At 65.1% G+C, this 55159-nt stretch carries 61 protein-coding genes, 4 tRNA genes and 1 riboswitch (2 of these 66 running past the window's edge); of the genes, 42 read left to right on the top strand and 23 right to left on the bottom strand.

Annotated elements, in window-relative coordinates; genetic code table 11:
• From FOS14_RS19370 to FOS14_RS19360, 3 genes are all read right to left on the bottom strand, one after another.
• On the bottom strand, window positions 1-319 hold the 5' portion of the coding sequence (locus tag FOS14_RS19370) for a hypothetical protein (RefSeq protein WP_143772460.1). 95 nt of this gene lie to the left of the window's left edge; only the first 319 of its 414 coding nucleotides appear in the window; it begins with the start codon at window positions 317-319; its stop codon lies off the left edge, out of view.
• A gap of 98 nt (window positions 320-417) precedes the next feature.
• A complete protein-coding gene (locus FOS14_RS19365) occupies window positions 418-4284 on the bottom strand; it encodes a non-ribosomal peptide synthetase (RefSeq protein WP_143772459.1) in 3867 nt (1288 codons plus the stop codon).
• Entirely contained in the window at window positions 4274-5119 is an 846-nt protein-coding gene (locus FOS14_RS19360; RefSeq protein ID WP_255450462.1) for an amino acid hydroxylase, read from the bottom strand. Before FOS14_RS19360 ends, FOS14_RS19365 begins: the two co-directional genes overlap by 11 nt.
• A gap of 34 nt (window positions 5120-5153) precedes the next feature.
• Window positions 5154-5283: riboswitch (cobalamin riboswitch) on the top strand.
• A 79-nt stretch (window positions 5284-5362) separates the two neighbouring features.
• Here FOS14_RS19360 and FOS14_RS19355 point away from each other — a divergent pair.
• A complete protein-coding gene (locus tag FOS14_RS19355) occupies window positions 5363-6430 on the top strand; it encodes a HoxN/HupN/NixA family nickel/cobalt transporter (RefSeq protein ID WP_370512265.1) in 1068 nt (355 codons plus the stop codon).
• Between the two features lie 85 nt (window positions 6431-6515).
• Window positions 6516-7382, top strand: coding sequence for an LLM class F420-dependent oxidoreductase (locus FOS14_RS19350; protein ID WP_143772458.1), 867 nt, complete (start codon window positions 6516-6518; stop codon window positions 7380-7382).
• Window positions 7383-7389: 7 nt separating this feature from the next.
• Here FOS14_RS19350 and FOS14_RS19345 read toward each other — a convergent pair whose 3' ends face one another.
• On the bottom strand, window positions 7390-8085 hold the full coding sequence (locus FOS14_RS19345; protein ID WP_143772457.1) for an alpha/beta hydrolase: 696 nt from the start codon (window positions 8083-8085) through the stop codon (window positions 7390-7392).
• 72 nt (window positions 8086-8157) lie between these two features.
• Here FOS14_RS19345 and FOS14_RS19340 point away from each other — a divergent pair, with 72 nt between their 5' ends.
• Genes FOS14_RS19340 through FOS14_RS19325 form a run of 4 tightly spaced genes read left to right on the top strand, consistent with a single transcriptional unit; the run spans window position 8158 to window position 11809 of the window.
• On the top strand, window positions 8158-9066 hold the full coding sequence (locus tag FOS14_RS19340; RefSeq protein WP_143772456.1) for an AraC family transcriptional regulator: 909 nt from the start codon (window positions 8158-8160) through the stop codon (window positions 9064-9066).
• A gap of 43 nt (window positions 9067-9109) precedes the next feature.
• A complete protein-coding gene (locus tag FOS14_RS19335; protein ID WP_143772455.1) occupies window positions 9110-10066 on the top strand; it encodes a TIGR03557 family F420-dependent LLM class oxidoreductase in 957 nt (318 codons plus the stop codon).
• Window positions 10067-10124: 58 nt separating this feature from the next.
• Window positions 10125-11360: an alpha-hydroxy acid oxidase gene (locus FOS14_RS19330; RefSeq protein WP_143772454.1), complete on the top strand. Its 1236-nt coding sequence runs from the start codon at window positions 10125-10127 to the stop codon at window positions 11358-11360.
• Window positions 11357-11809, top strand: coding sequence for a nitroreductase family deazaflavin-dependent oxidoreductase (locus FOS14_RS19325; protein WP_143772453.1), 453 nt, complete (start codon window positions 11357-11359; stop codon window positions 11807-11809). The genes FOS14_RS19330 and FOS14_RS19325 overlap by 4 nt, the downstream gene beginning before the upstream one ends.
• Here FOS14_RS19325 and FOS14_RS19320 read toward each other — a convergent pair whose 3' ends face one another.
• The 3 genes from FOS14_RS19320 to FOS14_RS19310 all read right to left on the bottom strand — a co-directional run bounded on the left by FOS14_RS19320 (window position 11810) and on the right by FOS14_RS19310 (window position 12920).
• Window positions 11810-12151, bottom strand: a complete 342-nt coding sequence (locus FOS14_RS19320) for a DUF732 domain-containing protein (RefSeq protein ID WP_143772452.1) — start codon at window positions 12149-12151, stop codon at window positions 11810-11812.
• A 274-nt stretch (window positions 12152-12425) separates the two neighbouring features.
• Window positions 12426-12629: a hypothetical protein gene (locus tag FOS14_RS19315; RefSeq protein ID WP_143772451.1), complete on the bottom strand. Its 204-nt coding sequence runs from the start codon at window positions 12627-12629 to the stop codon at window positions 12426-12428.
• Window positions 12630-12707: 78 nt separating this feature from the next.
• Entirely contained in the window at window positions 12708-12920 is a 213-nt protein-coding gene (locus tag FOS14_RS19310; RefSeq protein ID WP_143772450.1) for a BldC family transcriptional regulator, read from the bottom strand.
• A 188-nt stretch (window positions 12921-13108) separates the two neighbouring features.
• On the opposite strand from FOS14_RS19310, the gene FOS14_RS19305 reads away from it, so the two are divergent.
• The 5 genes from FOS14_RS19305 (at window position 13109) to FOS14_RS19285 (ending at window position 15880) form a co-directional block, all read left to right on the top strand.
• Window positions 13109-13477: a DUF4229 domain-containing protein gene (locus tag FOS14_RS19305; protein ID WP_255450460.1), complete on the top strand. Its 369-nt coding sequence runs from the start codon at window positions 13109-13111 to the stop codon at window positions 13475-13477.
• Window positions 13474-14559 (top strand): PLP-dependent cysteine synthase family protein, encoded by a 1086-nt coding sequence (locus FOS14_RS19300; RefSeq protein WP_143772449.1) that lies wholly within the window; start codon window positions 13474-13476, stop codon window positions 14557-14559. Before FOS14_RS19305 ends, FOS14_RS19300 begins: the two co-directional genes overlap by 4 nt.
• 140 nt (window positions 14560-14699) lie before the next feature.
• Window positions 14700-14918, top strand: a complete 219-nt coding sequence (locus tag FOS14_RS19295; protein WP_143772448.1) for a helix-turn-helix domain-containing protein — start codon at window positions 14700-14702, stop codon at window positions 14916-14918.
• Window positions 14918-15469, top strand: coding sequence for a Clp protease N-terminal domain-containing protein (locus FOS14_RS19290; protein ID WP_143772447.1), 552 nt, complete (start codon window positions 14918-14920; stop codon window positions 15467-15469). Before FOS14_RS19295 ends, FOS14_RS19290 begins: the two co-directional genes overlap by 1 nt.
• Before the next feature lie 21 nt (window positions 15470-15490).
• Complete coding sequence (locus FOS14_RS19285; RefSeq protein ID WP_143772446.1) at window positions 15491-15880, top strand: phage holin family protein; 390 nt, start codon at window positions 15491-15493, stop codon at window positions 15878-15880.
• Here the strand turns inward: FOS14_RS19285 and FOS14_RS19280 are convergent.
• Window positions 15877-16746 (bottom strand): 1,4-dihydroxy-2-naphthoate polyprenyltransferase, encoded by an 870-nt coding sequence (locus FOS14_RS19280; RefSeq protein ID WP_143772445.1) that lies wholly within the window; start codon window positions 16744-16746, stop codon window positions 15877-15879. The genes FOS14_RS19285 and FOS14_RS19280 overlap by 4 nt on opposite strands.
• 52 nt (window positions 16747-16798) lie before the next feature.
• Between FOS14_RS19280 and FOS14_RS19275 the strand changes: the two genes are divergently transcribed.
• The gene (locus tag FOS14_RS19275; RefSeq protein ID WP_143772444.1) at window positions 16799-19990 is read left to right on the top strand and encodes a BTAD domain-containing putative transcriptional regulator; all 3192 of its coding nucleotides are present in this window, start codon (window positions 16799-16801) and stop codon (window positions 19988-19990) included.
• On the opposite strand, the gene FOS14_RS19270 is transcribed toward FOS14_RS19275, so the two are convergent.
• The 9 genes from FOS14_RS19270 to FOS14_RS19230 form a co-directional block, all read right to left on the bottom strand.
• Window positions 19987-20814, bottom strand: a complete 828-nt coding sequence (locus FOS14_RS19270) for an ABC transporter permease (protein WP_143772443.1) — start codon at window positions 20812-20814, stop codon at window positions 19987-19989. The two genes, FOS14_RS19275 and FOS14_RS19270, sit on opposite strands and share 4 nt — an antisense overlap.
• Before the next feature lie 97 nt (window positions 20815-20911).
• Entirely contained in the window at window positions 20912-21892 is a 981-nt protein-coding gene (locus FOS14_RS19265; protein WP_143772442.1) for an ATP-binding cassette domain-containing protein, read from the bottom strand.
• 138 nt (window positions 21893-22030) lie between these two features.
• On the bottom strand, window positions 22031-23155 hold the full coding sequence (gene menE, locus FOS14_RS19260; protein WP_143772473.1) for an o-succinylbenzoate--CoA ligase: 1125 nt from the start codon (window positions 23153-23155) through the stop codon (window positions 22031-22033).
• A 5-nt stretch (window positions 23156-23160) separates the two neighbouring features.
• On the bottom strand, window positions 23161-23460 hold the full coding sequence (locus FOS14_RS19255; protein ID WP_143772441.1) for a DUF3349 domain-containing protein: 300 nt from the start codon (window positions 23458-23460) through the stop codon (window positions 23161-23163).
• A 14-nt stretch (window positions 23461-23474) separates the two neighbouring features.
• Window positions 23475-23822: a DUF3349 domain-containing protein gene (locus tag FOS14_RS19250; RefSeq protein WP_143772440.1), complete on the bottom strand. Its 348-nt coding sequence runs from the start codon at window positions 23820-23822 to the stop codon at window positions 23475-23477.
• A gap of 22 nt (window positions 23823-23844) precedes the next feature.
• Window positions 23845-24117: a hypothetical protein gene (locus FOS14_RS19245; RefSeq protein ID WP_143772439.1), complete on the bottom strand. Its 273-nt coding sequence runs from the start codon at window positions 24115-24117 to the stop codon at window positions 23845-23847.
• A gap of 13 nt (window positions 24118-24130) precedes the next feature.
• Entirely contained in the window at window positions 24131-25315 is a 1185-nt protein-coding gene (locus tag FOS14_RS19240; RefSeq protein WP_143772438.1) for an inorganic phosphate transporter, read from the bottom strand.
• Window positions 25316-25422: 107 nt separating this feature from the next.
• A complete protein-coding gene (locus FOS14_RS19235; RefSeq protein ID WP_143772437.1) occupies window positions 25423-25806 on the bottom strand; it encodes a VOC family protein in 384 nt (127 codons plus the stop codon).
• Window position 25807: 1 nt separating this feature from the next.
• Window positions 25808-26713: a 1,4-dihydroxy-2-naphthoyl-CoA synthase gene (locus FOS14_RS19230; protein ID WP_143772436.1), complete on the bottom strand. Its 906-nt coding sequence runs from the start codon at window positions 26711-26713 to the stop codon at window positions 25808-25810.
• 72 nt (window positions 26714-26785) lie between these two features.
• Here FOS14_RS19230 and FOS14_RS19225 point away from each other — a divergent pair, with 72 nt between their 5' ends.
• The 6 genes from FOS14_RS19225 to menD all read left to right on the top strand — a co-directional run bounded on the left by FOS14_RS19225 (window position 26786) and on the right by menD (window position 32941).
• Window positions 26786-27439 carry a PaaI family thioesterase gene (locus tag FOS14_RS19225; RefSeq protein WP_143772435.1) on the top strand — a complete coding sequence of 218 codons (654 nt, stop codon included), beginning with the start codon at window positions 26786-26788 and terminating at the stop codon, window positions 27437-27439.
• 11 nt (window positions 27440-27450) lie between these two features.
• Window positions 27451-28794, top strand: coding sequence for an AarF/ABC1/UbiB kinase family protein (locus FOS14_RS19220; RefSeq protein WP_143772434.1), 1344 nt, complete (start codon window positions 27451-27453; stop codon window positions 28792-28794).
• Window positions 28795-28926: 132 nt separating this feature from the next.
• Window positions 28927-29814: a type IV toxin-antitoxin system AbiEi family antitoxin domain-containing protein gene (locus FOS14_RS19215; protein WP_143772433.1), complete on the top strand. Its 888-nt coding sequence runs from the start codon at window positions 28927-28929 to the stop codon at window positions 29812-29814.
• Between the two features lie 76 nt (window positions 29815-29890).
• Window positions 29891-30886 (top strand): o-succinylbenzoate synthase, encoded by a 996-nt coding sequence (locus FOS14_RS19210; RefSeq protein ID WP_143772432.1) that lies wholly within the window; start codon window positions 29891-29893, stop codon window positions 30884-30886.
• Window positions 30887-30895: 9 nt separating this feature from the next.
• Window positions 30896-31318 (top strand): hypothetical protein, encoded by a 423-nt coding sequence (locus FOS14_RS19205; RefSeq protein WP_143772431.1) that lies wholly within the window; start codon window positions 30896-30898, stop codon window positions 31316-31318.
• A gap of 15 nt (window positions 31319-31333) precedes the next feature.
• Window positions 31334-32941, top strand: coding sequence for a 2-succinyl-5-enolpyruvyl-6-hydroxy-3-cyclohexene-1-carboxylic-acid synthase (menD, locus tag FOS14_RS19200; protein ID WP_143772430.1), 1608 nt, complete (start codon window positions 31334-31336; stop codon window positions 32939-32941).
• Here the strand turns inward: menD and FOS14_RS19195 are convergent.
• The gene (locus FOS14_RS19195) at window positions 32938-33432 is read right to left on the bottom strand and encodes a DUF2505 domain-containing protein (protein WP_185981842.1); all 495 of its coding nucleotides are present in this window, start codon (window positions 33430-33432) and stop codon (window positions 32938-32940) included. The two genes, menD and FOS14_RS19195, sit on opposite strands and share 4 nt — an antisense overlap.
• A gap of 43 nt (window positions 33433-33475) precedes the next feature.
• On the opposite strand from FOS14_RS19195, the gene FOS14_RS19190 reads away from it, so the two are divergent.
• Entirely contained in the window at window positions 33476-33949 is a 474-nt protein-coding gene (locus FOS14_RS19190) for a DUF3592 domain-containing protein (protein ID WP_370512264.1), read from the top strand.
• Between the two features lie 14 nt (window positions 33950-33963).
• Window positions 33964-34668, top strand: coding sequence for a demethylmenaquinone methyltransferase (locus tag FOS14_RS19185; RefSeq protein ID WP_185981841.1), 705 nt, complete (start codon window positions 33964-33966; stop codon window positions 34666-34668).
• An 8-nt stretch (window positions 34669-34676) separates the two neighbouring features.
• On the opposite strand, the gene FOS14_RS19180 is transcribed toward FOS14_RS19185, so the two are convergent.
• From FOS14_RS19180 to FOS14_RS19170, 3 genes are read right to left on the bottom strand one after another with little or no spacing between them, the layout of a single operon-like run.
• Entirely contained in the window at window positions 34677-35108 is a 432-nt protein-coding gene (locus FOS14_RS19180) for a VOC family protein (protein WP_143772426.1), read from the bottom strand.
• A 10-nt stretch (window positions 35109-35118) separates the two neighbouring features.
• Window positions 35119-35568: a helix-turn-helix transcriptional regulator gene (locus FOS14_RS19175; RefSeq protein ID WP_143772425.1), complete on the bottom strand. Its 450-nt coding sequence runs from the start codon at window positions 35566-35568 to the stop codon at window positions 35119-35121.
• Complete coding sequence (locus FOS14_RS19170; protein ID WP_143772424.1) at window positions 35568-36827, bottom strand: geranylgeranyl reductase family protein; 1260 nt, start codon at window positions 36825-36827, stop codon at window positions 35568-35570. Before FOS14_RS19170 ends, FOS14_RS19175 begins: the two co-directional genes overlap by 1 nt.
• 135 nt (window positions 36828-36962) lie before the next feature.
• Here FOS14_RS19170 and FOS14_RS19165 point away from each other — a divergent pair, with 135 nt between their 5' ends.
• Together FOS14_RS19165 and htpX are read left to right on the top strand one after the other, a co-directional pair.
• Window positions 36963-37967, top strand: coding sequence for a polyprenyl synthetase family protein (locus tag FOS14_RS19165; protein WP_185981840.1), 1005 nt, complete (start codon window positions 36963-36965; stop codon window positions 37965-37967).
• An 82-nt stretch (window positions 37968-38049) separates the two neighbouring features.
• Window positions 38050-38922, top strand: coding sequence for a zinc metalloprotease HtpX (gene htpX, locus FOS14_RS19160; protein ID WP_143772423.1), 873 nt, complete (start codon window positions 38050-38052; stop codon window positions 38920-38922).
• On the opposite strand, the gene FOS14_RS19155 is transcribed toward htpX, so the two are convergent.
• Window positions 38913-39413, bottom strand: coding sequence for a YajQ family cyclic di-GMP-binding protein (locus FOS14_RS19155; RefSeq protein WP_185981839.1), 501 nt, complete (start codon window positions 39411-39413; stop codon window positions 38913-38915). The two genes, htpX and FOS14_RS19155, sit on opposite strands and share 10 nt — an antisense overlap.
• 115 nt (window positions 39414-39528) lie before the next feature.
• Between FOS14_RS19155 and FOS14_RS19150 the strand changes: the two genes are divergently transcribed.
• The 10 genes from FOS14_RS19150 to rplA all read left to right on the top strand — a co-directional run bounded on the left by FOS14_RS19150 (window position 39529) and on the right by rplA (window position 44125).
• Window positions 39529-39611: transfer RNA gene (locus FOS14_RS19150), tRNA-Tyr, on the top strand.
• A gap of 123 nt (window positions 39612-39734) precedes the next feature.
• A tRNA-Thr gene (locus tag FOS14_RS19145) sits at window positions 39735-39807 on the top strand.
• A gap of 56 nt (window positions 39808-39863) precedes the next feature.
• A tRNA-Met gene (locus tag FOS14_RS19140) sits at window positions 39864-39936 on the top strand.
• A gap of 62 nt (window positions 39937-39998) precedes the next feature.
• Window positions 39999-40169, top strand: a complete 171-nt coding sequence (rpmG, locus tag FOS14_RS19135) for a 50S ribosomal protein L33 (protein ID WP_143772421.1) — start codon at window positions 39999-40001, stop codon at window positions 40167-40169.
• 112 nt (window positions 40170-40281) lie between these two features.
• The gene (locus tag FOS14_RS19130) at window positions 40282-41367 is read left to right on the top strand and encodes a fused (3R)-hydroxyacyl-ACP dehydratase subunits HadA/HadB (protein WP_370512261.1); all 1086 of its coding nucleotides are present in this window, start codon (window positions 40282-40284) and stop codon (window positions 41365-41367) included.
• Between the two features lie 155 nt (window positions 41368-41522).
• Window positions 41523-41595: transfer RNA gene (locus FOS14_RS19125), tRNA-Trp, on the top strand.
• A 33-nt stretch (window positions 41596-41628) separates the two neighbouring features.
• Window positions 41629-42042, top strand: coding sequence for a preprotein translocase subunit SecE (secE, locus tag FOS14_RS19120; RefSeq protein ID WP_143772420.1), 414 nt, complete (start codon window positions 41629-41631; stop codon window positions 42040-42042).
• A gap of 61 nt (window positions 42043-42103) precedes the next feature.
• Complete coding sequence (nusG, locus tag FOS14_RS19115; protein ID WP_143772419.1) at window positions 42104-42817, top strand: transcription termination/antitermination protein NusG; 714 nt, start codon at window positions 42104-42106, stop codon at window positions 42815-42817.
• Between the two features lie 55 nt (window positions 42818-42872).
• A complete protein-coding gene (gene rplK, locus FOS14_RS19110; RefSeq protein WP_143772418.1) occupies window positions 42873-43304 on the top strand; it encodes a 50S ribosomal protein L11 in 432 nt (143 codons plus the stop codon).
• Between the two features lie 110 nt (window positions 43305-43414).
• A complete protein-coding gene (gene rplA, locus FOS14_RS19105) occupies window positions 43415-44125 on the top strand; it encodes a 50S ribosomal protein L1 (RefSeq protein WP_143772417.1) in 711 nt (236 codons plus the stop codon).
• Window positions 44126-44172: 47 nt separating this feature from the next.
• Here rplA and FOS14_RS19100 read toward each other — a convergent pair whose 3' ends face one another.
• Window positions 44173-45069, bottom strand: coding sequence for an alpha/beta fold hydrolase (locus FOS14_RS19100; protein ID WP_370512263.1), 897 nt, complete (start codon window positions 45067-45069; stop codon window positions 44173-44175).
• 361 nt (window positions 45070-45430) lie between these two features.
• Between FOS14_RS19100 and rplJ the strand changes: the two genes are divergently transcribed.
• The 10 genes from rplJ to FOS14_RS19050 all read left to right on the top strand — a co-directional run.
• Window positions 45431-45994, top strand: coding sequence for a 50S ribosomal protein L10 (gene rplJ / locus FOS14_RS19095; RefSeq protein ID WP_143772416.1), 564 nt, complete (start codon window positions 45431-45433; stop codon window positions 45992-45994).
• Between the two features lie 76 nt (window positions 45995-46070).
• Window positions 46071-46463, top strand: coding sequence for a 50S ribosomal protein L7/L12 (gene rplL / locus FOS14_RS19090; RefSeq protein WP_143772415.1), 393 nt, complete (start codon window positions 46071-46073; stop codon window positions 46461-46463).
• Window positions 46464-46664: 201 nt separating this feature from the next.
• On the top strand, window positions 46665-47717 hold the full coding sequence (locus FOS14_RS19085; RefSeq protein WP_185981838.1) for an ABC transporter ATP-binding protein: 1053 nt from the start codon (window positions 46665-46667) through the stop codon (window positions 47715-47717).
• Window positions 47718-47729: 12 nt separating this feature from the next.
• The gene (locus tag FOS14_RS19080) at window positions 47730-48524 is read left to right on the top strand and encodes an ABC transporter permease (protein ID WP_143772413.1); all 795 of its coding nucleotides are present in this window, start codon (window positions 47730-47732) and stop codon (window positions 48522-48524) included.
• Between the two features lie 3 nt (window positions 48525-48527).
• Entirely contained in the window at window positions 48528-49388 is an 861-nt protein-coding gene (locus tag FOS14_RS19075) for an ABC transporter permease (RefSeq protein ID WP_143772412.1), read from the top strand.
• On the top strand, window positions 49385-50749 hold the full coding sequence (locus FOS14_RS19070) for an MCE family protein (RefSeq protein ID WP_143772411.1): 1365 nt from the start codon (window positions 49385-49387) through the stop codon (window positions 50747-50749). Before FOS14_RS19075 ends, FOS14_RS19070 begins: the two co-directional genes overlap by 4 nt.
• Window positions 50746-51813, top strand: coding sequence for an MCE family protein (locus FOS14_RS19065; protein WP_143772410.1), 1068 nt, complete (start codon window positions 50746-50748; stop codon window positions 51811-51813). Before FOS14_RS19070 ends, FOS14_RS19065 begins: the two co-directional genes overlap by 4 nt.
• A complete protein-coding gene (locus FOS14_RS19060) occupies window positions 51813-52805 on the top strand; it encodes an MCE family protein (protein ID WP_143772409.1) in 993 nt (330 codons plus the stop codon). The genes FOS14_RS19065 and FOS14_RS19060 overlap by 1 nt, the downstream gene beginning before the upstream one ends.
• 2 nt (window positions 52806-52807) lie before the next feature.
• Window positions 52808-54100: an MCE family protein gene (locus tag FOS14_RS19055; protein WP_185981837.1), complete on the top strand. Its 1293-nt coding sequence runs from the start codon at window positions 52808-52810 to the stop codon at window positions 54098-54100.
• Window positions 54100-55159: the 5' portion of an MCE family protein gene (locus FOS14_RS19050; protein ID WP_143772408.1), read on the top strand. The gene runs 209 nt beyond the window's last position; 1060 of the gene's 1269 nt are visible here — the first part of the coding sequence; its start codon is at window positions 54100-54102; the stop codon falls past the right edge of the window. Before FOS14_RS19055 ends, FOS14_RS19050 begins: the two co-directional genes overlap by 1 nt.

The following is a 55159-nucleotide window of genomic DNA, read 5'->3' as shown; positions in this document are numbered from 1 at the left end:
TGATGGTATGGGTGCCGGTGGTAGCCGGTATCCAGGTGAGGGTGGCGGTCCAGGTGCCGTTGGTGTTCGTCGGAGTGACCGGGCTGCCCGGAATGTCCACATTGTTGTCGGTGAAGGTAACTGGTCTGGGCGTGTTGGCCGACGCGGTGATGGTGTAGCTGCAGCCGGTTCCGTAGCCGTTGCTCGTCCCGGTCGCGACACTGAGGTTGGTGACGGTGGCGCCTGCATTGGGTGCGGCGAGCACAGCGGTTGCGGCGGCTGCGGCGGTAGCCAGGACGGTGGTGATGAGGCGATTGCGTGTTGGCCTGGTAGGTGACATTGCCGTGTCCTCTTCGGTGCTAGGTATGGACGAAAGCACGAATAGAATTGCCAACCGGCGCTGCGCAAAACACTTCGCGAAACGGGCAATCGGCTCAGCTAGGGGTGGTCGGCGAGCGCCGCGGCCAAGATCGGGCCAAGGGTCGCAAGCACATCGCGGTTGAGCATCTGGGCGTGTGTGGCGGCGACGCGATGCTCGGTGATTTGCCCCCGCACGTACGGCCGCCACATCTGGCTGCTCAACTCTGCGGTGATTCCTTGGCTCGCACTGAAGTACAGCAGATCTCCGTCGAACTGACCGGGTCGGTAGCGCGGCGACATGGCGACGCACTCGCGGTAGCCGCGGTGCAGGCGTTCGAGTTGTTCGCGCGTCAACGCCCGGCTCGGGCCCGCTTCGCGGTGGAGTAGTTCGACGGCTTCGTCGAGCGTCAGTGCGGTGGTGTCGGGAGTCTCTTGTTCGTTGCCGCGCAGGTGGGTGACCAGATCGCGCACGGTTGGCTCCTGCGGGCTGGGGGAGCCTTCCGCGAACGCCACGCTGTCGAGCATGACGAGCAACCGCACTTCCTCGCCGCGCGCACGCAGCCGAACCCCAAGCGCGTGGGCGATTTGTCCGCCCAGCGACCAGCCCAGCAGGTAATACGGTCCGGTGGGCTGAACTCGGGTGAGCTCGTGCAGATAGCGATCAGCGAGTTCATCGACGCTGGAAAACTGATGGGGCGCACCAGCAATGGCCGGGGATTGCAACCCGTAAACGGGCCGATCGGTGATGTGGGGCAGCAGGCCAGCGTAACACCACGACAGCGGCACCGCCGAATGTACGCAAATCAGCGGCGCCCCGGACCCGGTGCCGCGCAAGGTGAGAATCGGACGCAAGGCCGAATCGTCGGACGCTACTTCGCCGGACAGCGCCTGCTCGATGGTGTCGGCCAGACTCTGTACGGTGGGCGTGAAGAGCCACGACAACGCCACTCGGGTACCTAGCTTGTCCGACAGTCGATTACACAGGTCCACTCCGAGCAGCGAATTGCCGCCGAGTTCGAAAAAGTTGTCATCCAAGCCGACTCGCGGTTCGCCGGTGAGGTCGCCGACCAATTCGGTGACCACACGCTGCACGTAGGAGGCGGGCGCCCGGAACTGTGGACGTTGGGCCTGTGGCTCCGGCAATGCGGATCTATCCACCTTGCCGGCACTGCCGTTGATCGGCACTTCCGCAATGGGTATCAGGGTCGCGGGGATCATCACTGACGGCAGCACCGACCGCAGTCTGGTCAGCACCGCGTTGCGATCGAGTTCTGCTCCGTCTGCCATCACGACATAACCGATCAACCGGTCGCCGAGCCTGTCGGAATGCCACACACGGACCACGGCCTGGCTGATCGTGCTGTCTGCCGCCAGCGCGCGTTCCACCTCGGAGGGCTCGATCCGTTTGCCGTGCAGCGACATCTGCACGTCAGAGCGTCCGATGAAGACGAGCGTGCCGTCATCGCGCTCGTGCACCACGTCGCCGGTCCGGTAGAGCCTGCTTCCCCTGGGTCCGTGTGGATTTGCCACAAATCGACCGGCGGTTGCGGGGGCGCGGCCCAGGTAGCCGCGGGCCAATGCGTCGCCGCCGAGATACAGTTCGCCGCGCGCGCCGGGCGGGACCGGCCGCAGTCCGGCGTCCAACACCGTGGCCTGTACTCCCGGTAACGGTCGGCCGATCGTGATCTCCGAACCTGGGGTAAGGGCTTCGGTTTGGCTGACGATGACAGTGGCCTCGGTGGGTCCGTAGGCATTGAACATTGCCGTGCGCGTGGCCCATTGATCGGCCAAGGACGCCGGGCAGTGCTCGCCGCCGACGACCACGGCCAGCAGCGACGGCACCTGCGCCGGATCGATGGTCGCCAGTATTGCCGGCGTGAGGAGCAGGTGGGTCACCGAGTATCGCTGCACCGTTCGTGCAAGCTCTTCGCCCGCAACGATTTCCGGCGCCAGGACAACCAGCACGGCGCCGGCCGCGAACGCCCCGAGATACTCGAGGAACGAGGCATCGCAGTACGGTGAATGCGTCTGCAGCACCAACGATTCGGGACGAATGCGATAGCGGGCGATAATGTCGTCGGTGAGCGTGCCCAGGCCCGTGTGCGTCGTCAGCACCCCCTTGGGCTCACCGCTGGACCCCGACGTATAGATCAGGTACGCAGGATGATCGGGCCGAAGCGGTACGATCCGGTCGCCATCGGTGACCGGCGCCGGGGAGCGTCGGGAAACGGCGGACGTGAACTCGTCAGTGTCGACCAGCAACCAGCGGACGGATTCGGAAAGTCCGGGGCGCCAACCGGTCTCGGTGATTCCGAGCCGCGCGCCGGAATCGTCGAGCAACTTCTGTACCCGCGCCGGCGGATCGTTGGGATCGACGGGGAAGAAGACAGCACCGGCCTTGGCGACCGCCCACAGTGCGACATCGGATTCGATGGATCGCGGCAGCGCAACCGCGACAACGGATTCCGGTCCGGCCCCATGGCCGATCAACTCGCGTGCCCAGCGCGAGCTCAGCTCGTCGAGTTCGCTATAGGTCAACTGTCGACCGTTTCCGGTCAGGGCAATAGCGCCTGTGCCGACGCCTGCGGTGAGGAGATCGGGCAGCAGCCGGGCCGGCGCGGCGTGCGGTGCGTGCAGCGCGGCGCGCTCGTCGGCCGATATGTGTACCGCGAACTCGTCGTCAGATGCGCTCAGGAAGCGGTGCAGGTAACGCATGAACCCGCGTTGATGCTGTTCGAGCTCTTCGGCGCCGTACACATCCGGGTTGGCCTGTAGGTCAATGGTCAACGGGCCGTTGCCGAATCGGTAGCAATTGACCGCCAGGTCTTCGATCGGCCCGATCGACAACAGGTGCGTTTGCGCGCGGGCCGCCCCGAAGGCGATTGCCTCGGGAAAACTGAGCACGTTGATCAGTGGCCCGAAACCGGTGCGGCCCGCGGCTCCGAGGCCTTGATCGCGACGCATGTCCTCCTGGCGGTACAGCTGATGGCGCAGCGCGCCGATCATGGTCATCCGCACCTGCTGCAGCAACTCGGCCACCGTGCGTGAGGTGACGTCGCGGACCCGGATCGGCACGACGTTCGCGGTCATCCCCGCGGAGCGCCGCAGGGCGCCCGTCGGTCGGGCCGCTACCGGCAACGACACCGCGATGTCAGCTCTGCCGGTCATCTGCGCCAAGAAACCGATCAGCGTGGCGACCAGCACCTCCGCCGGGCCGACCCCGTGCACGCTCGGCATCGCGTCGAGGCGCGCCATCGTCTCCACATCGACCGCGGCGGAGACTGTCCGGGGTCGAGAAGAAGGCGGGGCGTAGCGCTCGACGAGCCGGGTCGACTGATCGAGATCAGCGAGTTGCTTGCCCCAATACTCGCGGTCGGCGGCCCATCGCGCAGAGGACCGATAGTCGCGGTCGAACTCGACAATCTGCTGCAGCGGCAGGGCGCGTGCCGGTGGGACGGGTCGACCGGTCGCTGCCGCCGAGTACAGCTCGGCCGTCCGCTGCAGCAGCCGCGCGGCGCCGAGTCCATCCAGGGCGATGTGGTGACTCCGCCCGTACCACCGGTGCCGGTCCCGACCGAGCTTGAACAGCATCGACGTATGGATCACACCATCGAGCACATCGATGCCGGCGTGGCCGTGCTCGGCGATCCATTCGGTGCAGGCCTGCTCGGGGTCGGCACGATCGGTCATATCCAGGTATCCGAAGCCGCCACCGTGGCGCCGGTCGACGTACTGCTGCGGGTGCCCGCCGACGATGGCGAACCGCAGGTGCGGCGACTGCAGTTCGGCGCCGGCCAACTGGAAGCACCATTGCAGTAATTCGCAATCGAGTGGTCCGTAAAGGTCGGTGTATTGCGCCACCGCAATGGGCGTGTTCGGCTGCAGTTGTTGCGCCAGCCATAATTCCCATTGCGCTGCGGAGAGCGGGAAAGTGTCAGTGGGCATAAATTTCCATATATTCCAACAGACCGTCCCGTATTTGGCGCACGGAATCGGCGACGAACAGGACTGGCTGACAGTCGCTGTCATCGAAATCCTGCGCGATAATGTCGGCCACCCGGAAGGGCCGCAAATCGGCCGTCAAGAAGGACTCCATTTCCGATACCGAAGAGAGGATCGCGGCCCCACAAGCCCGCGGTCGACCATTCTCCATGAGCACGCCGGTCTCCAGGGTGAACCAGAACAGTCGGGCAAGCTGCCGTATTTGCTCAATCGACGCTCGTCTGCTGGCATAGCCGAACCATCGGTATATTTCGGCAAAGTCGGGATCAGCAAGCATGGCAGCGTGCCCGATCAAGTCGTGGATGAGGTCGGGTTCGGCTGAATAGAACAGTGCCGACGGCCGGCGCAGGTACAGGGTTGCCTGAAATATGCCGTTTGCGAATGGCGCGTAGAACGGTTGGCTTGGCACGGTTCCGCTCGCGGGCGTCAATTGGAATCCGGTGAGCGGAAGAAGCCTGCGGGAAATTTCGGTCAGTTGCGGCACCCGGTCGGTGGGCAGTGCGACGCGCCGGGACGATTCAAGATACTGGGCGCAGGCGAGCCCGTGGTGCATGGCCGATAGCTTTCCGAAAACGCGCATCCACAATTCGTCTTCGGCGCCGGTATATGAGACTTGCGGGATCGGATCTCCCGGTCGGAATTCGCTGGCGATCCGTTGGCGTTCAGCCCGGATACCCAGGGCGGAAGTCAGCGTCACCATGGCCGTCCTCTCTTCGATCGCTGTGGATAACGTCGCTGTGGGTAACACCGATCCCGACCAGGCGCCGTCGACACCCAACGCAGCCGTACCCAAATTCGCGGGCATTTAGACGCACCGGATAGCGTGTGGTGGTCCTTCGTGATGACGTCAGGAAACCGGTGTCATTCCGGTGCGGTCGCGCCACTGTGTCCAGCCCCAGTCGGGTTGGGAGCCAGACCCTGCCCATCACGCCCGGCTACAAGGGGACGCGCCATCCCCAGGAGGCTCAACGTGACCACAGCATCGGGCGATTGCCCACCCCAGCCCACGAGACCGCGACCAGTGCTCAGCATTCTGTCGGAGTGGACCCGTCGCGACTGGACCGAGGCGGGCGTCCTGCTCGCGGTCATCGCGCTCATGCACCTGATCGGCTTCGGCCTGTTGTTCGGATTGATCGCCCCGCGGGGCTATCGCCTGGGCACCCAGGTGTTCGGCGTCGGGCTTGGTATCACGGCATACACCTTCGGCCTGCGGCACGCCTTCGACGCCGACCACATCGCGGCGATCGACAACACCACCCGCAAATTGATGGCCGATGGCAAGCGTCCGAAGTCGGTCGGCTTCTGGTTCGCCATGGGCCACTCGTCGATCGTGTTCGTGATGGCCGTGTTGGTGGTGCTCGGTGCGCACGTCGTCGGCATACTCGTCAACGACGACTCGCCGGCCCGGCAGCGGCTGGGCACCATCAGCACACTGGCGTCCGGCTCGTTCCTGTACGTGATCGGAATCCTCAATGTCGTTGCGTTGATCGGTATCTGGCGCGTTTTCCGGGGCCTCCGCAATGGCGAGTTCGACCTGCACAGACTGGAAGAGGCACTCGACGCGCGCGGCTTCCTCGCGCGCATCCTCGGCCCGCTCATGCGGATGATCAGCCGGCCGGGCCAGATGTATCCGGTCGGGGTGCTCTTCGGTCTCGGGTTCGACACCGCGACCGAGGTCGCGCTGCTCGCGCTGGCCGGCTCCGGCGCGGCCGCCGGGTTGCCGTGGTATGCGATTGTGGTGCTCCCACTGCTGTTCGCGGCGGGGATGAGCCTGATGGACACCCTCGACGGGTTGTTCATGAACGTGGCCTACGACTGGGCGTTCGCCAATCCGGTCCGCAAGGTCTACTACAACCTCACCATCACTGGTCTGTCCGTGGCGGTAGCGCTACTGGTCGGATCTATCGAACTGATCGGTGTGCTGCACGACGATCTGGGACTGGTCGACCCGGTCACCGACTGGATCGCCTCGATCGACCTCAACAACGTCGGCTTCGCGATTGTGGCGCTGTTCGTGCTCGCCTGGGCTTCGGCGGTGGCCTATTGGCGCTGGGCAAAAGTTGAGCAACGCTGGGTGACGCCAAGCTAGTCGTCGCGAGCGTGGCAGCACCGCTGGTTGGCCGTGGGGAACGAAATCGGGTCCGCCTAGTCGCGTCTGGTGTGACGATTACCGGGTGCGACTAGGACTTCACGCGCTCGGCATCGGCGCGGGGGCGATGCCGGAGGTTGTCGCCTCGGTCGCCGGTGCGGCCGAGCACTGCGGGTTTGCGACGCTGTGGGCCGGCGAGCACGTGGTCATGGTGGACCAACCGACCTCGCGCTATCCCTACGCCGCTGACGGCCGGATCGCTGTGCCAGCCGACGCCGACTGGCTCGATCCCTGGGTTTGCCTGAGCTTCGCCGCTGCGGCAACAACAACGATCGGCATCGCCACCGGGGTGCTGCTGCTGCCCGAACACAACCCGGTGGTCACCGCGAAACAGGCTGCGTCGCTGGACCGAATGAGCGGCGGGCGGCTGCGGCTTGGGATCGGGGTCGGGTGGTCGCGCGACGAGTTCGCCGCGTTGGACGTGCCATTTGAGCGACGGGCGGCGCGAACCCGCGAATACGTCGCCGCGATCCGAGCTTTGTGGAATAGCGATGTCACGTCGTTCAGCGGCGAATTCGTCACCTTTTCGGCGCTACGCGTCTATCCGAAACCGTCGCGCCCCATTCCCGTCATCGTCGGCGGCAACAGCGACGCGGCCATGCGGCGGGTCGCGTCTTGGGGAGATGGGTGGTACGGCTTCTATCTTGCCGAGGTCGATGCCGTTGCCGAGCGGATCCGCCTGCTGCGCGAGCTGTGCCGCGAGGCTGGCCGTTCACTCGAGGACCTTTCGCTGACTGTCGCGCTCACCGACCCTCGGCCGGAAGACGTCGCGCAACTGCAGAATTTGGGCATCGACGAACTCGTGCTCGTCGGCGCTCCGCCGCCGGACGCTGTGGAAGCGGCGCGCTGGGTGGCGAGCCTGGCTGATCAGTGGGTGCCATTGCTGGGATAGCGCTGAATCAGAGCGCCAACTCGTTGACCGCCTCATCGATCAGGTCGGCGATTGCGCTTGGCTGCGACGCGAGCGACGCGTGACTCGCGTCGAGTTCAATCACCTTGCGTGGATTCATTCGTTCCGCCATGCGGCGTTCGTTGTCGGGGTTGATCATCCGGTCCTGCGTGGACACCTGATACCAGCTTGGCTTGTGCTTCCAAGCGGGCTCGGTAACGGTGTCGCCGAAGGTGGATCCAGCAGGCGCTTTCTGGGTGACGGCCATGACCAGCGCCTCATCTTCGGGCAGATCCTGGGCAAAGCTTTCCCGGAACTTGTCCGGCTTGATCCAGAGGTAGCCGTCCGAATCGGGCGCGATGTTCTCGAATGCCGCCGGCGGCAGTTGTTCGCTGATTTGCCCCGGACTTTCGCCGGCGTCGGGCACGAACGCGGCAACGTACACCAACCCCACGACGTTCGGCAGATCACCGGCCTCGGTGATCACGGCGCCGCCGTAGGAGTGACCGACGAGCAGCACCGGTCCCTCGACCTGTTGCACCATTTGCCGAGTGCGGGCGGCGTCGTCTGCCAGCGATGTCAGCGGGTTCTCGACGGCATGCAGCTTGTCGTAACCGCGGTTGTGCAGCTCGACAATCACTTTCGCCCAGTGGGCGGCTCCGCCCCAGAAGCCGTGGACAAGAACGATAGCCGGTTTTTCTGTCATGTCGAGCACTCCTTGTCAGCTATTGACCTCCCTGATTGAGTAAGACGATATTTGGACGATGAGGCAAGCACAATGACCGATTCACTGGAAAAGTTTGCCGAAAAGCCGGACGCTCTTTCGGATATTTTGGCGGCTATCCGATTGCGCGGTGACCGCCTTCTTCGCTGCGGTCCGCCGACGCCATTCCACGTCGCCGTCCCGGCGGGTCTTCGGGTGCTACATATCGCCGAGACTGCTGGGCTACAGCTGCGAGTGGGCAAACGGACGATCGAGCTCGAGGCCGGGGACATGGTGTTGCTCGCTCGTGGCCATCGCCACGGCATTCGCGCGGGAGCGCCAGTCCCGGCCAGGGAACTGTCCGCGGCGGATCAGTACCGGGGATCGAATTCTGAACCGCGTTGGGTAACTGGCATTTTCACGGTCGAAGACGATATCGCCGACCCGCTCTTGTCGGTTCTTCCGCAGGCCGTGCACGTCCCGGGTGGTCGCCCGGGCCAGGAATGGCTCCCGCTGAGTTTGCAACTGCTGCTTGCCGAAACGGTCTCGCGACGACCGGGTGCCTGGGTGATGATCTCGCGCATCCTGGATTTGCTGTTCATCCACGCGCTTCGGGAGTGGTCTTCGACGAACGACCACAAACCCGGATGGCTCACCGCAGCGATGGATTCGCGGTTGGCGCCCGTGCTCAGCGCCGTTCACGCCGAACCAGATCGCCCATGGTCGGTGGTGGAAATGGCTGGACTCGCGCAACAATCCCGCTCCACCTTCGCCCAACACTTCACGAAGTTGCTCGGCCAATCTCCGGCCGCCTATGTCACCGAGCGCAGGCTTGACCGCGCCGCACATCTGCTGCGGTCGACCAACGAGCCCGTCAGCCGAATTGGGTTGACCGTCGGCTACACCTCCGAAGCCGCGTTCAGTCGAGCTTTCCAGCGCCACTTCGGGCAACCGCCGCTGCGGTGGCGTCGGTCGCGGCTGTAACGGTCGAACGCATATCTGGCCCGACCGCGGGTACGTCGACGTCATGGCACGTATCGGCTACTTCTTGTCCTGCGAGCAGTTCGGTCCCGCCGAGTTGGTCGAGCAGGCCAAACGCGCGGAGGGGGCGGGCTTCGAGGCGCTGTGGATCTCCGATCATTTCCACCCGTGGAACGACGAGCAGGGCCAGAGCCCGTTCGTGTGGGGCGTGATCGGAGCCTTGTCGCAGGCAACGTCGCTGCCGGTGTCGACGGCGGTGACCTGCCCGACGATCCGCATCCACCCCGCGATCGTGGCGCAGGCGGCCGCCACTGCGGCTGTGCAGTTGAACGGCCGGTTCGTGCTCGGCGTGGGTAGCGGTGAGGCGCTCAACGAACACATCCTGGGTGATCACTGGCCGTCTGTCGGAGTGCGTCAGGAGATGCTGGAGGAAGCGGTCGACGTGATTCGGCTTTTGCTCTCCGGTGGTGAAGTGAGCCACCACGGCAAGCATTACGAAGTGCAGGAAGCGCGAATCTACACGCGCCCGGACGACCCGGTTCCGATCTACGTGTCCGGTTTCGGACCGCAGGGAGCCCAACTGGCCGGGCGCATCGGCGATGGTTACGCACTGGCGATGGCAGACGCCGACTTGGTCAAGACTTTTCGTGAATCCGGTGGCGGTGACAAGCCGGTTCAAGCGGGCACCAAGGTCAGCTGGGACCGTGACGCCGAAGCGGGCCTCGACGCCGCACATCGATTGTGGGCCAACGAGCAACTGCCCGGACAACTCGCCCAGACCTTGCCGCGGCCCCGCGATTTCGCCGATGCCATCACCCTGGTGCCGCGCGAGATGGTCGCTGAGTCCGTCGCCTGCGGCCCGGATGCCGACAAGCACGCGGCCCAAGTCCGGTCCTTCCTCGACGCCGATATCGACGAGGTGTACGTGCAGCAGATCGGGCCGGACATGGACGGGTTCTTCGCCGCGTGGGAGCGCGACGTGCTGCCCCAACTTCGGCGATAGTGCACGCCCCGGGTGGCAAGGTGGAACATGATCGCCGTCCAGCGCAAAGCAGGTGCCCATGAAGCGTCAGGTTCCCTCCGTGCGCGATCTTGCACCGCTCATGCAGTTCAAGAAGCCGCAACTGAACCCGAAGACGCGCCGACTCGCCGCAGCACTGACCATTGAGGATCTTCGCCGGATTGCCAAACGCCGGACTCCAACGGCGGCTTTCGATTACACCGACGGATCGGCAGAGGCCGAAATCTCCATCGCCCGCGCGCGACAAGCGTTCCAGGACATCGAGTTCCATCCGGCGATCCTGCGCGACGTGGCGAAGGTGTCCACCGGCTGGAACGTGCTCGGGGCGCCGGTCGCGCTGCCGTTCGGCATTGCGCCGACCGGGTTCACCCGCATGATGCAGACCGAGGGCGAAATCGCCGGTGCGCGCGCAGCGGGCCGGGCCGGAATTCCGTTTGCGTTGTCCACCATGGGCACCAGCTCGATCGAGGATGTCAAGGCGGTGAACCCGCACGGGCGCAATTGGTTTCAGCTCTATATGTGGAAGGACCGGGACCGCTCGATGGCGCTGGTCGAGCGCGCCGCCGCGGCGGGCTACGACACGCTGCTGGTCACCGTCGATGTCCCAGTCGCCGGGGCGAGGCTGCGCGACAAACGCAATGGCATGACGATTCCGCCCGCCTTGACCCTGCGGACTGTCATCGACGCGCTGCCGCGGCCGAAGTGGTGGTTCGACTTCCTGACCACCGAACCGCTCGCGTTCGCCTCGCTCGACCGCTGGTCGGGGACGGTCGCCGAACTGCTGGACACCATGTTCGATCCGACCGTGACGTTCGACGATCTCGCCTGGATCCGCGATCAGTGGCCCGGCAAGCTCGTGGTGAAGGGCATCCAAACGATCGCCGATGCCCGCGCTGTGGTGGATCTTGGCGTCGACGGCGTCGTGTTGTCCAATCACGGTGGGCGGCAATTGGATCGGGCACCGATTCCGTTCCATCTGCTGCCCGAGGTCGCTCGTGAAGTCGGATCGGACACGGAGATCATTCTCGACACGGGGATCATGTCCGGTGCGGATATCGTCGCGGCTGTCGCGCTCGGCGCGCGATTCACGCTCATCGGCCGGGCTTACCTCTACGGCTTGATGGCTGGCGGAGAGGCCGGTGTCGACCGGGCCATCGCCATCCTCACCGACCAGATCGAGCGCACCATGCGACTGCTGGGCGCCGCCGCGCTCGAGGAACTCAACCCCAGCCATGTGACCCAGCTGGTTCGTCTGGCACCGAAGGAGTCGAAATGAGCTTTTCTACCCGCAACGGCACGCGTGGCGCCCGATCCCCCGGTCGGTTGATGCGCTTGGCCAACAAGGTGATGATCAAGCGCGTCCGTAAGGACGGCACGGCGGTTGGCCTGCACGCCCTGGTCCTGCACACCCTCGGTCGCAAGAGCGGTGCCGAGCGGATTACCCCGCTCGGCTGGTTCCCGGACGCGCAGCATGGTTGGCTGATCGTCGCCTCGGCTGCCGGTGCGGCGCGCAACCCGGACTGGTACTACAACATCGCCGCGAATCCAGACAAGGTCAGCATCGAAGTCGATGGGCGCACGATCGCCGTCACCGCGGCGGAATTGCACGGCGACGAGCGCGAGCAAGCCTGGCAACAGATCGTCGCGTCGGCACCCCGGTTCGGTCAGTACCAAAACAAGACCGATCGGGAAATGCCGATCATTCGGCTACGACCTCGACAGTGATTACTGCGGCAGGGCGTCGAGGTACTGCGGGCAGTAGACCACGACCGACGCGCCGATGAAGTAACCGTCGTTGTAGTTCGACAGATCAGGGTTGGCGTCCTTGACCATCCCGAATACGTCCTCGAAGGTGTTTCCGCTTGCGAACTTGTTGCACACCACGTGCGCGTCGGAAATTGCACTGTTGGCGGACGGGAAGGTGATGCCCTGGCTGTCGAGCTTGTTGATGAACTGTTGATCCTGGTCCGGTGTGGCAAAGGCGGCGCCGGCGCCGGTGACCATCGAGACGGAAACGATTGCAGCAGCCGCGGCGGCGCTGGCAATGGTGCGGAAACGATTCGACATGATTGCCTTCGTAATGCGTTGTGCACCTGGAACTTCAGAATGAGGAGGTTACGGCGTCGAGATCAACGCGCGTCGTTCCAGCGGGCCGCATGACATCCATACGCACTCCTCACTTCGCAGGAGGCGGCACCGGGATACCGCGCACGGCAAGCGTTTTCATGCGCTCGCCTGCGTTCAAGTGAGACGTATCGTAACATTCCGGTGATCACGTAGAAACCGTAAAAATCGGATTATTTACGCGCTATGAAGGCGAAGTTTTAGGGGAGGGGTCTGCTCAGCTAGGAGTGTCGGTCGAGTCCGGGTCCGTGCCGCCGTCGCCGCGGGGACGCATCTGCCGTCCGAGGCTCCAGAGAAACTCGGGATCATCGTCGGGACCGGTTACCGATGCGTGGCGGGAGGAGCCGAGTTGCGGCCCGAACGCCTTCCATAGCAAGACGGCAACCGTCACCAACCCGATCAGCGCCAATAGGTAGATCACGACGCTCACCTCCTTGCTCTGAGCGTAGTCGTGTCTACGGCGCCCGGCACGTGCTGGGCCGGGCGCCGGCCGAATCGCCTAGTGCGGGGTGGCCTCGGTGGTCAGCGAGCGCAGCAACTGCATGACCTCGGACTCCTTGAAGCGACGGTGGCCGCCCGGGGTCCGCAGCGAACCGAGTCGACCAGCGTGCGCCCAGCGGGTCACGGTCTTCGGATCGACATGAAAGAGGGCAGCAACCTGTCCCGGCGTCAACAATGATTCGTGGCCACCAGTGAATGCGGGTGCGCTCATTCCATTCCTCCAGTCGTGAAATTGGCGACAAAGCCCGGCGATTCCGCCGCTCTGGCCCCATATTGGCACCGCGACCCCTGGTTACTCGAACCATCTATTCCTGGTAAAGGGGAGGTAATAGACATTTCGGACGAAGGGTGCCGGTCCGCCGTGCGTGGGTTCCGACGCCGACGGCATACCCTGAACACGTGAAAGACGCAACATCACCCAAGGCGGCGACCGCCGCGAGACCGGCTCCGGACATGAGCCAGGCGGTGGGGGCAGGCCGCCGGCTCGCTCGCCTGCTCATCGTGTACACCATTTTCCGGCTCGCCCTGGTGGCCGCGCTGGCGGCGATCATTCTCTTCGGCGCAAAACTCTTCGGGGTCGACGTGCCGTTGTTGGTCGCACTCATCTTCGGTCTGGTCATAGCCATGCCGATCTCGCTGCTGCTCTTCCGCTCGTTGCGACGGCAGGTGAACGAGAACATCGCACTGGTCGACGAGCGGCGGCGCCAAGACAAGGAGAAGTTGCGCTCACGACTGCGCGGGGACGACGGATCCGCCGTCGGCCGGTGAATACCTGCGACAGAAGTAAACCGCGGTCCTGGGGGGACAACGCGGTCCGGCTCATCGACGCCGACACGCAGCGCAGCGCCGACACCCATTTGTTGCGCTATCCGCTGCCGGCGGACTGGCGGGTGCAGCTCTACCTCAAGGACGAGTCGACGCACATTACCGGCAGCCTCAAGCACCGGCTCGCGCGGTCGCTGTTCCTCTACGCGCTGTGCAACGGCTGGGTCGACGAGAACACCACCATCGTGGAGGCGTCGTCGGGCTCGACGGCCGTGAGCGAGGCGTACTTCGCGAAACTGCTCGGGCTCGACTTCGTAGCCGTGATGCCGGCCAGCACCAGTCCGCAAAAGATCTCGCTGATCGAGGCCCAAGGCGGGCGGTGTCACTTCATCGACAAGCCCTCGGAGATCTATGCCGAGGCATCACGACTGGCCGCCGAGGTGGGTGGCCATTACATGGACCAGTTCACCTACGCCGAACGGGCCACCGACTGGCGCGGCAACAACAACATCGCGGAATCCATCTACGTGCAGCTGGCTCAGGAGTTGCATCCGGTCCCGGAGTGGATCGTCGTGGGCGCCGGAACGGGTGGCACGAGCGCGACCATCGGTCGCTACATCCGCTACCGGCGTCATCGAACCCGGCTTGCCGTGGTGGATCCCGAAAACTCGGCGTTCTTCGGTGGCTATGCCGACGGCGACTGCAGCCTCGAGACCGGTATGCCGTCGCGGATCGAGGGGATCGGCCGACCACGAGTGGAGCCGTCCTTCGTGCCGTCGGTGGTCGACCGGATGATCGGGGTGCCCGACGCCGCCTCGATCGCCACCGCGCGTCATGCCAGCGCGGCGCTGGGCCGCCGGGTGGGCGGGTCGACCGGCACGAATCTGTGGGGCGCGTTCGGCTTGATCGCGCAGATGCTCGCCGAGGGTTGCAGCGGAAGCGTCGTCACACTGCTGTGTGACGGGGGAGATCGTTATGTCGGAACGTATTTCGACGATGACTGGGTGCGCGGGCAGGGGATGGATCTAGCCGCATCCACTGCGGTGCTCGAGCAGTTCGCCGCCACCGGGCAGTGGGCGGGCTGACGCCTCACCCTCTCGCCGTGCGTGAATTTTCACCCTGACGCGTGAAAATTCACGCACGGCTGACGCTCGGCTGGAACGCCGCATGCAGCGCAATGTCAACCTCTCTTGACGCCAGCTGATTGTCAATCTAAATTGACATCATGACTGAAGCAACGACGCTGGCCGCGGACGCCGGAAGCTCCGACCCGCAGGTCGGGCTGCGCGCGGTCCTGGCGCTGCGCAGGTTGCTCGAGCGGCTCGAGGCCATCCAGGTGCGCAATGCGCGCGAACAAGGCTGGTCCTGGCAACAGATCGCCGACGCGCTCGAGGTGAGTCGGCAGGCCGTGCACCAGAAGTACAACCGTCGAGGGAGAAAGTGATGTTCGAGAGGTTCACCCGTGAGGCCCGGGTGATCGTCGTGCTTGCGCAGGAACAGGCACGCGAGCTCGGCCACGCACAGATCGAGCCGGAGCACATCGTGCTCGGTGTGCTCTGCCGGCCATCGGCACGGTTGCGCGGCGTCATCGAATCGTCGGGCCTGAATTTCACCGAAGCGGTAGACACCGTGCGCCGGATGCATGCCGACGATCCGCTGGGTGACGACGATGCCGAGGCGCTGCGTGCGATCGGTATCGATCTCGACGCCGTGCGGGAGAGTCTGCGGGCAAGCTTTGATGACGATGTGTTCGAACAGAAGAATCGGGCCGGTTTCGCCCGCGGACACATCAGGTTTTCGAAAGCGGCCAAGAAATCGCTCGAACTTGCCTTGCGGGAAGCCGTGGCGCGCAAAGACAACCGCATCGAGTCCGAACATCTGCTGCTCGGCATTCTGCGCGCACCGAACGACGTGACGCGCGCCGTCATTGAGCCGCATCTGCCGCTAGATGATCTGCGGGCACGGTTGTACGCGGCGCTGGACGAGGCTGCCTGAGCCTGCGCATAGGATGCGGCCATGGCGCTTGCAGCTCGGCTGGTGATCAACGCGGTGGCGATCTGGATTGCTGCCCATTGGGTCGCAGGGATTCACATTGTCAGTGAGGGCAACGGATTGGCCGGCGATCTCCTGGTCCTGCTGGCCATCGCGGTGGTGTTCACGATCATCAACGCCATCGTCAAACCGCTGGTGAAACTGTTGTCGCTACCGCTGGTGATCCTCACCCTCGGCTTGTTCCTGCTGGTCATCAACGCGCTGATGCTGAAGCTGACCGCCGCGGTAACCGAAACCACCCAGTACGGACTGCGGGTGGAAGGGTTTTGGGCCGCAATCTGGGGCGGCATCATCATCGCGATAGTGAACTGGGTGCTGGGCGCGCTGGTCCGGGACCGTCCGGTGCGAAGCTAACCGAGCCCGAGGGCGAGGGCCGTCGCGACTGCCCACACCATCATCGCCAGGCCGGTGTCGCGTAGCGCGCCAATGAGTTCCAGGCCGTGTCCGTCGCGCCGGACCGGAGCGTTCGCCCGCCAGGCCAAGGGCGCGGCCACAAGTCCCGCCAGTGCCCAGGGTGTGCGGATCACCAACAGCAGCGTCATCACGAACGGCGCGATCAGTAGCGCCAGCTGCAATGTCCGGGTGCGGGCGTCGCCGAGGCGCACAGCCAGCGTGTACTTGCCGGTGGCGCTGTCGGTGGGAATGTCGCGCAGATTGTTCGCCACCAGCACCGCACAGGAGAAAGATCCGACACCCACGGCGCTGGCCACGCCCGTCCAGTCGACCCGCTCGGCCTGCACGAACTGTGTGCCGAGCACCCCTACCAAACCGAAGAACACAAATACCGCCACTTCACCGAAACCGGCGTAGCCGTACGGATTGCGCCCGCCCGTGTAGAACCATGCTCCCGCCAGGCAGCCCGCACCGATGAGGACCAACCACCATGCCGACGTTATTGCCAGCGCCAGGCCCGCTGCCGCGGCGACGGTGAGCGCGGCTATCGCGGCGTTGCGCACCGCGGTCGGCGACGCCAACCGTGCACCCACCAACCGGACCGGACCGACGCGGACGTCGTCGGTGCCCCGGATTCCGTCCGAATAGTCGTTGGCGTAGTTGACGCCGATGATCAGCGCGAGGGAAACGACCAGTGCCAGCAATGCTTTCCACCACACCGCCCCGGACAGTCCTGCAGCAGCGCCGGTTCCGGCGATCACCGGCGCTATCGCGTTCGGCAGGGTGCGGGGCCGTGCCCCTTCGATCCACTCGGCAACAGAAGCCATGGTCGAATCCTTGCATCCCGCTGCCGAGCCCCCGCAATACGATCGGTAAGTAATGGACATCAGACAACGCATCGTCGTGTCGCTGCTGGGTGAGGTTGCCACTCGCCGCGACGGCGAACTGGCCCCGTTGCCGGGCATCCGCGCCCGCAGCCTGCTGGTCGCGTTGGCAACCGATCCGGGGCGCAGCCGAACCGCGCAGGGGTTGATCGATGAGGTGTGGGCGGATCAACCGCCGCGCGCACCGATGAATGCGCTGCACACCCAGGTGTCACGATTGCGGACGGCACTGCCCGACGGGACTCTGGAAATGGGTCCGACCGGGTACCGACTCGCATTGGACCGCCAACAGGTCGACCTGACCCTCGCTACCGAACTCGTCCGGCGCGCGCGGCAAGAGCATGTCGATGGCCGTTACCACGACTGCCTCGCGACGATCGCGGCGGCCCGGGAGCTGTGGCGGGGGGACCCTGGCGCGGATCTGGGCTCGGGTGACCAAGCCCGCGCCCTGGCGCAAGCGGCCGACACGGTCCGCGCCGCGCTCGATGAGCTGGCGGTGGCTGCTCAGGTAGCCGCCGGCAACTTGGACACGGCTTTGCCGATCGCCCGAGCGATTGCCGATCGCGACCCGCTCGATGAGAGCGCGCACGCGACCCTCATGCGAATTCTGGCGTCACTGGGCAGACCCAACGAGGCGCTGGAGGTCTTCGCGGCCATCCGCGGCAACCTTGCCGAGCAACTCGGCACCGATCCAGGCCGGGCGCTGGTCGACCTCAACACCGAGATCCTGCGCGGCGGCGACACCCCAAAACCGGCCGCGCCGCGGGCGATTGGCCTGCGCGCCGCGCCGAACCCGCTGCTGGGTCGCGATGGCGACCTTGCGGCACTGGACAAGCAACTTTGCAACTCGCGAGTCACCACGATCCTCGGCCCCGGCGGCACCGGAAAGACAAGAGTGGCAAACGAGCTCGGTACGCGTTGGGCCGACCGGCTACCCGTTGCGCTCGTCGAATTGGCGTCGGTGCGCAGCGGTGAAGACGTTGTAGCGGCGATCAGTTCGACTCTGGGCCTCAGTGAAATCGAACTCAAGCCAGGCGCCCGGATCGGTCGGGTGCAGGACGCGCGCGAACGCCTGCGGGATGCGCTGGCCGGCCGAAGTTGGTTGCTGATCCTGGACAACTGTGAGCACGTGGTCGATGACGTAGCCGACGCCGTCGCGGACCTGGTGGCGGCGTGCGATCAGCTCACCGTGCTGACCACCAGCCGGGCACCGCTGCGGATCAGCGCGGAGGCGGTATATCCGTTGGCGCCCTTGCCGATCGATGAGAGCGGCTCGGCGGCGACGGACCTGTTTCGGGCCCGGGCCCTGGCGGTGCGGCCGGGCGCCCGACTGGACGCCTCGGAGGTGGCCCGACTGTGCCGAACGCTGGACGGGCTGCCGTTGGCAATCGAATTGGCCGCTGCCCGTATGCGTTCCATGAGTGTCGAGGAGATCAACGCCAAGCTCGGTCATCGATTTGCGCTGTTGCGCACCGGAGATCGCTCGTCACCGGCGCGGCACCGCACGCTGCATGCCGTGATCGAGTGGAGCTGGAATCTGCTGGAGCCACCGCAACAGACCGTGCTGCGTCGGCTCTGCCGGTTTCCGGCCGGCTTCACGCTTTCCGCTGCCGAGGCGGTGGCCGACGCCGGAGACATCGTCGATGTGGCCGATGCACTTGACGGACTGGTGAACCAATCGCTGCTGTCGGTGCTCGACAGCCCCGACGGATCCGGCGTGCGCTACCACATGCTGGAAACGGTCCGCGAGTTCGGCGAGGAGCAACTGACCGCCGCCGACGAGGGCGCTTTGGCGCGGCACCGGATGGCCACCTGGGCGCGCGAGTTCACCTACACCGCAATGGTCGAGTTTCGCACGCCCGCACAGGTTGCCGTGGTCCACCGCGTGGGCGTCGAGCATGACAATCTTGTCGCAGTGCTGCGCAGCGCAATCGGACACGACGACGCGGGCACCGTGTATCAGGTGTTTGCCGCGCTCGGCTTCCTATGGGCATTGCGCGGCGCGCATTCGGAAGTGATGAACTGGGCGCCGCGGATTTTGGCCGTCGACCCGAACGGCAGCGATATTCCTGGCGACGCGATGGTGGCGGCCAATCTACTGGCCGGGCTGCATCTGCTCATCGCGGGCGATCTGCACGCATTTGCTTTGGCTCGCACCCGCACGCGCCCGCTGTTACGCAACCGGCGCGATATCAGCGAGACGGCCCGGCTCAATGCCGAGCTGATGTGCGCGCGGCTCGATGGCCGCGGCGTGGCGCGGCTATTGGCAGCAGCGGTGCGATCACCCGACCCCGCGTCGCGCGCAACGGCGTTCACGATCCGCGCGCAGGTTCGCGAAAACACCGGCGATATTCATGGCTCTCTCGCCGATGCGCGTGCGGCGCTCGAGTTGGCCAACCAGCTGCACGACACGTGGGGCGCCTCGGCGCTGTGCCAGCATCTCGGCAGTCTGTACGGCCAGTCCGCGCGATACGCGGAGTCGATCGCGCACTATCAACTCGCGCTCGATGCGCTCAAACTGTTGCAGGCGCACGACGAGGTTCTGCAGGTGCAGGCGTTTCTCAGCGCCTCGTTGGCCGGCGCGGGACAGCTAGCGGCCGCGCGCCGTGAGCTCGCCGGTGTCCTGACTCCCGCGGCTGCGGGCAGTTCCGGCGCCGAGTTCGGCATGCGACAGGCCGGTGCGGTGGCGAGCCTGGCCGAAATCGAACTCCTGGAAGGCGATACCGCTGCCGGGCTGAGTCACTACCGACAATCGCTCGCCATGGTCGGCTGGCCGAAAATTGGTGTCGAACCCAACCCGCTCGACGTGATGCTCGCGGTCGGCACCATCGACTCATTTGTTTTGGCCGGACGTGCTGGCGAGATCACGGAGGTGACGCAACAATTGGCGTGTCATGTGGTGCGCCGCTTCGGGCAGTTCCGTGATCTACCGCAACTCGGCTGCGTCGCGGTGGCACTGGGAAGTCACGGTATTGCGACCGGTTCTGATGGCGTCGACCTCTTGGCTGCTGCGTCGAGAGTGCATCCCCGGCAAGATTATCCGTCGATGCAGCTGGACAGACACCTCGACGCCGCCCGCGCAACACTTGGCGACGACGAGGTCGACGCGGCATTGCAGCGGGCGGCGGGGCTGGCACGCCGGCGGGCGGCCGAGGCTATTCTGGACGAATTAAAAAGCCGGACTTAGGCTTTGCGCATGTAGAGCCGGACCGTGAGCGGGGCGAAGATCGCGACGATCGCGGCCGCGCCCAACAGTGACCAACCGAAGTCTGCGCCGATATGGCCGCTGTTCATCAGGTCACGGCAGGCATAGACCAGGTGCGTGATCGGGTTGACCTTGACGAACGCCTGCATCCAGCCGGGCATGGTGTGCACCGGCACGAAGGCGCTCGACATGAAGGTCAGCGGAAACAGGATCAGCATCGAATAGCCCTGCACCGCAGACGCTTTGTTGGCCAGCACGCCGAGTAGTGCCCAGATCCAGCTGGTCGCGAACGAGCAGGCGATGACCAGGGCGGCCGCAGCCAGCACGCCGAACACGCCGCCGTCCGGGCGGTAGCCCATGATCAGGCCCATCACGATGGTCAGCGTGGTCGCGATGACGTAGCGCACCATGTCGGCGAGCAACGCGCCCGCCAGCGGCGAAATGCGGGCGATGGGAAGCGATTTGAAGCGGTCGAACACGCCCTTGTCCATGTCCTCGCGCAGCTGGGTGCCGGTGACCATCGAAGTGGTGATGACCGTCTGCACGAGGATGCCGGGGATGATCACCGGCAGGTAGCTCTGCACGTCACCGGAGACAGCGCCACCGAAGATGTAGGTGAACATCAACGTGAAGATGATCGGCTGGATCGTCACGTCGAAAAGTTGCTCGGGGTTGTGCTTGATCTTGAGCACCCCGCGGTAGGCCATCGTGAGGGAATTCGCAATTGCCTGCCGGAGCGTGACCGGGCGTGCGTCGGGAATGACTCGGGTTGCAGCCGGAGCTGGGGCAGTTAGCGTGGTGGTCATTAGTGGAGGTCCTTTCTGAGCATCGCAGGGAGTACCGCAGCGGAGCGAGGAACGGAGCGAGGAGCGGAGGAAAGGGCCGGAGCGGATAGCACAGTCACTATGCGACCTCCTGTTCGGTGTCGTCGGCCGGATGGCCGGTAATGGTGAGGAAGACTTCATCGAGGCTCGGCTTGCTTACCGTGAGCTCGTCGACGGCAACGCCGTTGTCGCGCAGCCTGATCAGGACCTCAGGCGTGACACCGGTGTCCTTCAGGGTGGCGGTCAGTCGGCCCGCCTCGGGGGTGACTGTGACGTCGGAGTCGAGGTACTCGGCAACGACGGTGCGCGCCCGGTTGGTCATGGCGCGGTCGGCCAAGGTCAGATGCAGCGATGACACGCCCACGGACGCCTTGAGTTCATCGGCGGTGCCGTCGGCTATCACCTTGCCGTGATCGATCACGGCGATGCGGTCGGCCAACTGGTCCGCCTCATCGAGGTACTGCGTCGTCAACAGCACGGTCGCACCCTCGCGCACGAGACGCCGGATGGTTTCCCACATTTGGGCGCGGGTGCGGGGATCGAGGCCGGTGGTGGGCTCGTCGAGGAACAGCAGCGGCGGGGTGGCGATGAGGCTGGCGGCCAGGTCGAGGCGCCGCCGCATGCCGCCGGAGAAGTTCTTCAGCGGCTTGTTCGCGGCTTTGACCAGATCGAATTCCTCGAGCAGTTCGGCGGATTTGCGACGCGCGTCGGCGCGGCTGAGCCCGAGCAGGCGCGAGAAGATGACGAGGTTCTCAGTGGCGGTCATGTCTTCGTCGACAGAGGCGTACTGGCCCGTGACGCCGACCAGTGATCGAACGGCGTTGGGTTCGCGCAGCACGTCGTGGCCGAAGATGCGGGCGTTTCCTCGGTCCGGTCGCAGTAGCGTGGCGAGCATCCTGATCGTGGTGGTCTTGCCGGCGCCGTTGGGTCCGAGCACGCCATAGACGGCGCCCTGGGGAACGGTGAGGCTGACGCCATCGACAGCACGCTGGGTGCCGAAGACCTTGACCAGGCCGTCGGCCTCGACTGCCGGCACGGGGGTGGGTGCGGAAAAGTTCATGCTCATACCGTGCGGCACGGCGCTTGCAGAGCGCTTGCACGCCTATTGCACCGGCTTGCGCGGGCGCCAGATGATGGCTGAGTAGACGTTTGTCGAGTGACCGAGTGCACAGCCATGATCTCGTCGGGCCGGGTTCGGCTAGGCGAACAGTTCCCGCAACGCCGCCCGATCGATCTTCCCGGGTCCGCGCAGCGGCATCTGCTCGACCAGTCGCACCTCACGCGGCGCGGCCGAGAAGTCGAGGTGCTCGGCGACATAAGCGCGCAGATCCTCGAGCGCAGCCCCGTCGCCCACCACCACCGCGACCACCCGCTCGCCGAGTCGCGGATCGGGGACGCCGAGCACGGCGCATTCGCGAACCGCCGGGTGCTGGATCAGCACGGCCTCGACGACGCTCGGCACGACGGTGAGCCCGCCGGTGGAAATCGCGTCGTCGATCCGGCCCAGCACGCTAAGGACGCCGTCGTGCAGTTCGCCGGCGTCGTCGGTGCGGAACCAGCCAGGCTCGGCGAACGCCGGGTGCTGCGGAAAGTTGCGATATCCGTTGGCCAGCGTCGGACCGCCGAGAACAACTCGCCCGGAATCGATTCGCACCCGCACACCGTCGAGCGGGACCCCGTCGTACACGCAGCCGCCGCACGTCTCACTCATGCCGTAGGTGCGAACGATCTTGATGCCCAACGATTCCGCTCGTTGCCGCACGGCAACCGGTGTGGCTGCGCCGCCGATGAGCACCGCGTCGAAACAGCGCAGGGCGTCGACCGCGTCCGGTTGGTCCATCGCCTTGATCAGCTGCGTCGGAACGAGCGAGGTGTAGCGGCGTGGGCCGGGCATGCGCGTCACCGCGTCGACCAGCTCGCCGGGATCGAATCCTGCTGCCACGTCAATGATTTCCGGTTCGAGCCCGATGGCGATGCTGCGCAACAGCACTTGCAGACCGGCGATGTGGTGGGCGGGCAGGGCGAGCAGCCAACTGCCCGCACCGCCGAGCCGGGCATGCGTCGCCGTTGCGCTGGACTGCAGCGCGGAGGCAGAAAGCAAGGCGCCCTTGGGAACTCCCGTGCTACCCGAGGTGGCTACCACGAGCGCGGTGTCGTCGTCGATGGGCTCGCCGGGACGCAATGCGGCGCAAAGACGGTCCCGTTCGGCGTCGTTGTCGGTGGGCACCGGGAGCACGGCGTCGCCATCGGCAAGCGCATCTTGTAGCCGATCGAGGGTGGACAGCACGGCACGGCCGGTCGGCATCGGCAGCACGCGCAACATAGCTGTCACGGCGGCGGGTCTATCGCCAGCCAGCCGCCCGCGGCGAGCCGGCTGCGCACCCGGTCGACGTCGACTTCCAACGGCATTTCATTGGTGACCTTCGTGATCATGACCGCAATGTCGGTCTTGCTCACCGGAAGATCGCCGAGATCGACCAGGGCGTCGGTGATCTGGTCGACCTCTTCATCGGACAGACGCCGCGTCAGCAGCGCCAGCAACGGCACGTAGTCGGATTCCGGCACGCCCTCCGGGTAGCCGGCACGCAGCCAACCGATGATGTTGCTGAGGAAGGGAGGTAGCGCCATCGTCGTCAAGCCGATCAGTCTGCGGCGGCGGCGTCGCTGGGGCGGGCCAGGTCGTCGGGGTGCGTGAGGGGCCAACCACCCGCGGCCAAGCGCGAGGCGACGCGCTGCACGTCGTCGGGTCCGGGTTGTTCTTTCGCCAGTTGCGCGATTGCTGCTTCGATCTCGGCGCGGTCGATCGCCGCATCGGCATCGCTGCGGTCGGCGACCAACTGCTCGGCCACCTGACGCACCTCGGAGTCGGTGAGTCTCCGATGCAAGACCGCAAACAGCGCAACGTAATCCGAGTGCGGTACGCCCTGCGGATATCCCGCGCGGAGCCAGTTCAGCACCGACTGCAGGATCGACGTCTTCGATTCGGTCACTTGAAGTTGCGCTCTTTCACTTTTAGAAGAGGTGGAGGCCGAAGGTGTGATGGATGAAGTCCCTGGCGATCAACAGGATTCCGGTTATCACTGCGGCGACAATCAGGGCAAAGCACACGATAGCTGCCGCGATGTTGAGCGGACGGCGCCGGCTCGTGTCTCCCACCTGCGATTCGCTGTCCGTGGCCAGCAGGCGTACCCCGCAGGCGAACACGATCGGCAGGCCGGCGCCGAGCACCAACCCGATGACGACGACCTGCCAGAGCGAATCGATCGTCTTGGTGAACAGCTCCATCGACTCCGGCCCGTCACACCTGGGCTGAGTGCGGGGAGCGCGTCGGGGGAGCGGGCAGCGACGGCTGGGGCGCTTCCCAATCCATGTTGACGTTCGCGGTGGTCACCGGGTGGCGGCGGGACCGCACGAACATCGATCCGGCCGCGAAAATCAGCAGCACGAACATCGTGAGCACGCCGGGAAGCCCGCCGATGAGACCAGCGACGAGCCAGCACGCGGCACCGACCACGCCCGCCATGGGCAGCGTGAAAAGCCAGGCGACGGCCATCCTGCCCATGACCCCCCAGCGCACTTCGGCGCCAGCTCGGCCCAAGCCGGTACCCAGAATGGACCCCGTCGCGGTCTGCGTTGTCGACAGCGGCAGGCCGAAGTGGCTCGAGGTCAAGATGATCGCCGCAGTGGAGGAGTCGGCGGCAAAACCCTGCGGCGAGGCGATGTCCACGAGACCTTTGCCGAGCGTGCGGATGATCCGCCAGCCACCCATGTAGGTGCCCAGCGCGATCGCCAGCGCGCACGCGAGCTTCACCCAGAACGGCATCGGGTCGTTCGCGTTGAGCGAGCCGTAGGCGACGAGCGCCAAAAAGATGATGCCCATGGTTTTTTGGGCGTCGTTGGTCCCGTGCGCCAACGACACCAGAGACGCCGAACCGATCTGGCCCCAGCGGAAGCCGCGTTCCTTCTCCGACTCCCGCATTCCCTCGGTGATCCGGTACACCAACCGGGTGCCGACGGTGGCGACCAGCGCGGCCACGATGGGCGCGAGCACCGCGGGGATGACGATCTTGCTGAGCACGCCCTGAGACCAGATCACACCGTTCATGCCGAGCGCCGCAACGGTGGCGCCGATGATGCCGCCGAAGAGGGCATGCGAGGAACTCGACGGGATGCCGATCAACCAGGTGAGCATGTTCCAGAAGATGCCGCCGACCAGACCGGCGAAAACAATGATGAGCAGGTCTTGGCCGCGCACATCGCCGAGGTTGACGATGCCCTTGGCCACGGTCGCGGCGACCTCGACCGACAGGAAAGCGCCGAAGAGATTCAGGACAGCCGACAGGGCGACGGCGACACGGGGGCGGAGCGCACCGGTAGCAATCGACATTGCCATTGCGTTGGCGGTGTCGTGAAAACCGTTGGTGAAATCGAATGCCAGAGCCGTGATGACAACGATGAGGAGAACGAGAAAATCAGCGCTCACAGCGCTAAGTGTGCGGAGTAGTTACCCAAAAAGCCAGTCGGCGTTAACCCCTCACCTGGGCAATTGCTAACCGCGGGCAATCTGTTCATCAGATGTTCACCTTTTTCCTACTGACGGGTATCCCGGCGCAGTGGATGGTCCGCCGGTACCTCCACCACGACAATCGACACTCCATCGGGATCGGCGATCCACATTTCCACCAGGCCCCACGGCTCGCGGCGCGCCTCCCGCACGATCGCTACACCCTTGCTGGCCAGCTCGTTTTGCGCTTCGCCGATGTCACGTACCTGCAGCCAGATCGCGCCGGAAAAGGTGCTCGATCCGTCTGTCTGGCCATGACCGGCGATTTCGACCAGACCTTGACCGGCAAAGAACACCGTGCCGCCCGGATACTCGCGGGCGATGGCGAGTCCAAGCGTGTCGCGGTAAAACCGCAGTGTGGTGTCGTAATCCGCGGGCCGCAGGATCAGCCGGCTGCTCAGCACCTGCATGTCAGTAGTACCAGGGATAGGGCGACCAGTCCGGTTCGCGTTTTTGCAGGAAGGCGTCGCGGCCCTCGATGGCTTCATCGGTCATATACGCCATGCGGGTGGCCTCACCGGCGAAGAGTTGCTGACCCATCAGGCCGTCATCGGTCAGGTTGAACGCGTACTTGAGCATCCGCTGCGCCTGCGGCGACTTGCCGTTGATGTCCGCGGCCCAGTCCAGCGCGACGTTCTCGAGGTCGTCGTGATCGACCACGGCGTTGACCGCGCCCATGTGGTGCATCTGCTCGGCCGTGTAGGTGCGTCCCAGAAAGAAGATCTCCCGGGCAAACTTCTGGCCCACGTGTTTGGCCAGGTAGGCGCTGCCATAGCCGCCGTCGAAGCTGCCCACGTCCGCGTCGGTCTGCTTGAACCGAGCGTGCTCGCGGCTGGCCAGGGTGAGGTCACACACCACGTGCAGGCTGTGCCCGCCACCGGCGGCCCAGCCGTTGACCACGGCGATTACGACCTTGGGCATGAACCGGATGAGCCGCTGCACCTCCAGGATGTGCAGACGCCCGGCCCGCGCCGGATCGACGGTTTCGGCCGTTTCTCCGCTCGCATACTGGTAGCCGCTGCGGCCGCGGATGCGCTGGTCGCCGCCCGAACAGAAAGCCCAGCCGCCGTCCTTGGGGCTCGGCCCGTTGCCGGTGAGCAGCACCGCACCGACGTTCGAGGTCATCCGTGCGTGGTCGAGAACCCGGTACAACTCGTCGACGGTGTGCGGCCGGAACGCGTTGCGGACCTCGGGGCGGTCGAACGCCACCCGGACGGTCGGCTGCTCGACGCCGTCGCGCACATGTCGGTGGTAGGTGATGTCGGTGAGATTTTCGAACCCTGGAACCGGCTGCCACAGCTGGGGATTGAAGGTCACGGGTTCGACCCTACGAGACGTGATTCGGCTACCAACACCTGACGCTGTATAAGCGCCAGTTACCGTGGGTTCATGACGGAGCAGCTGAACACCGGCACCTCGGCGGACGAGGATTCGGCCCCGAACGACCTGCGTAGCGACTTCCCGCGGCTGCGCCCGACCACTCCGCCGCCGTCGTTCGGCCCATTCGTCGCGGCCATGCGTCAGCTCCAGGACCTCGCCGTCTCGATCGACGCACCGGAAGAGGTGCTGGTGCAGGCGCGCGCAAAGGCTGAGGAGCTGGCCGACCTGCTGGCGCCGTACGCGGCGGCCGAGGGTGTGTCGATCGCGGGACGCGCGGTCGAGCTGCCTGGGCGCGGAAGCCTGCTGATGCTGCCCTGGACCATCGACGCGTTCGGCCCCGATGGCGTGCGCACCCACGGCAAGTTCAGTCGCTACCACGTCGGCGGCAACGGCGCCGTGCACGGCGGAGTGCTGCCCCTGCTTTTCGACGACCTGTTCGGCATGACCGTGTACGCCGCCCGGCGACCGATCAGTCGGACCGCCTACCTGCACATCAATTACCGCAAGGTGACGCCCATCGACACCGTGCTCAATGCCGAGAGCAGCGTGGACCGGGTCGAGGGCCGCAAGACGTTCATCAAGGCCCGGCTGACCGAGGAAGACGGGACAGTGCTCGCCGACGGGGAAGCGTTGATGGTGCAACTGCTGCCGGGCCAGCCCTAAAGTTCAGTTTCATGACAGTCAGTCCGACCGAGGTCCTGCAGCTGCGCAAGGTGCCGATCACCGTCGAGGCTGGCCGGGTCGCGGCCACGGCCTGGCAGGCCGGCGTGGGCGGTGTGCACGTGTTAGGGGCGCGGTTACGGGGCCGGCCCGTGGCAGCGGTCGCCGCCCATCAGGCCAGGGATCGATTCGCGGCGCTGGGACCCACCTACGTCAAGCTCGGTCAACTCATCGCCTCCAGTCCAGGGCTGTTTCCCGAGGTGCTGTCGAACGAGTTCCGGACGCTGTTGGACAAGGTGCCGCCGGCCGATCCGGCCGCGGTCCGCGAACTCGTCACCGACCAACTTGGCGCCCCGCCCGAGGACGTGTTCGCCACGTTCGACGAGGTACCGATCGCATCCGCGTCCATCGCGCAGGTTCATCACGCGACGCTGAAATCCGGTGAACGGGTGGTGGTGAAGATTCAGCGGCCGGGCATCAAGGCCCGGTTGGCCGCCGACATGCAGATCCTCGAGCGGGTCGCTGCGGTGCTGCAGCTGTCCTCCTACGGGCGCATGCTCAACGCGAAGGAAGTGGTGGCGGACTTCGCGGCAAACCTGCACGACGAGTTGGACTTTCATACCGAGGCACGGGCCATGGAGGAGTGGACGGCCTGCCTGGCCGACACCCAATTCGCGTCGAAAGTTCGCGCACCCAAGGTGTATTGGGAATACACCACTGGTCGGGTGCTGGTGATGGAGTTCATCGACGCGGTGCGTATCGACGATGTCGCCGCCGTCCGTGCCGCCGGCCACGATGGCGTCGAATTGCTGCGCACGCTGCTGCTTTCGCTGCTGGAGTCCGCCTTCCGTGGCGGGGTATTCCACGGTGACCTGCACGCGGGCAATGTCCTGGTGGATACCTCGGGTCGAATCGTGTTCTTGGACTTCGGCATCGTCGGCCGCTTCGACGACCGAACCCGCGTCATTCTGCGACAGTTGTTGGTGGACTTGATGATCCGCAACGACTTCGAGTCCGCCGGGCGGGCGCTCTTCCGGCTCGGGGCGGTCCGCCGGGGGCGGGAGGGGTCCGCCGACGATCTGCGCACCTTTGCCGCGCCACTGCGTCGCACGCAACTCGGCAAGGTGTCCTACACGCAACTGGGCAAGCAACTCGCGGATCTGGCCAAGGCGTACGACGCCAAGCTGCCACGCGAGCTGGTGCTGGTGGGCAAGCAGTTGTTGTACGTCGAGCGGTACATGAAGCTGCTGGCGCCGCGGTGGCGAGCCCTCAACGACCGTGAGGTGGTCAACTACGTTGGCGGGCTGGTCATCCAGGCCGAGAAGGAGCGCAACGCCGCCAACAAAAGTCGGGCTTAGCGACGGGTTTCCGTCTCATGGTCCGAGTCTTGTTGGAACAGTTGCGTATCGGTGTTATCCACAGCGCGGAAGTTGTCCACAATTGCGCACTTTGCCGCTTCCGACCGCCTCCAGCACAGACACGCTATTGCTGTGCTTCCACCCTTCGGCGTCTTCACCCGTAAAGAATTGCTGTCTCGCGGATTGTCGGCCAGCGCCATCTCCCGCCGTTGCCGTTCCGGTGAATTCACCCGCCTCTTACCGCGGGTGTACGCGACGTCGGAGGTGACGACGCTCGTCAAGTGCTTTGCGGTGACGCTGTGGCAACCGGACGCGGTGCTGAGTCACCGAACCGCTGCCTGGCTGTGGCGAATGTGTGCCGAACCGGCTGTCGTGGAGGCCACCGTGCCGACGCACCGATCGATCGCGCGGCGTGCGCCCGAATGGTTGCGCATCCACCGGCGCGCGCTCTCGACGGCTGTGGTTACCGAGGCTCGCGGGATGGCGGTAGTCACACCCGAGCGCGCGCTGCTCGACTGTGCGGCCGTCATCGAAGGTGACGAGCTCGACCGGCTGTACGACGCCCAACTCGGGCAAGCCGTGAACGAAGGCTTTGTCGAACGACGCCTCACCCAGGACGCCGGCAAGTGGGGCTCGCAGGCGGCACGTCAGCAACTGCGAGATTCGGCTGTGGGCACCGACTCCGAGCCGGAACGATTGGTGGGTCGGGCGCTGGCGCGTCGTGGCTTCCGGCTGCGCGGAAATCTTCGGGTCGCCGCGTTCTATCCGGACTTCTACGACGAGCTTTCCCGAACCGCGATCGAAATCGACGGTCGCGGCCCGCATTCCGAGCCCGAGATGTTCCGGCGCGACCGCCGCCGCCAGAACGCGATGCTCGCGGCCGGCATCTACCTCGTCCGTTATGCCGCGGCCGATGTGCTCGCCGACCCGGAAGCTGTCGCCGATGAGATTGTGGCGTTGCTGCGTCGGCGCCGTAAGAGTCTTCGTCGACCGGGACGCACCCAACACAAGTCTGGTTGATCGACGGGATCCCGTCTCCTGACCGAACTTTTGTTCGCTGAGTGCCGAGCGGGTGCGCAAGCGTTCGCCCGGCACAATGACCGACGTGCCCCTCCCGCCGCTGAAGGACCTCCTGGCCGACTCCACGGTCGTCGCGCTGCCGATGCGGGTGCGCTTCCGGGGCATCACCACTCGCGAGGTCATGCTCGTTCGGGGGCCTGCCGGCTGGGGCGAGTTCGGCCCGTTCGGCGAGTACGACGACGACGAGGCGGCGAACTGGCTGGCCGCCGCCATCGAGGCCGCGTGGACGTCGCCGCCGACGGCCGTCCGGGATTCCGTGCCGGTCAACGCCACGGTCCCTTCGGTACCGGCCGCGGACGTGCCCGCGATTCTCGCGCGCTTCCCGGGTGCGACGACCGCGAAGGTGAAGGTGGCCGAGCCGGGGCAGTGCCTTGCCGACGACGTGGCCCGAGTGGCCAGGGTGCGCGAGATCGTCCCGACCGTGCGGGTGGACGCCAACGGCGGATGGACCGTCGCGCAGGCGGTCGAAGCTCTGCAGGCGCTCACCGCCGACGGCCCGCTCGAGTACGCCGAGCAACCCTGCCGCACCGTCGCGGAACTGGCCGAACTGCGCCGCACATTGTCCGGTGTTCCCATCGCCGCCGACGAGTCGATTCGCCGCGCCGACGACCCACTGCGCGTGCTGCGTGCCGAAGCGCTCGACGTCGCGGTGGTCAAGGTGGCCCCGCTCGGCGGTGTCCGGCGGCTGCTCGAACTCGCCGAAACCCTGTCGGATCACGGTGTCTCGGTGGTGGTGTCCAGTGCGCTGGACTCGGCGGTGGGCATGGCAGCGGGAATCCGCGCGGCGGCGGCGCTACCCACGCTCGACCACGCCTGCGGGCTCGGCACCGGCGGCTTCTTCGTCCGCGACGTCGCGACGCCGTTGGCCATCAGCGACGGCCGCTTGGCGGTTGGCCCGGTCGAACCAGATCAAGAGGCGATCACGGAACTTGCCGCCCCCCGCGAGCGCGTCCGCTGGTGGCAGGAGCGCCTCGAGCGCTGTTACCGGATCCTGCAGACCCGCACCGTATAGTGTGCGCCCGTGGTTGTCGCCGTAAATGAATCCCTGCTCGCCGACGTACATGCCCTCATCGATGCGGAGGTCGCGGGTAAACGCGGCGCGTCGGGTCTGGCAGTAAAGGGCGGCTATGCGGCGGTGCAGAAGGTAAGTCCGACGATTGTTCCGGAGGCCATCGACGCGCTCGCTCCGCAGCTGTTCGAGCAGCTAGAGCCATTCTGGGGAGAGTTCCGCGACAGCGACCAGCGCAGCTTCGGCGCCTTTCTCACGGCCCGCAGCGACGCGGCCGCGGAGGCGCTGTTGAGCGTTACCGACCGGCGCGTGGCGGCGTCCTCGCGGCAGTCCATCAAAAAGGTCTACGGATCCATGCGCCCGGCCGCGCGCAAGCATGTGATCGAGGCCCTACCTGCCCTCGGCGATCTGGTGCAGCGGCACGCCGGCGAGTAGGGCACTGTAGAAGATGTGAACCCGTCAACCGCGCAGGCCACGGTCGTTGTCGACGAACTGATTCGTGGCGGCGTCACCGATGTCGTGCTGTGCCCGGGATCGCGCAACGCACCGCTGGCGTTCGCGCTGCAGGCCGCCGACGCGCAGGGCCGCCTCCGCCTGCACATGCGAATCGACGAGCGGACGGCGGGTTTCCTCGCGGTCGGGCTGGCAGTGGCCGGCGGTGCCCCGGTTCCGGTCGTGATGACGTCGGGAACAGCGGTCGCCAATCTCGGCCCGGCGGTCCTCGAGGCCAACTATGCGCGGGTCCCGCTGGTCGTGCTCAGCGCGAACCGCCCGTACGAGTTGCTCGGCACCGGCGCCAACCAGACGGTCGAGCAACTAGGGCTGTTCGGAACCCAGGTCCGAGCGACCATCAGCCTCGGCTTGGCCGAGGCCGGCGACCACAACAGCCAGTGGCGGTCGGCGGTGTGCCGAGTGCTGGCCGCAGCCCGCGGCACCCGTTCGGGCAATGCCGGGCCGGTTCATTTCGACATTCCGTTGCGCGAGCCGTTGGTTCCCGACGTGCACCCGGCCACGGCCATGCCCGCGGGCCGGCCCGACGGCGCATCCTGGACGTCCACCGTGCACGCGACGCTGGACGTGCCCATCGAGCTGGACCTGAACGTGGACACGGTGGTCATATCCGGGCACGGTTCGGCATACCGGCCGGAGCTGTCGGCGCTGCCCACCGTCGCCGAACCGACGGCGCCACTGCACGGCCCACCGTTGCATCCGCTGGTCCTGCCATTGCTGGAACCACGCCAGGCCATCATCACCGGCCGCCCGACGCTGCATCGGCCCGTCGCCAAGTTGCTGGCCGATCCGGCGGTGTCGGTCGTGGCGCTGACCACCGGGCCGCGCTGGCCCGACGTGTCCGGCAACGTCATCGGCACGGGCACCCGCGCGGTCGTCCACGGCACTCCCCGCGCAGACTGGTTGCGCCGCTGCGCCACGCTGGCCACCACCGCGGATCGGGCGGTGCGCGAACAACTGGCAGATCACCCGAAGGCCACGGGTCTGCATGTGGCGGCCGTGGTTACCGATGCGCTGCGCGCCGGTGATCAACTGTTGCTCGGCGCCTCCAACCCCGTGCGCGACGCGGCACTGGTCAGTTACCCGAAACCGGGCGTGCGGGTGCTGTCCAACCGTGGCGTCGCCGGCATCGACGGCACCGTCTCCACGGCCGTCGGCGCAGCCCTGCACCACGACGGCCGGACAATCGCCCTGATCGGCGATCTGACGTTCCTGCATGACGCGTCCGGACTACTCGTCGGGCCCGGTGAACCACGCCCCTCGGACCTGACGATTGTGGTGGCCAACGACGACGGTGGCGGCATCTTCGAGCTCCTCGAGCAAGGCGATCCGCAGTACGCCGGGGTGTTCGAGCGCGTCTTCGGCACCCCACATGGCATGGATTTGGCCGCGTTGTGCGCGGCCTACCGGGTCCCGCACGAGCGGGTGGATCTCGACGCGCTCGCCACGCGCCTACAAGGCCACGCGAACGGAATCCGCGTCCTCGAGGTGATCACGGACCGCGCGGGCCTGCGCGAACTGCATGCGGCCGTCCGCGCGCGGCTCTAGGAAGACAGCCACTTGGTGGTGTAGTCGCGCTCGCCGTTGGCCAGTCTGGTGAGCAACTGCACGCCGAGCGGTTCGATAGCGCCACCCACGAACCTGATCTTCACCTCTATTTCGCCGCTCACCTGGAGAACCGCGCCGTCGCCGGACCGTCGCAGCGTGTAGCGGCCCTCGACCTTGCCGGGGATTCCAGTGGAGTGCGCGTGCAAGACGCCGGTGGCGGTATCGCCCTCCAGCGCGCCCCAGCGGTCGGTTCGGGTCAGCGACATCTCGTCCTTGAGCACCTTGCGGACGACCATCGGGGTGCGGTCCTTGTCGACCCGCTCCGACATGGTCAGCTCGATCGTTCCCGGCCCATCGGGAGTGGCGACGTCCAGGGTCGCCGTCTCAGCGCCTTTGAAGCGAGATCGCCACATGCGCTCATCGGTGATGGCGCGATGCACGTCGGCGGGAGAGTTTGGGTAATGAACCTCGAACGAGAATGAACGCGGCATGGTGGCCAACGCTACCGAACGACTCGCGGCGGCTGCGATTAACCTGGTCGGCGTGACCTCCACCGAAACCACCGCGCCGGTGTTTCGGCGGTTGCGTACGGTGATCTTGGTGGTGGCTATCGCGGTGTCCGCCCTGGCGGTGCTGTTGGTGCTGGCGGCCTGGCGCGACGACATCAGAATCTCCTCCGACGAGGGCGTGGCCACCGCGGAGGTGCTGTCCGCGGGACGGCTGCGTTCGGCAATCAGCTTCATCACTCCCGACGGCAACACCGTCAACCCGCCGCTGGGAGTGCTGTACCCCACCAATTTGACTGTCGGACAACACATCAACGTTGAATACTCGCGTAGTGATCCGAACCTGGTGCGGGTGGCCGGCCGGGACGCGCGGGTTGCGATCATCCCTGCCGCGTCGGTCATCGTGGTCACCTGGGCGCTGGCCCTGCCCGCGTTGTGGCTGGTGCGGCGCATCGAGCGGCGGCGCAGGCAAGCCAGTGCCGGGCTGGCTCGAACGCCTTAGGTACCGTCAAGAGCGTGGCTGACACACGCACCCGCGGATACCGCGCGACGCTCGCCAAGGATCCGCACGAGGTAGCGGCGATGTTCGACGGCGTTGCGCGCCGTTACGACATCACCAACACCGTGCTGTCGATGGGCCAGGATCGCTTGTGGCGCATGGCCACTCGCAAATCACTCGGGCTGCGGCCGGGGGAGCGGGTGCTCGACCTGGCCGCCGGTACGGGAGTTTCGACGGTCGAACTGGCCAAGTCCGGTGCCTGGTGTGTGGCGACCGACTTCTCCAAGGGCATGCTGGCGGCTGGACTGTCGCGCAACGTGCCGATGGTGGCCGGCGACGCGACCAAGCTCCCGTTTGCCGACGCGGTTTTCGATGCGGTCACCATCTCGTTCGGGCTGCGCAACGTGGCCGCTTTCGACACTGCCTTGGCCGAAATGGCACGGGTCACCAAACCCGGTGGGCGGCTGGTGGTTTGCGAGTTTTCCACGCCGGTGTGGCGGCCGTTTCGAACGGTGTACATGGAATATCTGATGGAGGCGCTGCCGCGGGTGGCGCGTGCGGTCAGCAGCAATCCGGACGCGTATGTCTATCTGGCGGAGTCCATTCAGGCCTGGCCGGACCAAGCTGAACTTGCCCGCCAGATAGCGACATCGGGGTGGCGCGACGTCAAGTGGCGCAACCTCTCCGGTGGCATCGTGGCGCTACACAGGGCGGTTCGCTAGCTGCGACGTCAGCTGAAGTCGCCGGGTGAGAACGGCTTGCGCTCCACGAGCACCAGCCAGTTGCCCGAGTTGTCGCGAGCGACGGCCTCCACACCGTACGGGCGTTCCGCGGGTTCCTGCACGAACTCGACGCCTTTGTCCGCCAGCTCCCGAAAGGTCTTGCGGCAGTCGGCCGTGGCCAACCCGAGCCCGCCCATCGTCCCGTTGGCCAGTGCTCGACGCACGGCTTCAGCCATCTGGTCGTCCAGCGGCGGGCCCGGGACCATCAGTGTCACTTCAAGTTCGGTGTGATCTGGGTGGGCCACGGTCACCCAGCGGAAGCCGTCGCCCATGGAAATATCTGCCGTTTCCACGAAGCCGAGCTTGTCGGTGTAGAACTTCTTGGCCTCGTCCTGGTCGGTGCAGTAGACGGTAACGAGTGAAACGTTGGTGATGGTCATGAAGGGAAAGCTACCGACCGTCCGATGCTGGCGCTTCTCCAAAATTGCTCGGCTTTCGATCGCTGAGACCATGCATGAAGACGTAGCAGCCAGGGATGTGTGGCACCCCCTCGGTCGCGTACTTGGCTTGGTACTCCGACGGCGACATTCCGACCAGCTGCCGGAACTTTGCACTGAACGAACCGAGGCTGGAGTAGCCGACCATCATGCACGCCTCGGTCACTGTCACGTTGGTGGCGCGCAGCAGATCCTGAGCCCGCTCGATGCGCCGCTCGGCGAGATATGCGGCCGGGGTCCTGCCGTAGGTGGCGGCGAAGCAACGCAGGAAGTGATAGCGCGAAACCCCTGCGGCACGCGCTAATTCGTCGAGATCGAGCGGTGACGCATAGTGTTTGTCGGCCAGATCCCGGGCCCGGCGCAGATGGCTCAGCAGCGCCTCGGGAACGGGGCGCGTGGTCATCAGCTGAACGGCGGCCGGCCGTCGATCCGCATCGAGATCGCACCCGAGCGCCGCCAGGCCCGCGCTGTCAGATCATCGTCTTCTTCGGTGACCAGATTGCCCATGACGCGCACCAGGATCCGCATCATTCGCATCGATCGCAGCGACAGTGGTCCTCCGGTCGGGATGACGCCGCGCACGGTTGCCAAACCAGCCAGGCGCCGGCCGACCGAGAAAGCGCGCCCGTAGGTGGTGCGTAGCGTGTCCGGCCACAGTTCCGACAGGTCGTCGGCCGCGAGCAGGTCGGCGATGATGCGGCCACCCTCGAGGCCGTAGTCGATGCCCTCACCGTTGAGCGGGTTGACGCAGGCGGCCGCGTCGCCGATCAGCGCCCAGTTCGCCCCGGCGACGCCGGACACCGCACCCGCCATCGGCAGCAGGGCCGACGACACCGCGCGGATCGGGCCGTCGAAGTGCCATTCCTTGCGCCGGCTTTCCGCGTAGAAAGCGAGCAGCGGTTTGAGCGCGACATCCGCCGGGCGCTTCGCGGTGGCCAGCGACCCCACGCCGACGTTCACCTCACCGGTGGCCAGTGGGAACACCCAGCCGTAGCCGGGTTGCAGTGAACCGTCGCCGTCCCGCAATTCCAGGTGCGAGGTGATCCAGGGGTCGTCGCTGCGACCCGAGGTCACGTATGCGCGCGCCGCTACGCCGTAGGCCGTGTCCCGATGCCACGTCCGGCCCAGCTGCTTGCCCAGCGTGGATCGCACGCCGTCGGCCACGATCAGCGACCGGCAGGCAATCTCCTGCGTACCCGCGGCCGTCCGCACCACCACCGCGCGCACGCGGTTGCCGTCACGTACCACGTCGATCGCCTTGGCGCCCTGCACCATTCGCGCGCCGGAATCGACGGCGACCTGGCGGATCCGGTCATCGAGTTCGGTTCGCGGCACCGCGCTTCCCACGGCCGGCAGCGAACCCCCCGGCCACGGCAGCTCCACCTCGCGCCCGAAACCGGCCAGTCGCAGTCCGCGGTTGAGGCCGCGCGAGCGCACCCATTCGCCGAGGCCCAACCGGTCCAGCTCGGCGATCGCCCGCGGGGTCAGGCCGTCGCCACACGTTTTGTCGCGCGGGAAGGTCGCCGCGTCGATCAGCGCCACCTCGCGGCCACTGCGGGCCGCCCATGCCGCCGCAGCGGAGCCCGCCGGGCCTGCTCCGACGACCAGAATCTCCGCCGCTGCGGGTACGTCGTCCACCGTATTCGGCGGGTTTGCCACCATCCGACCATCTTCGCAGGTGCCCGGACTCCGCCGCTGCCCGGCCAAAACTCGGCTCGACCCGATAGGGTTCACTAGCGTGTCACCGAAGGCGCGGTGATTCGTCAGGAGTTGACCGGAAGGAACAGGCACCGAGCAGTGAACACAGGCAGTGTCGTCGCGGGGGTGGATCTCGGCGACCCGAAACTGGCCGAAACCGTTCGGCATGGCCTCGAGCAGGTCGAGGAGTTGCTCGTCGACGAGCTCTCCCACGGCGAGGATTTCTTGACGGAGGCGGTGCTGCATCTGGCGAAGGCAGGTGGCAAGCGTTTCCGGCCGCTCTTCACGATCCTCACCGCGCAACTCGGACCGAAGCCCTACGACCCCGCGATTGTGACGGCCGCGACCGTGGTGGAGCTCGTCCATTTGGCGACGCTCTATCACGACGACGTCATGGACGAGGCGTCTATGCGTCGCGGTGCACCCAGTGCGAACTCGCGGTGGGGCAACAGCGTCGCGATCCTGGCCGGCGACTACCTGTTTGCGCACGCGTCGCGGCTGGTCTCCACGCTCGGTCCGGAGGCGGTGCGCATCATCGCCGAGACGTTCGCCGAACTCGTCACCGGGCAGATGCGCGAAACCATCGGCGTACGGGAAATGCAGGACCCGGTGGAGCACTACTTGCGGGTGGTGTGGGAGAAGACGGGTTCGCTGATTGCCGCGTCTGGGCGCTTCGGCGGCGTCTTCTCGGCCGCGCCGGGCTCGCACGTGGCGCGCATGGAACGACTCGGCGACGCGGTGGGCACCGCCTTCCAGATTTCCGACGACATCATCGATATCTCCTCGGCGTCGGCGCAGTCCGGCAAGACCCCGGGCACCGACTTGCGCGAAGGCGTGCGGACGCTGCCCGTGCTCTACGCGTTGCGCGAGGAAGGCCCGGTCGGGGACCGGTTGCGGCAACTACTGTCGCGGCCGATCGAAACCGACGAAGAGGTCACCGAGGCCCTGCAACTGCTGGAGAAATCGCAAGGCATTCAGCTGGCCAAGGTCAAACTCTCCGGCTACGCGGACATGGCCCGTGCCGAGCTTGCGCAGCTGCCGCAGGGTCCGGCCAACGAGGCGCTCAAACGCCTCGTGGACTACACGATCGAGCGGGTCGGATAGCTTCCGCGGGAACCTTGTCCTGGTTGCCCGTCGTTTACACCTCGTCAGGTAGCGGTCGCAGTCAGTAAAGGACACCAGGGATATGCACGGGCATGGCTACGCCAACGGCGTGAAGACCTTCGCGCTGCTGGTCGGGATGTCGGCGTTGATCGTCTTTATCGGCGCGCTCTTCCGCAATCCCACGATCCTGGTGATCGCGATCGTGTTCGCGATCGGCATGAACGCCTACGCGTACTTCAACAGCGACAAACTCGCCTTGCGGGCCATGCATGCGCAGCCCGTCACCGAGGTCGAGGCCCCGGTGATCTATCGGATCGTGCGGGAACTAGCCACCACGGCCCACCAGCCGATGCCGCGGCTCTACATCAGCCCCACCAATGCGCCGAACGCGTTCGCCACCGGCCGCAACCCCCGCCACGCGGCGGTCTGCTGCACCAGCGGAATCCTGCAGATTCTCGACGAGCGTGAGCTTCGCGCGGTGCTCGGTCACGAGCTCTCCCACGTCTACAACCGCGACATCCTGATCTCGTCGGTCGCGGGCGCGCTGGCCGCGGTGGTCTCCGGGCTGGCCAACCTGGCCTATTTCGCGTCCATGTTCGGCGGCAGCCGCGACGGCGAGGGCCCCAACATCATCGGCATCATGCTGGTCTCGCTGCTCGGCCCGATCGCGGCCACGCTGGTGAAGCTGGCTGTCTCGCGCTCGCGTGAGTACCAGGCCGACGAGTCGGGCGCCGAACTCACCGGTGATCCGCTGGCGCTCGCGTCGGCCCTGCGCAAGCTGGAGCGCGGGGTACAGGCAGCGCCGCTACCGCCGGACCCCAAGCTGGCTGCCCAGTCGCACATGATGATCGCCAACCCGTTCCGTAATGGGGAAAAGCTGGCACGACTGTTCTCCACACACCCGCCGATGGCCGACCGGATCGAACGGCTCGAGCGAATGGCGGGTCAGCGGTAGTTCACGAACTGCAGCGCGATTCCGAAGTCGGAGTCCTTCAGCAGTTTGATCACGGCCTGCAGGTCGTCGCGCTTCTTGCTGCTGACCCGCAGTTCATCACCCTGAATTTGCGCCTTCACGCCCTTGGGGCCATCGTCGCGGATCTTCTTCGAGATCTTCTTCGCGTTCTCCGACGAGATGCCCTGCACCAGAGTGCCGGTGATCTTGTAAACCTTGCCGGACTGGGCGGGCTCGCCGGCGTCGAACGCCTTCAGCGAAATGTCGCGGCGGATGAGCTTCTCCTTGAAGACTTCGAGGGCCGCTTTGACCCGGTCCTCGGAGTCTGCGCTCAGCACGATGCCGGCCGAGTCGCCGGAGCCGGTCCATTCGATCGACGCGCCGGTCCCGCGGAAGTCATACCGAGTCGACAGCTCCTTGGCGGCCTGGTGAAGCGCGTTGTCGACCTCTTGACGATCGACCTTACTGACGACGTCGAAGGACGAATCGGCCACTGTGGAACTCCTCACGGTTGTCGGGGACTGACTGCCAAAACTAGCCCACGAGGCGGTTTGCGTTACGGGTGTGGGTTCGTTGTATTCTGCTTTGCGCACCCGGTTTCGGGAGCACGGCAGGTTGCCCGAGCGGCCAATGGGAGCGGACTGTAAATCCGTCGGTGAAAGCCTACGTAGGTTCGAATCCTACACCTGCCACCCGATGTGCATTCGGTAGGAAACCCGCTTCTAGCTAGCGGTTTGGCGGGACATGCGGTGACTGTGTAACCTCTTGAGGGCTTCAAACGCACTCGATGCGCCATCGAGTGCGGGCGTGGTCAGGCCCCCTTAGCTCAGTCGGCAGAGCGTTTCCATGGTAAGGAAAAGGTCAACGGTTCGATTCCGTTAGGGGGCTCGCCGGATTGGCAGCGGCGGCGTTGCCGGTCAGACATCGGCCTCGGCCGAAAACCTGGCGGTGTAGCTCAGTCGGTAGAGCAAACGACTCATAATCGTTGTGTCGCCGGTTCAAGTCCGGCCACCGCTACACAGAAAGCTATGAGAGGCTGATCGGCGCTCCGATCGGCGGCGACCGAAAGAAGGCAAACCGTGGCTGCGAAGTCCACCGATGTTCGGCCCAAGATCACCTTGGCCTGCGAGGTGTGCAAGCACCGGAACTACATCACCAAGAAGAATCGTCGCAACGACCCGGATCGGCTGGAACTGAAGAAGTTCTGCCCGAACTGCGGCACCCACCGCGCGCACCGCGAATCGCGATAGATTCCTTCCTTCGGCTACGCCCTTTCTCGACGGTGGCAGCTGTCACCGGCCAGGTTTTTGTGCCGGGCGAAGTGAGTCATCGGGTACGGGGCAGACAGGTAGATTTCCGCTCGTGACTGACAATCCCGTATCCGCAACCATCCCACAACCTGCGTTCGACCCGTCCGCGCACGCGATGGCGATGGTTGGTCACCACTACCGCGTCGACGACTATTACGAGGTCGGTCGGGAGAAGGTGCGTGAGTACGCCCGCGCGGTTCAAGACTTTCATCCCGCGCACTGGAGTGAAGAGGCGGCCAAGGAACTCGGCCACCCCAACCTGCTCGCGCCGTTGACCTTTATTTCGCTGGTCGGCATCATCGCCCAGCGGCGACTGTTCGAGACGATCGTGACCGGTTACGACATGAGCCAGATCCTGCAGACCGATCAGGTGCTCGAGTTCCACCGGCCGATTCGGGTGGGCGACCAACTGACCTGTGACGTCTATCTGGATTCGGTTCGCCAGCTCGCGGGCAGCGACATCATCGTCACCAAGAACATCGTCACTGATCAGAACAACGAGTTGGTGCAGACGACTTACACGACACTGATGGGTCGCTCCGGCGGGGAGGTCGATGAAAACATCGCCCATGCGGTCGAAGATGTCATCATGCATGGTGTGTCGTTGTCCGCTCGCACCGATGGCGGCGAGACGGTCCAGCAGCCGGTCGTCGCCGGCGCGCCCGAGGCCGCGCCGCAGTACGCGCCGCCGCGTCGGTCGGAGCCTGGTGCGGTGACCAGCCTGAAGTTCGACGATGTTTCCGTCGGCGACGAGTTGCCGCCGCGCATCGTCCGGCTCACCCGCGGTGACCTGGTCAACTACGCCGGGGTCTCCGGCGATGCGAACCCGATCCACTGGAGCGACGAGGTGGCCAAGCTCGCCGGCCTCGAGAATGTGGTGGCGCACGGCATGCTCACGATGGGTCTGGGCGCTGGATTCGTGACCTCCTGGCTCGGCGATCCAGGTGCCGTACGGGACTACAGCGTGCGCTTCACCAGCATGGTGTATGTCGATCCGCACAAGGCGGCCGAGGTGGAATACACCGGCAAGGTCAAGTCGATGGATGCCGAGACGAAGACGGCGGTGGTGGCCATTACCGCGAAGTTCGAGGGCAAGCGGATCTTCGGTCGGGCCACCGCGACCGTGCAACTGAGCTAGTAGCGAGTCGGCGGTCCGGATCGCCTGCGGTTTTCCTACCGCGTGAAACGTGCCGTACACTGAGATTTCTGGGGTTACTCAGCGCTGCGCGCTGCCCTGTGCTTGTTCGCTCATGCGAAAGGCAAAAGGGCGGCGCGATGTCATGTAATCCCTAAAGGGGCGTAGCTCAAATGGCAGAGCAGCGGTCTCCAAAACCGCAGGTTGCAGGTTCAAGTCCTGTCGCCCCTGCCCCGCATACGTAGGAAACGGAAGGATCGACGGGTGAGCGACGAGCGCGACGGCACGGCCGCAGGCGCGGGCGCCTCGAACGGCCGTACCGCCCTCGACTCGCGCGAGGAGGCGTCGAACCGTCCGAGCGGCAAGCGTCCGGGCCGTCGGTCGCGGATAGCCGAGGCCGAATCGAGCGCGACGGCCGTAGAACGGCCGGCGAAGGCCGGAACCAAGGCCGGTGACAAGAAGGTCAAGGCCGCGGGAGGAAAGCGGCCGAACATCTTCAAGCGGTTGGTGCGCTTCCTGCGTGAGGTTCTCACGGAACTGCGCAAGGTCATCTGGCCCAACCGCAAGCAGATGGTCACCTATACGACTGTTGTCCTGGTATTCGTGATCGCAGTGGTCGCCTATATCAGCGGCCTGGACGTGGCGTTCATCAAGGGTGTGACCTGGCTGTTCGGCTAGCCAACGCCTGTTGATGAGCGCGCGGTGAGATGCACGTGACGACCAAGAAAGCGAGTGCCCAGTGAGCACCCCCGAGAACGACGCGACCGAAACCGTCGCCGACGCGTCGGCGGAGGCCGGCGCACCCGAGCAGCCCATCGACGAAGTCGCCGAGTTCAAGGCCCTGCAGCGGCGTCAGCCGGGCGACTGGTACGTCGTGCACTCCTACGCCGGTTACGAGAACAAGGTCAAGGCCAACCTCGAGACCCGCGTGCAGAACCTCGACGTGGGTGACTACATCTTCCAGGTCGAGGTGCCCACCGAGCAGGTCACCGAGATCAAGAACGGCCAGCGCAAGCAGGTCAATCGCAAGGTATTGCCGGGTTACATCCTGGTTCGGATGGAGCTCAACGACGAGTCGTGGGGCGCGGTGCGCAACACCCCCGGTGTGACGGGCTTCGTCGGCATGACCACCCACCTGGCCGGCACCGCCTCGCGCCCGACGCCGCTGAGCCTCGACGACGTCGCCAAGTTCCTGCTGCCGCAGGACAAGCAGAAGAAGCCGGCCGCGGCTGCCGCGTCGGGCGATGCGGCAGCCGAGACCGCCGCCAAGCCGGTTATCGAGGTCGATTTCGAGATCGGCGAGTCGGTGACCGTGATGGACGGCCCGTTCGCGACCCTTCCGGCGAGCATCAGCGAGGTCAATGCCGAGCAGCAAAAGCTCAAGGTGCTCGTATCGATCTTCGGTCGAGAGACTCCGGTCGAGTTGGGATTCAACCAAGTCGCCAAGATCTAGTCGCGCCAAGAACTTGCTACACAGGCAAGAAACCGCACGAAAATAGGAAAGATAGATGCCCCCCAAGAAGAAGAAGCTCGCCGGCATTATCAAGCTTCAAATCAATGCCGGCCAGGCCAACCCGGCGCCGCCGGTCGGTCCCGCACTGGGCCAGCACGGCGTCAACATCATGGAGTTCTGCAAGGCCTACAACGCCGCGACGGAGTCGCAGCGCGGCAATGTGGTGCCGGTGGAGATCTCGGTCTATGAGGACCGGACCTTCAGCTTCAAGCTGAAGACTCCGCCCGCCGCCAAGCTGCTGCTCAAGGCCGCCGGTGTGCAGAAGGGCTCGGCCGAGCCGCACAAGACCAAGGTCGGCAAGGTCACCATGGACCAGATCCGTGAGATCGCCAAGACCAAGCAGGAAGACCTCAACGCCAACGACGTCGAGCAGGCCGCGAAGATCATCGCCGGCACCGCGCGGTCGATGGGCATCACGGTCGTCTAACGCCGACCCGTGCGTGAATTTTCACCGCGGGCGGTGAAAATTCGCGCACAGCAGCTGGGAGGGCCGGCCAGGCCCGTCGAACCACATCTGAACTAGAAGGACAGAACAACATGGCAAAGCGCAGCAAGGCGTATGTCGCGGCGGCCGAGAAGGTCGACCGCTCCAAGCTCTACAGCCCGTTGCAGGCAGCGCGGCTGGCGAAGGACACTTCGTCGTCGAAGATGGACGCGACCGTCGAGGTCGCGGTGCGGCTCGGCGTCGATCCCCGTAAGGCCGACCAGATGGTGCGCGGCACCGTCAACCTGCCGCACGGAACCGGTAAGACGGCGCGCGTGATCGTGTTCGCCGCGGGCGAGAAGGCCGCCGAGGCCGAGGCCGCCGGCGCCGACGCGGTGGGCGCCGAGGACCTGATCGAGCGGATCCAGGGTGGCTGGCTGGACTTCGACGCGGCGATCGCGACCCCGGACCAGATGGCCAAGGTCGGTCGTATCGCCCGCATCCTGGGCCCGCGTGGCCTCATGCCGAACCCCAAGACGGGCACCGTCACCATGGACGTCACCAAGGGCGTGCAGGACATCAAGGGCGGCAAGATCAACTTCCGCGTCGACAAGCAGGCCAACCTGCACTTCGTCATCGGCAAGGCGTCCTTCGATGACGCCAAGCTGGTGGAGAACTACGGCGCCGCGCTGGATGAGATCCTGCGGGCCAAGCCGTCGACGGCCAAGGGCCGCTACGTCAAGAAGGTCACCGTTTCGACCACCACCGGACCGGGCATCCCGGTGGACCCGAACCGGACCCGCAACCTGCTCGAAGAGGACTGAGCCAGGCTCGAAAAAAGGCCGGACGCCCCGCGTGGCGCCGGCCTTTTTCAGTCCCGCCGGAAGTTGTCGAGCAGCAACTTGCTGATCTGCGGTAGCAGGGCCGGCGGCAGGCTGTGTCCCATTCCGTCGATGAGGTGCAGTTGCGCGCCCCGGATCGCCTTGGCGACAGCCTTGCCGCAGGCTGGCCGCACCAATGGGTCGGCCGTCCCGTGGATCACCACCGTCGGAGCCTGAATGCGCTTGTCGTAGGGCAGCAGGCTGCCGGTGCCGGTGGTCGCCGCGAACTGCCGGATCACCCCGGCCGGGTTATAGCTGCGGTCGTAGTCTGCGGCGACCTGCTTGCGCAGCTCTTCGATCGGTACCTGGTAGCGCTGCGCGCCGATGGATCGCCGGGCCTTGACGATGCTGTCGATGATCTCATCGCGGCTGGCGCGCGGGCCCGGTCCGGTGAGCAGCGTGCTGAGCGCGGGCAGGCTCGGCGGCGGCAGAAACGGTTGGTTGGTGCTCGAGAAGATGATGTTCAGCGAGAGCACCCGCTCGGGATGGGCGCCGGCGAGAATCTGGGCGATCATGCCGCCCATCGATGCGCCGACGATGTTGGCGCGGTCAATGCCCAGATGGTCGAGCAGTCCGACCACATCCTCGGCCATGTCGACCAGCGTGTAGGGCACTGTGCTGGACATACCAAAGAAGTGTCTGCCCATCCGCGGCCAGATTGATCCTTGCACCCGGACACCGTCGAATTTGGTCGACAGCCCGATGTCGCGGTTGTCGAGCCGGATCACCCGATAGCCCGCTTCCACGAAGGACTCGCATAACGGCATCGGCCACATGGTCAACTGGGCGGTGAAGCCCATGATCAGAACGACGGCCGGATCGGCGGGGTTGCCGATGTCCTCGTAGGCGATGGTGATGCCGTTGGCGTCGGCGCTGCCTTGACGCATCTCGATTGCGGTCATTGGATCTTTCTACCCGGTGGCGTTGCGCCGCGGGCCGGTGGCTCGTTTTGCCCGATGCGTACGGGTGTCGGTATGATTGCCGACGGCTTTCGACTCGTTCGATCGCCACCTAATCACGTTCTACCGAAGACCGTTGGTCACCGCGTTTGCGGTTGAAGGTCCGGCTATCCGCTGGCGGCCCACGCAGGGAGTGACGAGGTTACCGCGGACGCGTGCGTCAGCACCGCCATCCGATGTGCCCCGTGTGCCCTGCACCGGGGCGTTTTGCTTGTATGCCTCCTTCTCTCACCGTGCAGCGGCGGTCGGGTCGTCGTTAGTGCAACAACACCCAGAGAGGAGGCGAAGTATGGCGAAGTCCGAGAAGGTCACTGCGGTCGCAGAGATCACCGAGCAGTTCAAGAATGCGACAGCCACCGTGATCACGGAATACCGTGGCCTTTCGGTCGGCAAGCTCACCGATCTGCGTCGCGCGCTCGGTGCAGGTGCCACCTACTCCGTCGCCAAGAACACCCTGGTCAAGCGTGCCGCTGCCGAAGCGGGCGTGGAAGGCCTCGACGAGTTGTTCGTGGGACCGACCGCCATTGCATTCATCAAGGGCGAGCCGGTGGACGCGGCGAAGGCGATCAAGACCTTCGCCAAGGACAACAAGGCACTCGTCATCAAGGGCGGGTACATGGACGGCCACGCGCTGTCCGTGGAGGAAGTCAACAAGATCGCCGACCTCGAGTCGCGCGAAATTCTGTTGGCGAAGCTCGCCGGTGCCATGAAGGGCAACTTGGCAAAGGCCGCGGGCCTGTTCAACGCTCCCGCATCGCAGATGGCCCGCCTGGCGTTTGCGCTGCAGGAGAAATTGGAAGCGGAGAACGGCGGTGCTGCGGCGCCGGCCGCCGAGGCTTCCGACGAAAGCTGATCCGCAGACCGCGTATCACAACCCCAGCCCCGGTCGCGGATCAGCGACGGGACAAAAATAAGGAAGGACCGCCATCATGGCGAAGCTCACCACCGAAGAGCTGCTCGACGCGTTCAAGGAACTGACCCTGCTCGAGCTGTCGGAGTTCGTGAAGAAGTTCGAGGAGACCTTCGAGGTCACCGCTGCTGCTCCGGTTGCCGTTGCTGCTGCCGGCGGCGCTGCCGCTCCGGTCGCTGCCGAGGCTGCCGAGGAGCAGGACGAGTTCGACGTCATCCTTGAGGGTGCCGGCGACAAGAAGATCCAGGTCATCAAGGTTGTGCGCGAGATCGTTTCGGGCCTCGGCCTGAAGGAGGCCAAGGACCTCGTCGAGAGCGCGCCGAAGCCGATCCTGGAGAAGGTCGCCAAGGAAGCAGCCGACGCGGCCAAGGAAAAGCTCGAGGGCGCGGGCGCGAAGGTGTCCGTCAAGTAGGACGTGTTTGTCGTCACAGAACGAAAGCCGGTTTAGGCAGTCGTTCCTGGAGTACCAAAAAGCGGGCGGTTTCCCCAACGGGGAGACCGCCCGCTTTTTTACCCAATAAGCTGCCTCCGTAGGTCGGCTCCGCCGGTCTGCCGAGTGCGATACAGTGACGCAACCCACTAGGGAAAATCGTCAGGATACGTGGAGGTTGGCGTGGGCGTCGAGGTACGGACCGAGGGCATCACGAAGTCGTTCGGTCGGCAGAACATCTGGCAGAACATCACGTTGACGCTCCCGCCCGGTGAGGTGAGCGCGCTGCTCGGTCCGTCCGGTACCGGTAAGTCGGTGTTCCTCAAGTCGCTGATCGGGCTGCTGCGTCCGGAGCAGGGCGCCATCTACATCGATGGCACCGACATCATGACGTGTAGTCACAAGGAGCTCTACGAGATCCGCAAGCTGTTCGGCGTGCTGTTCCAGGACGGCGCGCTGTTCGGGTCGATGGATCTGTTCGACAACACCGCGTTCCCGTTGCGCGAGCACACCAAGAAGAACGAGTCCGAGATCCGCAAGATCGTGATGGAAAAGCTCGAGCTGGTGGGTCTGCTGGGCGCGGAGAACAAGCTGCCCGGTGAGATCTCCGGCGGTATGCGCAAGCGCGCCGGCCTGGCCCGGGCGCTGGTGCTCGACCCGGAGATCATCCTCATCGACGAGCCGGACTCCGGTCTGGACCCAGTGCGTACCACCTACATCAGCCAGTTGTTCATGGACGTCAACGCCCAGATCGACGCGACCATGCTGATCGTGACGCACAACATCAACCTGGCCCGTACGGTGCCCGACAACATCGGCATGCTGTTCCGCCGCAACCTGGTCATGTTCGGCCCGCGTGAGGTGCTGTTGACCTCCGACGAGCCGGTGGTCAAGCAGTTCCTCAACGGCCGCATGATCGGCCCGATCGGTATGTCGGAGGAAAAGGACGAGGCCCAGATGGCCCAGGAGCAGGCGCTGGTCGACGCCGGCCACCACGCCGGTGGCGCCGAGGAGATCGAGGGCATCATCCCGCAGATGAAGGCCACCCCTGGGATGCCCGAGCGCAAGGCCGTCGGCCGCCGCCAGGCCCGCGTCCGCGAGATCATGCACACCCTGCCGCACGACGCGCAGGTCGCCATCCAAGACAGCCTCGATGAAACGGACAATGACGACACACAGCAGATTCCGGTGTACCACGACGGCGGTTACGACGAGCGCCACTCGGATCGTGGTTAAGGCCGACCGACGATGAGCATCGTTCAGGATCGGGTGGTCAGGCCTGTCAAGGGGGGATTTGCCCAGGCCGGCAACCTCTTTGACCTTTTCATTGAAGTAGGGCGCGGGATCTTCAAGCGACCGTTCCAGCTGCGCGAATTCATCGAGCAGTCCTGGTTCATTGCGAGTGTGTCGATCCTGCCGACGGCGCTGGTATCGATTCCATTCGGTGCCGTCGTCGCCCTGCAGGCGGGATCGCTCATTCAGCAGTTCGGTGCACAATCCTTCACCGGTGCGGCGAGTGTGCTCGCGATCGTCCAGCAAGCCGCGCCGGTCATCACGGCCTTGCTCATTGCCGGTGCGGCCGGCTCGGCTGTCGCCGCAGACCTGGGGTCCCGCACGATCCGCGAGGAAATCGACGCCATGCGCGTGCTGGGTATCGACCCCGTCGCGCGCTTGGTGGTGCCTCGCGTGCTCGGCATGATCCTGATCGCGGTGCTGCTGAACGGCATGGTCTCGTTCGTCGGTATCGCTGGTGGCTACTTCTTCAACGTCCTGCTGCAAGGTGGTACACCCGGTGCCTACTTGGCATCGTTCGGCTTCCTCGCCCAGCTGCCCGACCTCTATATCGGTGAATTCAAGGCCGCCATCTTCGGCCTAATTGCCGGTGTGGTCGCCGCGTACAAGGGCCTGACGCCGAAGGGCGGGCCGAAGGGTGTTGGTGACGCGGTCAACCAGTCGGTGGTCATCACGTTCATCATCCTGTTCTTCGTCAACGTGATCATCACGCTCGTCTACCTGCAGGTTGTTCCTGCGAAGGGGTCGTAGGTCATGGTTATCGCGCGCAGCAAATATGACAAAACGTTGATGCGGGTGCGTCGAATCGGGCGCACGCCACTCGACGTGCTCGATCGCGCCGGCGAGCAGATGTCGTTCTACACGCGGGCAATCGGTTGGAGCCCGCGCACGGTTCGCCGCTACAAGGGCGAAGTTCTACGCCTGCTCGCCGAGGTGAGCTTCGGTACGGGCGCGTTGGCGGTGATCGGCGGCACGATCGGCGTCATCGTCATGATGACCATCGCCGTCGGTGTGGTCGTCGGTCTGCAGGGCGCCGCGGGACTCGATGAACTAGGCACATCCGCACTGACAGGCTTCCTAACGGCCTACTTCAATACCCGAGAAATTGCGCCGCTCATCGCGGCGCTTGCTATGTCAGCGGTTGTCGGTTGTGGTTTCACCGCACAACTCGGTGCCATGCGGATTTCCGAGGAAATCGACGCGCTGGAAGTGATGGCGGTTCCCAGCCTTCCGTTCCTGGTGACCACCCGAATGCTCGCTGGATTCGTGGCTATCATTCCGCTCTACGTCATCGGTCTGTTGGGTTCCTACCTCGGGTCCAGATTTATCGCGACGATGTTTCTGGGTCAGTCCAGCGGTACCTACGACCACTACTTCAACCTGTTCCTACCGCCGCAAGATGTGTTGTATTCCTTCGGCAAGGTGCTGGTATTTGCCTTCGTCCTGATCTTGATCCACTGCGTCTACGGGTACACCGCCAGCGGCGGCCCGGCGGGCGTGGGCGTGGCGGTCGGTCGCGCGGTGCGGGCCGCGATCGTCACGATCATGGTTCTCGACTTTTTCCTTAGCCTCGCGATCTGGGGTACCACGACGACAGTGCGGGTGGCTGGATGAAAACAAGGGGAGCAACCTATCGCAACAGGGCGCTGGGCTTGGCGTTTCTGGTCCTCGTCGGGGCCTTCGTCTGGGTCACGATTGCCATGTACAACAAGCAATTCACCAAAGTGGTGAAGGTGAACCTGTTGACCGATACGGTCGGCAATTCGCTGCCGAAGAACGCGGATGTCAAGATCCGCGGTATCGAGGTCGGGCAGGTGCGTGACATCGCACCGCAGGGACCAGCCGGATCGGGAGAGGCCGTCAAGGCAGTTCTCGCGATGAACCCGGACAAGATCGACAAAATCCCGTCCAACGTCACCGCGCGATTGCTACCCAAGACGTTGTTCGGTGAGCGCTATGTCGATCTGGTGTACCCCGATAACCCGTCGGGGGAACACCTCGCGGCCGGCATGACGATCAAGCAGGACAAGAGCGGCAACGCCATCGAGCTGGGTCAGTTGTTCGACAGCGTTTTGCCGCTGCTGCAAGCGATTCCGCCGAAGGACCTCGCGTCGACGCTGGGCGCGCTCTCGCAGGCGCTGTCCAATCGTGGTGAGTCCCTGGGCGTCACGCTGGATCGGCTCAATACCATCGCCACCCAGGTCAACGGCGAAATGCCGGACCTGCAACAGGATTTGCGCCAATTGGTGACGTTCTCGAATACTTATTCCGACGCATTCCCGGAATTGATCGACGCGCTCAACAACCTGCGCACCACCAACGCGACGATTGTGGACAAGCGCCCGCAGATCGTCGACCTGTTCTCTTCGCTGACCAGCACTGGTGCGGTCACGGCCGACTTCCTGAACGCCAACCGGGACAACATCATTGGCCTGAGCGCGGACTCCAAGGAAGCCCTGTCGACCTTGGCGACGTATTCGCCGGAGTTGCCGTGCGTCTTCGCCAACTTCGCCAAGATCAAGCCGCGAATCGACAAAATCATGGGCGCCGGCAGTCCCGAGCCGGGATTGCGTGTCTCCATCGAGCTGACCAACACCCGCGGGCGCTACCTGCCCAACCAGGATGAGCCGCGATTCTTCGACAACCGCGGTCCGTGGTGTGAGCCGGAGTTGCCGCTTGGAGTCGATGTGGGCCAGTACCCCGGTGGGAAGTCGGTCAACGACGGCTCTTACCAGCCGCCAACGCGCTACGCCGGCCCCGCGCCGACGTACTACCCCACGCCGCAGTTCTCGCTGTTCCCCGGTGGGCCGAAGATGGCCGCGCAGCCTGCCAGTATCGCTGGTTCGCCGTATGAGAAGCACACCATGGCGGCGATCTACAGCGCGGCCAGCGGCGTTGCGCCGCAGGATATTCCGTCCTGGACCACCCTGATCGGGGCGCCCGCGTTCCGAGGCAGCGAGGTAAGCGTGCGATGAAGCGAATTCCATTTTCACCGCTGATCAAACTGATCATTTTCGCGGTGTTGACCATCTTTGCCACCGCACTGCTGGCCTTCAGCATCGCCAACACCATGGGCGGCGGCGGGGGGACCTTCAAGGCACGGTTCTCCGATGCGACACTGCTCAACGCCGGTGACGATGTGCGGATCGCGGGTGTTCGGGTCGGCACGGTGAAGAGCGTCGATCTGGTCGATCACCGGATCGCCGAAGTCACGTTCACCGTCACCGACCGGGATTGGCTGCCGGCCAGCACCATCGCCGCGATCAAGTTCCGCAACCTGGTTGGCCAGCGGTACATGGAGCTCGACCAGGGCACCGGGCAGCAGGGCTACAAGATCAACGACGGCGGCACCATCCCGCTGGCGCAGACCAAACCGCCGGTCAACCTCACCACCTTGTTCAACGGCTTCCGGCCGCTGTTCCACACCCTGACCGCGGACGATGTGAACAAGCTGTCGTTCGAGATCATTCAGGTCTTCCAGGGCGAGGGTGGCACGATCACCGATTTGGTGCACGACACCGCGTCGCTGACCAACACGGTTGCCGACAAGGACCGGGTCATCGGCGAATTGGTCGACAGCCTCAACACTGTGCTGGACACGGTCAACAAGCGTGACGACAACCTCAACGACCTGATCATCAAGACGCAGCAACTCGTGACGGGTCTGGCCAATTCGAAGGACACCGTCGGTGCGTCGGTGCAGTCGCTTGGCGACCTGACCGTCGCCGCCAACGACGTACTGGTGCCGACCCGGCCGTCGCTGCAGGGTGCCATCGCCGGTTTGAACGAGGTAGCTGGGGAAGTCAGCTCGCGCCGAGACGAGGTGAACACCGTTCTCCAAAATCTGCCGATCAAGATTCAGAAACTGGGCGCCGCCGGTAGTTACGGCTCGTGGTTCCAGTTCTACCTCTGTGGCCTCGACATCGTCGCTGGCCCGGGCCATGCTCCGCAGTTGAACCTGCCGGCGGGGCTGCCCACCATCAACCAACCGATGTATACCAATGCAGCACCGCGCTGCGGTAAGGCTGGTGGTCCGTAATGGAACGCAGGCGAAGTCCGGCGATGATCGGGTTCCTCAGCATCTTCATCGTGCTGCTGATCACGATCTCCGCATTCTTCATCAGTGAGCTGCCCATCATTGGCGCGGGCGCGCAGTACAAGGCCCAGTTCAGTGAGGCCGCCGGGTTGAAGAAGGGCAACGAGGTCCGCATCGCCGGGGTGAAGGTCGGTAAGGTCACCGACGTCAGCCTCGACGGCAACAAGGTGATAGTCGCCTTCCGCACCAAGAATGCGTGGGTCGGCAATGACACCACGGCCTCGATCCAGATCAAGACGCTGCTGGGTAAGAAGTACCTGGCGCTGGACCCGCAGGGCGACAAGATGCTCGACCCGACCCAGGTGATCCCACTGTCGCGGACCACTTCGCCGTACGACGTCATCGAGGCATTCAGCGACCTTGCGAAGACCACCGGTGAGATCGACACGAATCAGCTCGCCCAAAGCTTCGAGGTCCTCGATCAGGCCATGGCAGGGACGCCGCCGGAGATCCGCAGCGCGATTGACGGTGTTGCCCGGCTGTCGGACACGCTCGCCAAGCGCGACACGCAGTTGAAGAAGCTGTTCGCCGCGACCAAGACCACCTCGAAGATCCTTTCCGACCGCAACGACGACTTCCAGAAGTTGCTGTCGCGGGGTGGCGAATTGCTCGCCGAGCTCAACTTCCGGCAGCAGGCGATTCACCAGTTGTTGACCACGTCCCAAACGCTGTCGACCGAACTGACCGCTTTCGTCCATGACAACGAGGCACAGATCGGCCCGACGCTCGTCAACCTCCAGGCAGCCGTGGACCTTTTGAACAAGAACGAGCAGAACCTCAACAAGACACTCGAGCTCGCAGCACCGTTCTACGGCGTGTATGCAGACGTCCTCGGAACTGGCCGCTGGTTTGACGTCGTCGTCACCAACCTGACCCCGCCCGGATTGCCGGCTATCCCCGGTTACCGTGATCCCATTCGAAAGTTTGGGCAGTAGCCATGAGCGAAAACACTGAGCAGAATCTCGATGAATCGACCGTGTCGGACCGGCGTGCGCGGGTGCGCAAGGTTGCGCCGATCGCCCTGATCGTGGTCGTGCTGATCGGCCTGGGCTGGCTCGGCTGGTGGCTGTTCCAGCGGGCCACGACCACCAAGATCACGGCCTACTTCGATTCCGCAGTAGGCATCTACTCGGGATCCGAGGTCCGCATCCTGGGCGTGCCGGTCGGCAAGATCGACTCGGTGGAGCCCGAGGGCAGCCAGGTCAAGGTCGAGATGAGCGTCAACCGGAAGTACGACGTTCCGGCCGACGCGAAGGCCGTCCAGATTGTCCCGTCGATCGTGTCCGACCGCTTCATCCAGCTCACTCCCGCCTACAGCGGCGGGGAGAAGATGGCGCGCGAGGCCACCATCCCGTTGAGCCGGACCGCAACTCCAGTCGAGGTGGACCAGCTCTACGCCAGCGTCAACAAGCTGTCCAAGGCACTCGGGCCAAACGGTGCCAACAAGAACGGCGCACTCACCGACCTCGTGCACACCGCTGCCGCCAACTTCAACAACAACGGTGAAGCGCTGCGGACCAGCATCACGAATCTGTCCAAGGCTGCGCGGTACCTGTCCGACAGCCGCGGCGACTTCTTCGACACAGTGAAGAATTTGCAGACGTTCGTGAGCATGCTGGCCGCCAACGACGACCAGGTTCGGCAGTTCAACAGCCAGCTTGCCGACCTGTCCACCTTCCTGTCGGGCGAGCGCGAGGACCTGGGTAAGTCGCTGAACCTGATCTCGGTGTCGCTCGGTGACGTGGCCCGATTCGTGCACGACAATCAGGATCTGCTGCACAGCAACTCCGAAAGCCTGACCACCCTCACCAAGACGCTGGCTGACCAGCGCGACAACCTGGCCAAGGTGTTGGCTATCCTGCCGGTGACCGCCAGCAACCTGGTCAATGTCCACAACGCGGAATCCGGCACGCTCGACATGCGCCCGTACTTCCCGCAGTTGCAGGATCCGTTCGGCACGCTGTGCAAGCTGATCGACTTCGGCAAGTTGAAGCCGGGCGACCCGCAGTTCGAGGCCCTCGGCCGGCAGATGAAGCCGATCCTCGATAACTGCACCCGGGTAATGGACCAAATCACCGCGGGCATCAAGACGCCGACGCTGAACCTGCCGTTCGGCATCCTCAGCGGTGAAAACGAGCAGCGGGCTCCGCTGCCCGGAACGGTGCCGGGCAATCCCTCCCCGCGCCAGACCGACGGTGTGGCACCGTCGCAGCAGCAAGGGGGTCGGTGATGCGTAAATCGATTTCACTGCGGCCAATTCCCCGGAAAATCCGGGTCGCGGCGGTCGGTTCCGGGCTGTGCACCGTGGCGCTGTTTGCGTCGTCCTGTTCACAGGGAGTTTCCTCGGTCCCGTTGCCCGGTGGCGCCGACGTTGGCGATCACCCGCTGCACATCACTGTGCAGTTCGACAACGTGCTCGACCTGGTGCCGCAATCTTCGGTCAAGGTCGACGGTATTTCCGTCGGCAAGGTCGACAGCATCTCCGTGGGCCCGAGCGGCTGGACCGCGAACGTCAAGACGGAGATCAACAACTCGGTGAGCCTGCCTGCCAACGCGACCGCGGAGGTCAAACAGACCAACCTCCTCGGTGAGAAGTTCGTGTCGCTCGAGGCGCCCAAAGAGAATCCGTCGGCGCAGCGACTTGCCGATGGCGCGGTCATTCCGTTGTCGCGCACCCGGCACGCGGTGGAGATCGAGGAGATCTTCGGCGCACTGTCGTTGCTGCTGAACGGCGGCGGAGTGGCGCAGTTGCAGCCGATCGTGACGGAGCTGAACAAGGCAGTCGGCGGCCGCGAACCGCAGGTGCGCGCGTTGCTCGAGCAGGCGAACACGTTGATCAGCGGCCTCGAAGAACAGGTCGACTCGATCACCAAGTCGCTCGACGGCCTAGACACCCTCAGCACCCGAGTCAGCCAGCAGAACGACCAACTGGGCAAGCTGATCGACGAGTTGCCGAAGGGCGTCGGCATCCTGCAGGAACAGCGTCCGCAGTTGGTCGCCATGCTGGGCCAGCTCGACCGCTTGGGCAAGGTCGGCTACGACGTGCTCAACAATTCCAAGCAGAACCTGATCACCGATCTGCGGTCCTTGCGCCCGACACTGCAGGCGCTCGGGAAGGCCGCGCCGGATTTGGTGACTTCACTGCCGCTGGTTCCGACGTATCCGTTCCCGGACTCGAGCTTGCCCGCACTGCACGGTGGTTCGATGAACCTGTTCGCCTCGGTGGACCTGCAGGTCGGCGATGCATTGTCGAACCTGGGCGTCGGTAAGGCCGACCCGGTCTACTACC

It is taken from the genome of Skermania sp. ID1734 (assembly GCF_007489285.1).
In the GTDB taxonomy this organism is placed as follows: Bacteria; Actinomycetota; Actinomycetes; order Mycobacteriales; family Mycobacteriaceae; genus ID1734.
Note: the sequence above shows the minus strand (reverse complement) of the source record. Positions and strands in the feature narration are given on the sequence as shown.

What these genes read in the sequence shown, in the direction of transcription:
- FOS14_RS19365 (WP_143772459.1), bottom strand. Translation starts at nt 4,284, where the DNA reads ATGCCCACTGACACTTTCCCGCTCTCCGCAGCGCAATGGGAATTATGG.
- FOS14_RS19345 (WP_143772457.1), bottom strand. Translation starts at nt 8,085, where the DNA reads ATGACAGAAAAACCGGCTATCGTTCTTGTCCACGGCTTCTGGGGCGGA.
- FOS14_RS19340 (WP_143772456.1), top strand. Translation starts at nt 8,158, where the DNA reads ATGACCGATTCACTGGAAAAGTTTGCCGAAAAGCCGGACGCTCTTTCG.
- FOS14_RS19335 (WP_143772455.1), top strand. Translation starts at nt 9,110, where the DNA reads ATGGCACGTATCGGCTACTTCTTGTCCTGCGAGCAGTTCGGTCCCGCC.
- FOS14_RS19330 (WP_143772454.1), top strand. Translation starts at nt 10,125, where the DNA reads ATGAAGCGTCAGGTTCCCTCCGTGCGCGATCTTGCACCGCTCATGCAG.
- FOS14_RS19325 (WP_143772453.1), top strand. Translation starts at nt 11,357, where the DNA reads ATGAGCTTTTCTACCCGCAACGGCACGCGTGGCGCCCGATCCCCCGGT.
- FOS14_RS19320 (WP_143772452.1), bottom strand. Translation starts at nt 12,151, where the DNA reads ATGTCGAATCGTTTCCGCACCATTGCCAGCGCCGCCGCGGCTGCTGCA.
- FOS14_RS19310 (WP_143772450.1), bottom strand. Translation starts at nt 12,920, where the DNA reads ATGAGCGCACCCGCATTCACTGGTGGCCACGAATCATTGTTGACGCCG.
- FOS14_RS19295 (WP_143772448.1), top strand. Translation starts at nt 14,700, where the DNA reads ATGACTGAAGCAACGACGCTGGCCGCGGACGCCGGAAGCTCCGACCCG.
- FOS14_RS19290 (WP_143772447.1), top strand. Translation starts at nt 14,918, where the DNA reads ATGTTCGAGAGGTTCACCCGTGAGGCCCGGGTGATCGTCGTGCTTGCG.
- FOS14_RS19285 (WP_143772446.1), top strand. Translation starts at nt 15,491, where the DNA reads ATGGCGCTTGCAGCTCGGCTGGTGATCAACGCGGTGGCGATCTGGATT.
- FOS14_RS19280 (WP_143772445.1), bottom strand. Translation starts at nt 16,746, where the DNA reads ATGGCTTCTGTTGCCGAGTGGATCGAAGGGGCACGGCCCCGCACCCTG.
- FOS14_RS19275 (WP_143772444.1), top strand. Translation starts at nt 16,799, where the DNA reads ATGGACATCAGACAACGCATCGTCGTGTCGCTGCTGGGTGAGGTTGCC.
- FOS14_RS19270 (WP_143772443.1), bottom strand. Translation starts at nt 20,814, where the DNA reads ATGACCACCACGCTAACTGCCCCAGCTCCGGCTGCAACCCGAGTCATT.
- FOS14_RS19265 (WP_143772442.1), bottom strand. Translation starts at nt 21,892, where the DNA reads ATGAACTTTTCCGCACCCACCCCCGTGCCGGCAGTCGAGGCCGACGGC.
- menE (WP_143772473.1), bottom strand. Translation starts at nt 23,155, where the DNA reads ATGTTGCGCGTGCTGCCGATGCCGACCGGCCGTGCCGTGCTGTCCACC.
- FOS14_RS19255 (WP_143772441.1), bottom strand. Translation starts at nt 23,460, where the DNA reads ATGGCGCTACCTCCCTTCCTCAGCAACATCATCGGTTGGCTGCGTGCC.
- FOS14_RS19245 (WP_143772439.1), bottom strand. Translation starts at nt 24,117, where the DNA reads ATGGAGCTGTTCACCAAGACGATCGATTCGCTCTGGCAGGTCGTCGTC.
- FOS14_RS19235 (WP_143772437.1), bottom strand. Translation starts at nt 25,806, where the DNA reads ATGCAGGTGCTGAGCAGCCGGCTGATCCTGCGGCCCGCGGATTACGAC.
- FOS14_RS19225 (WP_143772435.1), top strand. Translation starts at nt 26,786, where the DNA reads ATGACGGAGCAGCTGAACACCGGCACCTCGGCGGACGAGGATTCGGCC.
- FOS14_RS19220 (WP_143772434.1), top strand. Translation starts at nt 27,451, where the DNA reads ATGACAGTCAGTCCGACCGAGGTCCTGCAGCTGCGCAAGGTGCCGATC.
- FOS14_RS19210 (WP_143772432.1), top strand. Translation starts at nt 29,891, where the DNA reads ATGACCGACGTGCCCCTCCCGCCGCTGAAGGACCTCCTGGCCGACTCC.
- FOS14_RS19195 (WP_185981842.1), bottom strand. Translation starts at nt 33,432, where the DNA reads ATGCCGCGTTCATTCTCGTTCGAGGTTCATTACCCAAACTCTCCCGCC.
- FOS14_RS19180 (WP_143772426.1), bottom strand. Translation starts at nt 35,108, where the DNA reads ATGACCATCACCAACGTTTCACTCGTTACCGTCTACTGCACCGACCAG.
- FOS14_RS19175 (WP_143772425.1), bottom strand. Translation starts at nt 35,568, where the DNA reads ATGACCACGCGCCCCGTTCCCGAGGCGCTGCTGAGCCATCTGCGCCGG.
- FOS14_RS19170 (WP_143772424.1), bottom strand. Translation starts at nt 36,827, where the DNA reads ATGGTGGCAAACCCGCCGAATACGGTGGACGACGTACCCGCAGCGGCG.
- htpX (WP_143772423.1), top strand. Translation starts at nt 38,050, where the DNA reads ATGCACGGGCATGGCTACGCCAACGGCGTGAAGACCTTCGCGCTGCTG.
- rplK (WP_143772418.1), top strand. Translation starts at nt 42,873, where the DNA reads ATGCCCCCCAAGAAGAAGAAGCTCGCCGGCATTATCAAGCTTCAAATC.
- rplA (WP_143772417.1), top strand. Translation starts at nt 43,415, where the DNA reads ATGGCAAAGCGCAGCAAGGCGTATGTCGCGGCGGCCGAGAAGGTCGAC.
- FOS14_RS19100 (WP_370512263.1), bottom strand. Translation starts at nt 45,069, where the DNA reads ATGCGTCAAGGCAGCGCCGACGCCAACGGCATCACCATCGCCTACGAG.
- rplJ (WP_143772416.1), top strand. Translation starts at nt 45,431, where the DNA reads ATGGCGAAGTCCGAGAAGGTCACTGCGGTCGCAGAGATCACCGAGCAG.
- rplL (WP_143772415.1), top strand. Translation starts at nt 46,071, where the DNA reads ATGGCGAAGCTCACCACCGAAGAGCTGCTCGACGCGTTCAAGGAACTG.
- FOS14_RS19080 (WP_143772413.1), top strand. Translation starts at nt 47,730, where the DNA reads ATGAGCATCGTTCAGGATCGGGTGGTCAGGCCTGTCAAGGGGGGATTT.
- FOS14_RS19075 (WP_143772412.1), top strand. Translation starts at nt 48,528, where the DNA reads ATGGTTATCGCGCGCAGCAAATATGACAAAACGTTGATGCGGGTGCGT.
- FOS14_RS19070 (WP_143772411.1), top strand. Translation starts at nt 49,385, where the DNA reads ATGAAAACAAGGGGAGCAACCTATCGCAACAGGGCGCTGGGCTTGGCG.
- FOS14_RS19065 (WP_143772410.1), top strand. Translation starts at nt 50,746, where the DNA reads ATGAAGCGAATTCCATTTTCACCGCTGATCAAACTGATCATTTTCGCG.
- FOS14_RS19060 (WP_143772409.1), top strand. Translation starts at nt 51,813, where the DNA reads ATGGAACGCAGGCGAAGTCCGGCGATGATCGGGTTCCTCAGCATCTTC.
- FOS14_RS19055 (WP_185981837.1), top strand. Translation starts at nt 52,808, where the DNA reads ATGAGCGAAAACACTGAGCAGAATCTCGATGAATCGACCGTGTCGGAC.